Genomic DNA, 57,671 nt, shown 5'->3' on the forward strand with positions numbered 1-57,671 from the left:
ACACCGTCGCCGAGGGCAGTCCCACGAGGATAAGCATCCCACAAGGGGATAAGCATCCCACAAAGGGATAAATACATAGGGCGCTTTATAACAGACAAGCATGTGAAAATAGATCATCATCAAGCTTTATATTTAGAAAGCCCTGATAGGTTATCCTGTCAGGGCTTTTTTTCGTTATGGGCAGTCGGGGTCTTGGACTTTCCATTGGGCTAACATCATGGTCATTTCAAATTGTTAGATTATTAATGACCTAATTTCATGTTTTAGATATAAAATCTAATAACTAAACAGGGGGATTTTTAGCTTGAGCACCAATAGGCATCATAATGAAGAAAAGCAAAAGACGGATAAAAGAAATATCTATAAATTAGTTTTTTCCCAGTTTTTAATTAATTTAGGGGATGTTCTCATTAATCCCAAAGTAACTTTGCCATGGCTGTTGAGTAGTGTTGGTGCTCCGTTATTTCTATTGGGTTGGCTCGTGCCCATTCGGGAGTCTGGGTCACTGTTACCTCAAGTCCTTATTGCTCATTTCATGTATGGTTTAAAAAGAAGAAAGTGGGTGTGGATTCTAGGTAGCATAGTGCAATCTCTCTGTGTGGTTGTAATTGGCATTGCCGCCTTGGTATTAGAGGGTGCAAGTGCTGGCTGGGTAATAGTAGGGACGTTAATCGTATTTAGCATAGCGAGAGGTTTGAACTCTGTTGCATCGAAAGATGTCCTTGGAAAAACAGTTATTAAAAGCAAGCGTGGCAGAGTGACAGGCTGGGCTTCTAGCGCATCTGGATTTATTACTGTGGTTGCTGCATCTGCGATATTGTTTTTTTTCGATCAGCTGCAGGAGAATGTTAACTTTTATATCATTGGAATTGCAGCGGCTACCTTTATTTGGTTGTTTGCAGCCTTGGTTTATTCTTTTATTAAAGAGCCTTTAACTGAGGTTCATGAAAAAGCTTCTAGTTTATCGGCTATTTTGAAAGAGTTTAGATTGTTGAAAAACGACCCTGTTTTTCGTCGATTTGTCATCGCTCGTTCTTTGCTTCTGTGTGCGGCATTAAGTGCCCCTTATTATGTTCTGATCGCTCAAGGGCTTACTAATAGCTCTGTGCTCACTTTGGGCATTTTTGTGTTGGTTAGTGGCTTGGCTTCTTTGTTGTCTTCTCCTTTCTGGGGAATGTTTTCAGATTATTCTAGTCGAAAGGTAATGCTAATTTCATCTCTATTGAGTGCTTGTATAGGTGTTATCTTATTCGCCAGTGTGAGATATGAGTTTAATGCTTCCATAATTGAATGGATTATTCCTATTTTATATTTTTTGCTTAGTGTCGCACATCAGGGCATTCGAATTGGTAGAAAAACGTATTTAATTAATTTAGGTGAAGGGAACAAGCGGACAAGTTATGTGGCTGTCAGTAATACTGTCATTGGGTTTATTTTATTAGTAATGAGTAGTGTGAGCTTACTTAGCTATGCTCTTTCATTTGAAATGTTGGTGATAATATTTTCATCAATTACTTTTGTAGGTGTTGTTATGGTAATGCGTTTACCTGAGACCTGAAGCGACACTTGGTGCCGCTTTATTGTATTTAGGGTTAATTCGGTAAGGGGATTAAGGGCGCGTGTTTTACTCTGTTTAGGACAACAGTGGAAGTAAGATCTCTTACACAGGGATGGTTGGAGAGGGATTCACTTAAAAATACGGAAAGGGAAGGCAAATCCTCACTGATCACTCTTAACCAATAGTCTGCTTCCCCACTGACAGAATAACATTCTAATACTTGCGGAATCGCATCAATAGCTTGTTTGAACTCTTTGTCAGCGTGTTTAACGCTTTTTTCTAGAGTGACGCTGACGAATGCTGTAATTTGAAAACCAAGCTCGCTAGCGTTAAGTTGAGTAAAGTAGGCTTCAATTAGGTTATTCTGTTCTAGTCTTTGTAATCGTCTTGAGCATTGTGATGGCGATAAGTTAACTTGCTCTGAAAGTGCAACGTTACTGAGTCTTGCGTTGCTTTGTAATGCTTTTAATAATCGCCAATCATAGCTATCTAGTTCAATGTGACTCATTCAAGGTTCCTTATTCAGCATCTAGAATATGCTGTTATTTTTATATTAACCACGCCGTTTTTAGCCAGATCAATTAGAATAAGGTGTTTTTTAAAGTAAACAAGTTCAAAAACATTAAATTTGCGTTTTTTTAAACATTTATTTGCACGTTTTGTGCTTTTGATGATGTTTCGAAGAGCGGTTGTTGTGATTCGGCTAAGTTGATACAAAAATGCCGCACATCAAATTGACAGCGGCATTGGCATTCGTCTTGTTAGGCTGCTTACTTCGGTAAATTTTGAGCGAGCCAATCAAGCGCTTCTGGATAAGGTGCTGGTAATTTCAATGCTGCTAGGGCTGTTTGAAGTAATTCCAAATTACCAGAGCAAAAGTTTAGATGACCGACCTTTCTACCTGGACGAACTTCTTTCTTATACCAATACAGCTCAAGATCTTGGATGTTAAGCCATTGGTAATCTAAGTCCACACCAATTAGATTGACCATCATGCTCTGGTTTTTAATTTCAGCTACGGCTAACGGGAGCCCTGTTACAGCTCTTACATGATTTTCAAATTGGCAAACACTCGCGCCTGCTTGTGTCCAATGCCCACTATTATGAACGCGGGGAGCAAGTTCATTGATAAGTAAGTCATCGCCAACACGGAAGCACTCCATTGCCATGACACCTACATAGTCCAATGCATCCATTAGCTTGCTCAGCATGGCTTCCGCTTTATTTTGTAACGGCTTTAGTCTCTCAAGTGGGGAGATAGAAGCGTACAAAATACCATTGATATGAAGGTTAAGTGTTAATGGGTAAAAATGTGTTTCACCATCTCTTCCTCGTACACCGACGATCGACACTTCTTCATCAAAATTAATGGCTTGTTCAGCAATTGCATATCCTTTCCAGTCTTCAGGAATGTCGATATTTTCAGATTGCTTTAACCAATATTGACCTTTGCCATCGTAGCCACCACGACGACGTTTTAATAAGACGCGTTCGCCTAAGGTTTTATGCGCTGTTGTCGCGGTAGAGTCTGCTTCAACTGGAAACCATGGCGCTGTAGCCAATTCTAAACGATCAAGCCATTGCTTTTGCGTTAGTCGGTCAGCAAGTTGTGGGAAGGTAGAAAGGTTCACGAAGTTGTTGTGGGTTGCTAATTGTTTGGTTGCAACGGTTTCAGGCCACTCTTCTCTTTCGGCTGTTACAATATCAGTTGGTTGTAATGCTAATGTGTCCGTTGACTCTATATCAACAGGGCGTACATCAATGCCTAGGGGCGTTCCCGCTTGTTTTAGCATAGCGCCCAATTGTCCTGCTCCCAATACCCATAAAACTGACATTGATTAACCCTCTCTTGGATCTGGGTTCGACAGAACCGTTTCGGTTTGATTGGTTCTGAAGTCTTCGATTTTTTGAGCAAGCTCTGGATTTGTGATTGCTAAGATTTGGCATGCTAATAAACCTGCGTTAAAAGCACCTGCAGTGCCAATTGCTAGGGTTCCAACGGCAACCCCTTTTGGCATTTGTGCAATCGACAACAAGCTGTCCATGCCATTTAGAGCTTTGCTTTGAACCGGAACGCCAAGTACAGGTAGGCGAGTATGAGCCGCAACCATGCCTGGCAAATGTGCAGCACCGCCAGCACCACCGATAATGACTTTAAAACCGTTTTCTACTGCACTTTCAGAAAACTCTGCAAGTTTTGCTGGTGTCCGGTGTGCGGAAACCACTTCAACGTGATAGCTGACACCAAGGATATCCATAATTTCAGCTGCACCTTCCATAGTGGCCCAGTCGCTTTTTGAACCCATTATTAGGGCAACATCTGCTTGCAAAATAACTCTCCTATAGGTGGTATTCAACGTGGTGTTTAGGGGTAGTAGCGCTGAATATAGTCAGTAAATTGGAACTCTTAACGTTCGGCCTATCGTATTTTAAGAGAACAATAATTGGCGGCTAATATAGCCGATTTTGACAGAAACAGCGAGCCTTGAGGTAGGTAGAAGTGTTTGCGCTGCAATGAAAACAAAAGAGCGACTAAAGTCGCTCTTGAAGGTATTTATCGTAATCGGGTACTTGCCGTTCAAATTCACTTTCAAACAATGGAGATGAAACCAGAAAGTTAGCTGAAGAAACACTACAAGCAATCGGAATATTCCAAACTGCAGCGACACGAAGCAGGGCTTTTATATCAGGATCATGAGGCATAGGTTCAAACGGATCCCAGAAAAAAATCAATACATCAATTTTACCTTCGGCAATCAGCCCGCCCAGCTGCTGATCCCCTCCAAGGGGACCGCTGATTAAAGACTGAACGGGAACATTTAATTGCTTGTGCAATAAGTTACCGGTAGTGCCCGTTGCCATTAGATTATGTTTGATGAGTTTGTTTTTGTGCTTATCGGCCCACTCGATCAATGCTGGCTTCATATTGTCATGAGCCACCAGAGCGACATTTTTTCGCTCTGGTGTCGTGATGGTTTTTTGTTGCAAGGTTTTACTTTTCACCGTGATTTATTCCTCGGTTGCACCGACTTTTACCACTTTCATCATGTTGGTTGTACCATAGCTTACTAAATGGTCGCCTTTGGTCACAATGACAAGGTCGCCATCTTTGATAAGTCTAAGTGATTTAACGTGATCGACTAAACCAGCCACAATCGTATCGACATTGAATTCCTGAGAGGAGAACGCAACAGGCGTAACGCCGCGATAAAGATTCACTTTGTTCAGGGTTGCTTGATTGGGTGATAAAGCATAAATCGGTAATCCAGAACTAATGCGTGACATAAGCAATGGTGTTGTACCAGATTCAGTTAAACTGATGATCGCTTTTACGCCTTCCAAGTGGTTAGCAGCGTACATTGCAGACATGGCGATCGTTTCATCAATGCTCGTGAAAGTCACATCGATACGATGCTTAGAACGATTGATTGCAGGTTGCTTTTCAGCGCCCAAACAAACGCGGTTCATGGTTTTGATTACTTCTTCAGGATACGCACCCGCTGCCGTTTCAGCAGAAAGCATGACCGCATCCGTGCCATCTAGAACAGCGTTGGCGACGTCAAATACTTCTGCGCGAGTTGGCATCGCGCTGGTGATCATCGTTTCCATCATTTGAGTTGCCGTAATGACGGGGCGGTTTAGCTGACGGCAGCGCTTGATCATGTGTTTTTGTACACCTATCAATTCTGCATCACCAATTTCTACACCTAGATCACCACGAGCCACCATAACAGCGTCAGAGGCAAGGATAATGGCATCCAGTGTTTCATTGTCTGCAACAGCTTCTGCACGTTCAACTTTGGATACAATGCCCGCTTTAAGGCCTGCAGCCTCCGCTAATGCACGAGCTTCGTGTAAATCTTCTGCGCTGCGCGGAAATGACACCGCAAGGTAATCAGCGTTTAAGGCTGCGGCAGTTTTAATGTCTTCTCGGTCTTTATCGGTAAGCGCTGCAGCAGATAATCCGCCGCCTTGACGGTTAATGCCTTTGTTGTTGGATAAAGCGCCACCAACAATCACCTTGGTAATCACTTCTTGGCCTTTTACTTCTAGTACTTCAAGAACAACTCGTCCATCATCAAGCAGCAGGACATTTCCTGGTTGAGAGTCTTGAGCTAATTGCGGGTAATCAATACCAACGCGAGTTTCGTCACCGTTGTTTTTGTCAAAGCCGACATCAAGAATAAAAGTGGCGCCATCTATCAGCTCAACCTTTGTATTCTTGAAACGTGCGATACGGATTTTTGGACCTTGTAAGTCACCTAGAATGGCGACGTGACGATTATTCTTTTTCGCCATCTCACGGACCACTTCTGCGCGGTTTATGTGATCTTCTGGTTGACCGTGAGAGAAATTCAAGCGGAAAACGTTAGCGCCAGCTAAAATCAGTTTTTCGATCATTTCTGGTGAGCTGGAAGCGGGACCTAATGTGGCAACAATTTTAGTTCTACGAGTCATTTTAAATACCAAAGATTAGAAAGCGTGAAGTGAAGTATAAGAGACGACGAAGGCTGCGTCAGCAGCCTTCGTGTATTTTGACTATTTCGCAGTCATTAATGCGATTGTATTGTCGAGCATTCGATTCGAGAAGCCCCATTCGTTATCGTACCAAGCCATTACTTTGACTAATTTACCTTGTACACGAGTTTGCGTCGCATCGAAGTTAGACGTATAGGCATTGTGATTAAAGTCTGTAGAAACCAATGGCTCATAGTTTACATGCAACACTTGAGCAAGAATTGGGTCTGCTTTAATCGCGTCTTCAATGATGCCGTTAATCTCTTCAACCGTTGTTTCGCGAGGTGCTAAGAAAGTTAAGTCAACAAGGGATACGTTGATTGTAGGGACTCGAACAGATAAGCCGTCAAACTTGCCAACCAATGCTGGGATAACAAGGCCAACAGCTGCTGCAGCGCCTGTTTTGCTTGGGATCATATTCATCGCAGCAGCGCGGGCACGGTAAAGATCTTCGTGATATACGTCTGACAGGCGCTGATCATTTGTGTATGCGTGAATGGTTGTCATCAAGCCACTTTCAATACCTAACTTTTCGCTTAATGGTTTTGCGAAGGGTGCAAGGCAGTTAGTAGTACAAGAAGCGTTGGAAATCACGGTCATTTCAGAAGTAAGTACATCTTGGTTAACACCGTATACAACAGTGGCGTCCACTTCTTTGCCCGGTGCAGAAATAATCACTTTTTTAGCGCCGGCAGAAATGTGAGCACTGGCTTTTTCTTTTGTAGTAAAAAAGCCGGTGCATTCATAAACAACATCGATGCCTAGTTCAGCCCATGGAAGGTCAGCTGGATTGCGTTCAGAGAAAGTGCGGATTTTGTCTTGATTGATGTAAAGCGCTTCTTCATCAAAGGTGACTTCTTCACTAAAACGACCGTGTACGGTGTCATATTTCGTTAAATGAGCGTTGGTTTTTGAGTCGCCTAGATCATTGATCGCAACAATTTGGATTTGATCACGCTTCCCAGACTCGTATAGGGCTCTAAGCGTATTGCGTCCAATGCGTCCATAACCGTTGATAGCTACTTTAATTGTCATACTCACCTCTAAATAGTGCGAAAGATGCAGGGTGTTCGAATTCGAACATTCCGCGTTCAATATTGTTCTTTGACGTAAAAATACTACATAAGTAATTTTTTAAGCAAGGATTAGTAACAAATTCCTTACAATATGGCTATATTTTGATCAGTAAATGATCTTTGATTGATATTGTACAGATTTATATTACAAACGTTAGCGTATTTTAGCGGAAATAATTGGAATTTCGAATCCTTTATGTAAAAAAATTACAAAATGACGTTATTTTATTCATTTAAATTGCCTTTAAGGCGTGAAATAAATTAAAAATGTAGTAATATTACATAAAATTATCATGTCAGTCTGGTTACTGAGATAACTGAATTAAAAACGGAGAGAAGCATGAATCCGATTGTTGCTAAGGTAACGAACGACATTATTGAGCGAAGCAAGGTACTGCGTGCGCAATACCTTAAAGATATGAAGAAAGCGCAAGAACAAGGTCCGCATCGAGGCAAATTGTCATGCGGTAATCTGGCTCATGGTTTTGCGGCATGCCAACCTCAAGAAAAGCAAAAACTTACATTAATGGAAGAAGCCAACATTGGTATTGTGTCTTCTTACAATGACATGCTTTCTGCGCATCAGCCTTATGAAGCGTATCCAGATCAAATTCGTTCTGCAGTGAAAGAAATGGGCTCTGTTGCGCAGTTTGCAGGCGGCGTTCCCGCTATGTGTGATGGTGTAACACAAGGGCAAGACGGTATGGAGCTGAGCTTATTCAGCCGTGATAATATCGCACAAGGCGCAGCCATTGCTCTTTCTCATAACATGTTTGATGCGGCTATTTATCTTGGTATCTGCGACAAAATTGTACCGGGTCTGTTGATCGCCGCGTTACGCTTTGGCCATTTGCCTGCGCTGTTTATTCCCGCTGGTCCGATGCGTTCTGGAATTACTAATGCCGCCAAGGCGGCTGTTCGCCAGCGTTATGCGCAAGGGCAGGCCACTCGTGAAGAATTGCTTGAGGCAGAATCGGCGTCTTACCACAGTGCAGGAACTTGCACCTTTTACGGTACGGCAAATTCCAACCAATTATTGGTTGAGATCATGGGGCTTCAGCTTCCGGGTTCATCTTTTGTCAATCCAGATGATCCATTACGGGGAGCGTTGACAAAATACGCTTCGCAACTGTCTACTAAAATCACGGCTCTTGGCCGAGATTACCGACCTTTATACGAAATAGTGGATGAGCGTAGCATTGTTAACTCAATTGTTGGCTTGTTAGCGACGGGCGGTTCAACCAATCATACGATGCACATTGTGGCTTATGCGCGTTCTGCCGGCATCATTGTGACGTGGGACGATTTTTCTGCGTTATCTAAAGTCGTGCCATCATTGACTAAAATTTACCCGAATGGTCAAGCTGATATTAATCATTTTCACGCCGCCGGTGGTATGGCATTTTTGGTTAAGCAGTTACTAAAAGGAGGGTTGTTGCATGAAGATGTGAATACCATCGTTGGTAAGGGGTTAACGCACTATACCAAAGAGCCTTTCTTAGATGGTGATAACCTAGTATGGCGTGATGGTACGGATGAAAGCTTAGATATGGATGTTGTGCGTCCTATCGACAATCCGTTTAGCAAGGAAGGCGGCTTGGCTTTGCTGAAAGGCAACCTTGGTCGTTCAGTCATTAAAGTTTCTGCAGTGAAGGAAGAAAACCGCATTATCGAAGCGCCGGCCGTTGTTTTCCATAGTCAGAATGCCTTAGCAGATGCCATCGCCAGTGGTGAGTTGAAGCGTGATTGTGTTGCTGTTGTCCGTTTTCAAGGGCCAAAAGCGCTAGGTATGCCAGAGCTTCATAAACTGACACCGTATCTTGGTAACTTACAAGATCAAGGTTACCGAGTGGCATTGGTGACAGATGGTCGTATGTCTGGTGCCTCCGGTAAAGTGCCTGCGGCGATTCATTTGACGCCTGAAGCATTGGCAGGCGGTCTGATCGCTAAAATCCAAGACGGCGATATGGTTCGTTTGGATGCGGTTGAAGGGACGCTATCGGTATTGATTTCAGACGAAGAGCTGAATAATCGCGAAGCGGCGCAGCAAGACTTAACAGATTCCCATCAAGGCATGGGGCGTGAATTATTTAGCGCACAACGCATATTGGTGAGTGGCGCAGAACAGGGCGCTTGTAGTCTATTTAATGATTAAACCTTTCCTCTGACTACTAACAGTTTTGTTAGTAAATGGTGTTTAGGGGCTTGTTTCAAGCCCCATTTTTTTGTCCAAAATTTCCTTTCCTTTCCTTTCCTTTCCTTTCCTTTCCTTTCCTTTCCTTTCCTTTCCTTTCCTTTCCTTTCCTTTCCTTTCCTTTCCTTTCCTTTCCTTTCCTTTCCTGTTTTTTCTGTTTTTTCTGATTTTTCTCGGTGTTTGGTTGTTGTTATTTGTCGTGCTTCTTTTGATTCTGGACTCAAAAAAAGCCCAGATCGAAATTCGATCTGGGCCTTGTGTTCCATCAACTCAAAGAGTCGATGAATTAATCCATTGTATGAAGCGCTTTTTCGTACTCATCAAAAGATTCTGTCACGGATGTTTCAGGTTTTCCTGTCGTCAAGCTAACAACAAAAATGGCAAGCGTTGATAGGATGAAGCCTGGGACGATTTCGTATAGATCGAAAAGACCGCCACTTAGCTGTTTCCAAACAACCACTGTTACGCCACCGATAATGATGCCCGCCAGTGCGCCATTGCGGTTCATGTTACGCCAGAACAAACTGAGTAGAATGGCTGGACCAAAAGCGGCACCAAAGCCTGCCCAAGCGTATGACACTAGGCCAAGTACTGAGCTCTCAGGATTAAGTGCTAGCAATAGAGCGATGATAGAAATCGCAACCACGGCAAAGCGGCCAACATTTACGATTTGTTTCTGAGTAGCTTTTTTATTGAACAGCTGTTTGTAAAAATCTTCAGCTAGTGCAGAAGATGACACCAATAGTTGAGAATCTGCAGTACTCATGATTGCAGCAAGAATGGCCGCTAGTAAGATGCCTGCAACCACTGGGTGGAAGACCGCATTGACTAAGATCATGAAGATTTTTTCGGGGTCTGCTAGGTTGCCGGCAAGATTGCTGTCAACGAAGTTCAAACCAACCAGACCAATCAGCAACGCGCCAATCATGGAAATCATTGTCCATACAACGGCGATACGACGAGCTGTTTTGATGTCTTTGTTTGAACGAGACGCTTTAAAGCGCGCTAGGATGTGTGGTTGACCGAAGTAACCCAATCCCCAAGCAACAAGAGAAACGATGGCAATAGCGCTAAGTGGCTCGCCACTGACATTAGTCCAGATATTCAAAAGCTCTGGGTTCTTGTTCATCAAGGTAGTGGAAAGGTCAGACCAGCCACCATCGATAGCAATAACAGGCACGATGACCAATGCTGCGCTCATCATTAAACCTTGTACAAGGTCAGTCCAAGCAACAGCAAGGAAACCACCGAACAATGTGTAAGACACAACACACACTGTGCCTATGATCACTGCGTAGGTGTAATCTAAACCGAAAACGGTTTCAAACAGTTTGCCACCAGCCACTAAGCCAGAACTTGTGTAGAACAAGAAGAACAGCAAAATGAACAAGGCGGAAATAGTTTGAATTAGCTTAGACTTATCGTTGAAACGTGTGGATAAGAAGTCTGGTAACGTCAGTGCATTGTTTGCTTTGATACTGTAAGTACGTAGGCGTTTTGCACAAATCAGCCAGTTTAACCATGTACCAACCAACAGACCGCCTGCGATCCAAACCGCTTCTAGGCCAGCTGCAAATGCGTAGCCTGGTAGACCGAGCAATAGCCAACCACTCATGTCTGATGCGCCGGCTGAAAGCGCGGTAGGCCAAGGCCCTAAAGAGCGTCCGCCAAGAAAGTAATCTTCAGAGCTGGAAGTACGTTTATAAGCGTATAGCCCAATTCCTAGCATAACGACTAGATAGGCTAGGAATGTAAGGCTGATCGCATAACTGCTTTCTATCATTGTTATTGTCCCCTAGTTAGAAAAAAATTGATGAAAAGACCTTAGATAAATTAGGTCATTTATCGGTGTTCCGAAATGTTGTCACTTTAAAAGTGTTTTCGAGATGGTCATTGATGTCAGAGGTAAAAATTAATCACATGGTAGTAAATAGAATGGATCGTATTTTGACATATCGCAAGACTCGCGCCGATTCTAAGTGGCTAGGGTAAGATAATCTTTCAAAATACTCTGACAAAGTTGCAAAAAAATCTGATTTTTGCGTTGAGTCTACGGATTTTGTTAAATATTTAGGAATTTTCGTGATGCAATGTAAAGAAGCAAGGCGCAATAGCATGCGCCTTGTGGGTACGTTATTTCTTTTCTATTTTCGGTAAGCGAGTATCTTGGACACTTTGTTTTAGCTTTTTAAGGTGAGCGTTGAATTCTGGTCCACGTTTTAAAAGCACACCTGTTGCTAATGCGTCAATCAGTGTCAAATAGACAATGCGCGAGCTCATTGGGGTGTAAATATCAGTGTCTTCCGTCTCTTCAATTGGTAGAACAATGGAACAATGTTCAGTCAAAGGAGAATCGGGGTTCGTGATGCCGATAACCGATGCGCCGGTAGCTCTTGCAACCCGTGCGGTTTCAATCAGTGGTAGCGTTCTCCCGGTATAGGAAATCACCACAATAGCGTCACCAGAGTGAGCGCCTGCTGCCGCCATACGCTGTACCAATATGTCGGTATAAGCCACCACTGGCATGTTTAGACGGAAAAATTTATGGTGTGCGTCTTTCGCAACGGGGCCAGATGCGCCCAAACCATAAAATTCAATGCGTCGAGCTTGAGCAAGAACATCAACGGCGCGACTGATTAACGATTCAGGTAAAATTTCCTGAGCGCGCGTTAAATTGTTTTTTGCCGCCTCGAAAATTTTGGCTGTGACCGCTCCTGGCGCATCGTCAGGTTCCACATTCAAGTTCACATAAGGCGTGCCAGTCGCAAGGCTTTGAGCAAGTGAAACCTTAAAGTCCGGAAAACCACTGCCGATTAGACTGCGGCAAAAGCGGTTAACGGTTGGTTCACTCACTTCCGCTCTAGCGGCCAATTTTGCAATACTTGAGTGGATGGTGGTTTTCGGGTCGGCAAGAATCGCTTCCGCAACTTTTCGTTCGGATTTGCTTAATGTGCTCAGTCGTTCTTGGATTTTACGAATAATGTCTTCGTGTTTATTCATTGATCTGCTTCAAAGTTGTCTATTGACTCGGATGGTTCAGTTGTCCATTCTGACAGCGACTTCTAATTCTGGCAATAAAATGATGAAAAATGACTGAATTATCTAAGTATTTCGCAAATATGGCTGGCATTTTACCAGCAACAGAAAAGCTTGAAATCACTTTGTTTGAGGAGGGGTTTTCAAATCAAGTGTACTTGATTCGATGGGATCACGTTTCTCGTTTGGTACTGCGTGTCCCCGTCATTGATAACGGCGTTTTTTACATTAATCGTTGCGAAGAGATCGCCACGTTAAAAAGTGCGGCAACACTTGGTTTGTCGCCTGCCGTGATGTGGCATGATCAAAAAGGGGCGGTGGCTTGCCAATTTGTTTCTCAACCCTCATTGGATTGGTCGATTATCCATAAAAATAGAGACATCCCAAGAATAGCGGGTGCACTGGCAGCGGCTCACCGGTCATTGCCAATCGGAAAACACCAATACGCCGTGTTTGATGTGATTCAACATTACTTGCAAGAAATATTGATCCGTTGTCACTGCGATACTGCGGTGGTGGACGAGTATAATTACCTCTTGACCAAGTTTAACCAATTAACACCGCCGGACGCTGTTTTAGCGACCGCGCTTTGTCATAATGACTTAAATCCCAAAAATATCCTTATGGATGATGAACAGCTATGGCTGATTGACTGGGAATATTCTGGGGCAGGAGATCCATTGTTTGATTTGGCCGTGGTGGTTAAATCCCACAATTTGGATGATCGACAAACCTTGCTGCTTTTAGAGTCGTATCAAAAGGGGTTGGCTCAGCCACAAACCCATGTGGCGCTTCAGGAATATGTTAAAGCCTACGGGTTAAGGGAGATGGCGTGGTTGCTATTAAAGTATGCCGTCAACCCGAATGACGTATTGTCGTTGCAGTATTATTATGAATTTAAAGCCACGCCTTCATTAAACCCTTTCCATTCAGTAGAACCACGGACCACAGCATAAGAGAAGTAAATGATCGAAACATTAGGTGATTGGGATGCGCATTTAGCCGATGAGTTTAATAAGTCGTATATGCAATCCCTACAGGCATTTTTAGAGTCAGAGCGTGCTACAAAAACGATTTACCCTGATTCGTCCGAGTATTTTTCGGCGTTAATAGCCACTCCGTTTCACAAGGTTAAAGTGGTGATTCTTGGGCAAGACCCTTATCACGGAGCGGGTCAGGCGCACGGCTTATCGTTTTCGGTTAAACCGGGAGTGAAAGTCCCACCATCACTGGTGAATATTTATAAAGAATTGAATGCAGACTTAAACATAGCGCCAGTGGATCACGGGTATTTATTGTCTTGGGCTGAACAAGGCGTGTTACTACTAAACAGTGTTTTGACAGTAGAGGCCAGTAAAGCGGGATCCCATCAGGACAAAGGCTGGGAGGCGTTCACGGATAAAATCATTGAGGTAATTAACCAAGAACATGATGGCGTTGTGTTTATGTTATGGGGGGCATACGCTCAGAAAAAAGGCCGTCATATTGATCGTGATCGGCATTGTGTTTTGGAAAGTGTGCATCCTTCCCCCTTATCGGCTTACCGCGGCTTTTTAGGAAGTCGTCCTTTTTCAAGGGCGAATCAGTACTTGTTGAGTATTGGTAAGACGTCTATTGATTGGAGGTTATCGCCGATAGACGATGAAATAACAGAGAACGCGACCTCGCAAATTCATCTGCCGTTTTAGATGTGCGTGCTGCGAATATTTTAAAGGGTTTATCCCTTTTAAAAAGTGAAAAACCATAGGCCTTATATTGCGCTATGGTTTTTCCATAGAAGCTATAACTCTAGTGAAAAATGAGCGGTATAGTTCGCGTTTCTACTTCTTAGTCTCCAGTGAGTAGGGAAGCGGAAGTAATGTGACGACGTGGTTGTCTAACGAGAGTGTTTCTGTTTCGTTTGGCTCGATGTTTAAAATAATTTGAGCAAAGTGGGTCGATTGGATAGCGGCGACCGCAAAAACTTGGCCGACACTTTTCCCTTGCGCATCGGTAATATCTTTTGTTGTATCGAGCAATCCGTCCCAGGTCACCAAAGCCAATTGTTTTTTGGACTTCCCTTTATACTGCATGCGCGCCACGATCTCCTGCCCCGTGTAACAGCCTTTAGTGAAACTGATTCCCCCTGTGCTTTGCATGTTTAGCCATTGCGGAAGAATGGTTTCACTTTGTTCTAGATAAATTAAAGGTCGAGCGTCAAGAATGGACAGAGCAGATAAGTGAGCATTTTGTTCTGTGAGGTTTGCTGACTCTGATTCGACGATGTGCCATTGCATGACTAACGGTTTTTGGCACAGTGTAAGAGTGACGCCATTTTTACTTTGTGTCGTATCGAACCGTTCAGGATGGTTGGAAGGCTGAGCTTCATTTTGTGCTGAAAAAGAAGCATAAACCGTCATCTTATCTTGGGTGTCGATGAGCTCAGTCTTGAAAAAAACCGCGTATTTTTTTAGGTGCAATGTGGTTTTTTCGACTAGGTCTTTTGCCATCAGCATCAAAATGTCTTCATTATATTGCACCAGATAAAAGTTCGTAATAATACGGCCTTTGATGCTGCAAATAGCGCCATAAAGTCCAGAGTCTGGTGTTAACTTATTAATGTCACAGGTAATTTGCCCTTGGAGAAATTTCTTAGCGTCCACACCTGTTACCCGTAAAACGCCCAAATGTTGCTGTTTGACGACGACATCATTGTTTAGCAGTATTGGGTTTATAATATCTTGAAGCGAAGTCATAAAGCGTTCCATAGGTAGAGTGAGCAAAAATGCGCATTGCATTCTATAAGTGTGGCTTATTTGTAATGGCTATTTTTGCATTTTCAATAGACAAGTGAGAATGATTTTATTTTTTCATTGTTTCTGCGAACTTGGCTTTGATGTCCAGTAGTTTGGGTAATTCTTGCAGGAGTAAGGGAGGAAGCGCAGGGTCAAAGTGTTTCCCACTCTGCTCTTGAATGTAGTTTATTGCTTCTTCGGTTGACCACGCTTTTTTGTATGGGCGCTCACTGGTCAGCGCATCAAACACATCGACTAATGCCACAATCCGGCCTTCTATTGGAATCTCTTCACCCACTAGGCCGTTAGGATACCCCGTGCCATCCCATTTTTCATGGTGGGTAATGGCAACTGAATGAGCCAGTTCAATCAAATGAGAACTTGGGTCTGACAGAATCTCGGCGCCGATCTGCGCGTGTGTCTTCATCACCTCGTATTCTTCTGCGGTAAGCTTTCCGGGCTTTAGAAGAATATTGTCAGCGATCCCGATTTTCCCGATGTCGTGCATCGGAGCGGCCATCATTAAGTCATCGGCAGATTCTTCACAAAAACCATACGCCAGTGCAATAACTTTGGCATAGCGGCTCATGCGCTGAACATGCATCCCCGTTTCATTGTCTTTGTATTCGGCCGCGCGCCCCAGTCTTTGTATTAGATCGATGTGGGTATTTAGCAGCTCATCCGCCCGTATCAATGAAAGGTGAGTTTTTACCCTGGCCAGCACGATAGCGGGCACAATGGGTTTTACAATGTAGTCCACCGCACCAATTTCAAAGCCTTTTTCTTCGTCCACACTGTCTTTTAATGCGGTGACAAAAATCACTGGAATGTGCGCGGTTTTGGGGTTTTGTTTTAGACGCTTACAGACTTCGAGGCCAGTCATTTCTGGCATCATGATGTCGAGTAAAATGAGGTCGACCGCTTCTTTTTCCACGAGCTTGAGCGCATCTTGCCCTGAGCGAGCAAAGGACAATCGGTATCTGGCGGCCTGCAGGACTTGCCTAAGTACTCTTAAATTGGATGGTTCATCGTCAACTAATAGGATGCGAGGGGCGGGTTTCGTTCCGATTCTCATGCATTTGCCTCCTGCAAAAGCTGTGCTTTTAAGTTGTGTAGACATACGACGGCGTGGTCAAAATCAAAGTTAGTAATGGATTGGCTGATTTCGATTGCTTGTGCTTTTTGCTCTTTAGGAGCGCCAGCGACCAGTTGATCGATCGTATCGTCATCAACTTCATAGGATTCGGCCGCGCTAATAAGTGTGTCTAATAACGATAATAGCCTGTCATTTGTCAGCACAGTGTGCGTTGCCGGGGCATTGACGTCGTCGGCTGTTTGGTTGTTTTCAATAAGCTGCTGAAGTTCTTCTAGAAAAAGCGCGAGTTGCGTTTTTAGTATTTGAACATGACTTTGGCAATGTTGGTCGTCTTTCGTCTCTGCTGTACGCTCGATAACCGCCATAGTGTTTGATATCGGAATCATTGCCAAGTTACCGGAGGTGCCTTTTACGGCGTGTGCTAAGGCGTGAAGTTGAGTGTAATCTTGACTGGACAAAAGCAAAGACAGTTTTTCGCTTAGGCTGGTATTTTGTGTGGCAAAAGTAGACAGTTCATTAAGGTAGATAGACATATCACCCCATAAAGAAAGTCCTTTCTTTATGTGAATTTGTAAGTCTTGATGACTTTGGGACGTGATGTCGGGCCCTAGCGGCTCTAGTTCCACAGGCGCTTCATTTAGGACTCTTGCCATTTCCCCTATTAATACTTGTATATCGATTGGCTTATTAGCAAAGCCGTCCATCCCTGCTTGTTGCGCGTCTAACTTGTCTTCTATCAGTACGTTTGCCGTTAATGCGATGATCGGAGTGTGCTCTAAGCCGTTTTCTTTTTCATAGCTACGAATGATTTGCGTGGCAGTTAAACCATCCATGTTGGGCATTTGAATGTCCATTAGAATGATGTCCGGCTTAATGGACTTGAATTGTTCTACGGCCGTGAGGCCATCTTTTGCAAAGAAAATCGCGTGCCCATAGCGCTTGAGTAATAATGTCAACAGCGTTAAGTTTTGTTCTACGTCGTCAGCTAGCAAAATTTTCTTAGGCGAAATTGTCGAAACCTGCGCCGTTTTTTGTTGCGGTTGATGGTTTGATTCTTTTAGCGGTAAATCGAAAACAAAGCGGCTACCAATGCCCATGTCACTTTCTACAAAAATGTGACCGCCCATCAAGGTGACTAGCTGTTTTGAAATGCTGGTGCCCAACCCGGTACCGCCAAAACGGCGACTCATGGACGCATCGGCTTGGGTGAATGGATCAAAAATACTGTCTAAGCGTTCTTTAGGTATGCCAATCCCGGTATCCTGAACAATAAAGCGAATATGGCCGTTGGGTTGTTTTGATACGGTTAACGTCACATTTCCCTTCTCGGTAAATTTGATGGCATTACCCAAAATGTTCATCAAAACTTGTCGGATTCTGTCTTCAGCCCCCAAATATGCGTTTGCGACTTCAGGTTCAATTTGGAAATTGAGCTCCAAGCCTTTGCTTCTTGCCTGAAGCCAGAGAGTAGATATGACGGTATCGACCATGTTGGCCAATAAAAAAGCTCGCATGTCTAATTCGAGTTTGTTTTTTTCCAGCTTGGCACTGTCGAGTATGTCGTTCAGCAAGTGCAACAAAGAGCGCGCCGATTTACTGATAGTAACGAGGTGTTGTTTGTTGTCACCAGAGATATCAGATTCTAACAAGACGTCAGAAAAACCAATGATGGCGTTCATTGGGGTGCGTATTTCGTGGCTCATGTTTGCGAGGAAAGAGGCTTTACTTTCGGCTGAGGCTTCTGCTTTTACTTTTGCTAAGCGTAGCTCGTCTTCCATTTTTACACGTTGTGAAATGTCTAAAATAACGCCATCAATCCACTCCGGTGTACCGTCTTCGGCATGAATAACCGAGCCATTTTCCAATACCCAAACATAGTGTCCTTCTTTATGCTGTAAACGGTATTCAATCTTGTAAGTCTTGCGCTCGCTGGCGGCGAGATTGATGGCCAGTGTACAGGCGTCAATGTCTTCAGGATGAACCAATCTGGCGAAGGAAATCGTTTTGTTATAAAAGTCTGTGGTTTCCCAACCTGATACTTCGTGAATGGCATCACTGACAAATAAGGTTGTCCAATGCTCGTCCATCAGACAACGAAAAGAGGCGCCTGGAATATTTTTGATAAGCGAGCTGTATTGCTTTTCACTTTTCTTGATGGTTTCTTCGAGTGCTTTTCGGGTAGAAATGTCTGTGATAAAGCCAACAAACAGCGTTTCCTCATTTTTAATATCGACACGGCCAATGCCCAGGCGAATCGGGAACACGTGGCCATCTTTATTGACTGCGCATACTTCACGATCCGTTCCGGTTAGGCTGACCTCTCCTGTGTCACGGAATTTTTTTAAAGACAGCGTAAATTCATCCACGTATTTCTGAGGGAATAAGACACCAAACGATTGATTAATAATGTCTTCTTCTTCCCAACCAAAAATAGCGGTAGCCGCGTTGTTGAATTCTTTAATAATACCGTGGCTATCGATAGTGATAATGCCATCAACGGCCGTGTCCAATGTGGTTTTCAGGCGTTGTTCACTGGCTGTTTTTTCTTGCAATAATTGACGGTAGCGTAGCTGGGAAGCAATATTGGCGGCTAAAATCGACAGCAATAAGGTGATGGTAGCGACGACAAATGAGATGTAATCGTTGGTGTTTTCTTGCATGTGGGACATGGTCATGTCCCCTGAAGAAATGAATCGCGCGCCAGCCATGCCTGCGTAATGCATCCCCGCAATGGCAGACCCCATGATAAGGGCGCTGATCAAGCTGACGATTTTAGGGTCCAGTCCAGTCCAGATTTTTCTAACGTAGTACTGCGTGGATAGAGCGATGAATGCCAACACGACTGCGATAACAATAGACAGTATGAACCAAGTCGGATCGTATCGTAAATCAACGTCCATTTGCATCGCTTCCATACCAACGTAATGCATGGCGCCAATCCCGCCTCCGACAAGTACGCCGTTAACGAAAAGTTCCCAGAGGCTTAAATGGGGTTTGATGAGCCTCTTTAACGTTAAATAGGATGCAATGACGGCAGGAATTAACGAGATGGCAGTCAGTAAAGGGTCGTAAGAAACCCCATGCCCCATATTAAATGCGAGCATGCCAACAAAATGCATACTCCAGATGCCGCCCGCCATAATGAAAGCGCCAGACACCAAGGCGATAGTTTTGTATTTTTGGATGACAATATGTTGTGCAATCGACGCGAAATGTAAGGCAAAAAAAGAAGCACTAGCAGCCAAAAAGATAGACAGAAGAACAAGTAGGTAGTTGTAGTTACCCATGGCGAGTTGGTTGTGATCTATCTGGGTAACAAAAAAACTATTTAACCATTGCATTAAATTTACGTTCTACCTTTGAAACTGTATGTAAAAAATCACATTCTAAAATGAGAATGTGATCCTACGAAATCACCTAAACTAACCATTTTTATTCTCTGATTGTACTAAAAAGGCCAATTCTTCAAATTATATTGACTCTTATCGCTATTGTTTCGAGTATGGAAAAGTACGGTTTAATTGGTTATAGCATGCCATATAAAAAAACAAAACAAACCACAAATATTTGATGAAATGAGTAACAAAATGTATTTAGGTCTAGATCTCGGAACCTCAGGGTTAAAAGGGGTTGTTATCGACGACGATGGCAACGTACTTGCGCAAGAATCCGTTTCTTTGGTCGTAACATCGCCTCATGCAACATGGTCTGAACAAGATCCTGAGTCATGGTGGCAGGCGTGTATCGACGTGATTCAGCAGCTGCAGCAGCGCTTAGATTTGAGTAAATTAAAAGCCTTGGGATTGTCAGGCCAAATGCATGGAGCGACGTTACTGAATAAACAGGGTGAGGTATTGCGTCCTTGTATCTTATGGAATGATGGCCGTAGTCAAGCTCAATGCGCATCATTAATGGCGCAATTTCCTGAATTAATAGAGCGTTCTGGTAACTTGGCGATGCCAGGCTTTACCGCACCTAAAATACGTTGGGTGCAAGAGAATGAACCGGAAATTTTTGATCAACTTGCCTTTGTGCTGCTTCCAAAAGATTACCTAGCGTATCGCTTAACAGGGCTAATGTCGTCTGATTGCTCGGATGCGGCGGGCACGCTTTGGTTGAACCCACAAACACGTCAATGGGACGATACTCTGTTGGCCGCAACGGGGCTAACACAAGCCCATATGCCCATCGTATATGAAGGGTGTGATCTGATTGGTGTATTGTCTGATTCTGCGGCAAAACTACTTGGGCTTCCTCAGTTGCCGTTGGTTGCTGGGGCGGGAGATAACGCGGCCGGTGCCGTCGGGATGGGTATTACTAACCCTGGGCAAGGTTTTATTTCGTTAGGCACTTCTGGCGTGTACTTCACCGTCAGTGAATCTCACAAAGCCAACCCTCTTAATACTGTGCACGCTTTTTGTCATGCGTTGCCCAATCGCTGGCATCAGATGGGGGTCACTTTGAGCGCAGCCAATTCATTGTCTTGGTTTGCTAAGCTGGTGGACAAATCGGTTGCTGAATTATTGGATGCACTGGAAGACAGTGAACTGACACAAACCAATGTACTGTTTTTGCCTTATCTGAGCGGAGAGCGCACACCGCACAACGATCCGTTGGCAAACGGTCAGTTTGTTGGTTTAACCAACACAACCAATACGCCTGCGATGACCTTGGCTATTTTAGAAGGTGTTGCGTTCTCTTTATTAGACTGTCAAAACGCGCTCGACAGTGCAGGCAGTTACGTCGACGAGCTGTCTTTGATAGGGGGTGGTGCGCGTTCAGCAATGTGGCGTCAGATTATTGCTAATGTCTTGAATAAGCGGCTTATTTATCGAGATGGCGGCGATGTGGGGCCAGGACTGGGGGCGGCAAGGTTGGCTTTGCTGGGTGAACAACAGAGCCAAGGGAAAGAGATCGAAGCGCTGATTGCAGAATATTGTACGTTACCTGAGGTGTTGGAAGTGCATGAACCAAATGGTGTTCAAGCGTCTTATTATGAACATAAGTATGCGCTTTACCAGGCCGTGTATCAGGCGACCAAAGGTTTGAATGACGCCTTGGCGCAGTTGTCGTCTTAAATAAAAAAGCGCCGCTAAACCATTGGTGTTTAGCGGCGCTTTAGTATTCTTTTTTTCACTTACTTAGATGGCCTTATGAAACGGGCGCAACGCCTTCCATGTGAATATTGCTTTGAGAACGGAAGTCCCGAGGTGTGACGCCTTTTAGTTCGTGAAAACGACGATTGAAATTTGCCACATTATTAAAACCGACTTGAAAACAAATGGTTGCAATCTGCTGGTCTGTTTCCGTTAATAAACTGCAAGCACGGCTAACTCGCACGCGGTTTACAAATTCAATAAAACGGTTGCCGGTCGCTTTTTTGAAAAAGCGTGAAAAGTGACTGTCTGACATACCGATTAGGCTGGCAACGCTCGACAGCGTGATGTCTTGGTTGTAGTTTTGTGAGACGTAATCGACCACGGTATTGATTTTACGTTGCAGTGTTTCGTTGGACTTTAGGTCAATTTGTACTGTTGATAGTAAGCGATAACTACGGCTATGGGCTAATTTCTGTAATAAGGGTAGGGAAATGATGAGTCTAGATAAGCCGCTGGAATCACGTACTTTTCTAAAAATGTCCTTTAGATATTCATGGTCCAAATCAAAAAACTCTATGCCCGATTTTGCTCGCGCTAACATAGGGAGAATTTCAGCCAGCTCAGGGATGATCTTCATGCCGTTAGAAAACGACTCGTGGTCAAAGCGAATCACCATGTCTCTGAGTTTGACAACTTGTTGGTCGTCTTGGCAAATCCAATTATGAGGGAGTCTCGGCCCTGTTAAGATCAGTTGTCCGGGAGAATAGTTGCCAATGTAATCCCCAACAAAAACTTTGCCCGACGTTGCGACGATGAAGTGCAATTCGTAGTCATCGTGTGCGTGCCAACGAATAAGGTCACTTGGGTGCCCATGTTCTAAATATCGAATGGTTTCATTGTCTTGGACAATTTCATATTCAGGCGTGATGCGTTTGGCGGTATTTGGCATATTGGTCTCGCTCAAGCAGTAGCACAATATGGCTGTGTCTAGGCTGCTTTGTATTCTTATTTTTTGAAGTCACTCAAGAAATCATAGAGTAGACGTGGGTCAAACGCGATGATTTCTTGAGTTAGATTACCGTATTATCTAAGCATATTTTTCCATGTTTGTCTGAATGGCTTGTGTTAGCTGGACGACAAAATCTGGGTGTTCTGTTGGAACCGTGCCCCATAAAAAGCGGTCTGTTGCAAACGCACGAATGCCTTCGTCGTCATTGGTAAAACCAGCCAGAGAGGCTTTATTTGGCTCGTGGTAAGGGGTTGCGACTTTACCTTGAGCTGACAGCTGCATGAAGGTAAACCAGCTTGCAATGCCTTGGATTGTTTTTGTCGGCGTGCGACCTTTTTTGTAAACGCCTTCTAGCGTTGGAAACACAAAAATAGGGAATTTTGCGTAACCATCGGTGCAAATGCGTTCTACGGTATCGCCAATGTTTGCGTTGCTAAATCGCTGCGCAATAATCTTGAAATACGCAGGCAGATCAACTACTGAGTCACCAATGGCAGGAATCGAATCTTGCAGAATGAAATCCGTAAAGTACTGCTTCAGTTCTTCATCGCGCATGGCTTCGTCAAAGTAGGTTAAGCCTTTCAGTGCCGCTTGATAGGTGACGCAGGTATGACCCGCGTTTAAGATGCGAATTTTGGCTTCTTCAAATGGGTCTACTTTATCGACAAATTGTACGCCGACGAGATCAAGGGCTGGTTTGTCACCCGCAAAATTGTCTTCCACAACCCATTGAATGAAATCTTCTCCCATGACCGTCATTTTGTCATCGATAGCGAATTTTTCTCGCACATCATCAACATGTTGTTGACTAGGTTTTGGGGTGATTCGGTCGACCATAGAGCAAGGGAAAGAGACGTTCTGAGCGACCCACTTTGCTAACTCAGCGTCATTTTTCGCGGCCAAAAATTGCATCAATCCCGTTTCGAGTAGCTCGCCGTTATGACGTAAATTATCACAACATAATAACGTGATTTTGGCGTTTGAGGTTTCGCTGCGCTGTTTCAGACCCGCATACAAGAAAGCATAAAGCGTATTGCGAGCGCCTTCGATGTCTGCTTTTATTGCAGGGTGTTCAAGGATCAAACGGCGATTTTCATCTAGGTAATAACCGCCTTCGGTTACGGTCGATGTGACGAGTTGAGTGTTTGCATCGGCAAGCGCCGCGTCGACTTTTTCAGGCGCTTGCGCGCCATCAATTTGCTGAACAATCGAGCGAATGTGTTCGTAATGCGTTTCACCATCCGCTGCCATGGTTTTTAACACGTACTCGCCGTCTTGCTCGATAAAGCGAGCAAAGGCCTGACTGTCTTGTGGGCGGATATTGACGCCAATGATGCCCCATTTTTTCTGGCTGCTATGAGCCAAAAGTCGGTCTACATAAACGGCTTGGTGAGCACGATGAAAGGCGCCTACACCAAGGTGAACAATGCCTGCCTGAATCTCTTCTTTGGAGTAATCCTGGGCTGAAAGTTGCGCCGTGTTTGCCGAAGCATGAAGAAAATTGGCCATGTTATGCTTCCTCTGGAATAACAGAAATCACGCGATCGCTTTCGTTAAACAAGATCACTTCTGACACATCAATGTTGATGCTGACTTCTTGACCATCTTTTAGTTCGCTGCGTGCCGGTGCTTTTACGATGATGGTTTGGTCGCTAGACAACTGAATGTGCGCGTAAGCTTCGGAACCTAAATGCTCCACTAATTCGATACGACCAGAAATATCACCACCCTGATCCACCAATGTCATGTGCTCAGGACGAATGCCAACAATCACCGACTCTGGTAAAGGCCCTTTTAGACGGTTCACAGGGAACATGATGTTTTGCCCTAAAAGGTCGATGGCCAGACTGTCTTCATGGCGAACCAATTTATTGGCAGCGATGAGGTTCATTTTTGGTGTGCCGATAAATTCGGCCACAAAGCGGCTGTTTGGCTGGCGATAAAGTTCCAGCGGTGTGCCTACTTGTTCGATCTGACCTGCATTCAAAATGACCACGCGGTCCGCAAGTGTCATGGCTTCCACCTGATCGTGCGTTACGTAGATCATGGTTGTGCCAAGCTTTTTATGAAGGCGTGCTAGCTCTAATCGCATTTGTACACGAAGTGCGGCGTCTAGGTTTGATAATGGCTCGTCGAACAAGAACACTTTAGGTTGACGAACGATAGCGCGACCAATGGCAACACGTTGACGCTGCCCGCCTGATAACTCTTTCGGTTTACGCTCTAGCAGCGCGTCAAGTTGTAATGACGCAGACACTGAGCGTACTTTCTCTTGAATTTCAGCGTCAGACACTTTGGCGAGGCGCAAAGCAAAAGACAGGTTGTCAGCAACCGTCATGTGCGGGTAAAGCGCGTAAGACTGGAACACCATCGCCAAATCACGTTTTGATGAGGCCAGCTCAGTGATGTCGCGACCGTCTAGTTCAATAGTGCCACCCGTGCTGGATTCAAGTCCCGCAATGGTGCGTAGCAGTGTGGATTTGCCACAGCCAGATGGGCCAACGAATACGACGAATTCGCCTTCGGTGATAGAAAGGTTGATGCCGCGAAGTGCATGGTAGTTGTCATAATGTTTCTGTAACTCTGTGATCGCTAAATAAGACATAAAAACTTCCTAATAATTATTTTACGGCGCCGAATGTCAGGCCTTGGACCAATTGTTTTTGACAGAACCAACCGAAAATGACGATTGGCGCACAAGCAAGCGTGGATGCGGCGGATAATTTCGCCCAGAACAATCCTTCAGGGCTTGAGTACGAGGCAATCATCGCGGTTAACGGCGCGGCGTCGGAGGCGGTTAAGTTCAAAGACCAAAAGGCTTCGTTCCAGCACAGCACGATAGACAAAAGCGCAGTGGAAGAAATGGCGCCCACAGACAGTGGTAGAACCACTTTGACCACTTCATCCCATGGTGTGGCTCCATCCATTCTTGCGGCTTCTAGAATTTCTTTTGGTAAATCCTTGAAGTAAGAAAACAGCATCCAAACAATGATCGGCAAATTCATTAAGGTAAAAATGATCACCAATGCGGTTTTAGAATCCAGTAATCCATAGTCGCGACATAAGATGTAAATAGGGACCAATACGCCTACTGCTGGTAGCATTTTGGTTGAGAGCATCCAAAGCAAAATGTCTTTGGTTTTCTTGCCCGGAAAAAATGCCATGGAGTACGCCGCAGGAATCGCGATGATCAAGGCAATGATGGTCGAACCAAAAGAGGTGACGACGGAGTTCCACGCATGGTGAATGTAATCACTGCGTTCTTGAACAATTCGGAAGTTATCCAGTGTCGGTTCAAAGAATAGAGACGGGGGAACCGAGATCGCCTGTAATTCTGTTTTAAATGAGGTGATAAACATCCAAAAAATAGGGAAGAAAAGCACCAATGCCACTGTCCAAGCGAATAAGCCGGTCAGAAAGGTTTTGAGTTTACGCTGTTGATTAAGAGTCATCGTATTCACCTTATACCGTTAAGTTTTTGCCGACGGCACGAATTAAGAAGAAGGCAACGATATTGGCTAGCAAGACGGCAAATAAGCCACCTGCGGATGCCACACCCACGTCATATTGAAGAAGAGCTTGGTTATAAATTAGGTACGCTAGGTTAGTACTGTCATAACCTGGGCCGCCGCCTGTAGAGACAAATATCTCAGCGAAAACCGCCAGCAAGAAAATAGTTTCTATCATCACGACCACTGCAATTGGGCGCGCCAGATGCGGAATGGTTAGGTAACGGAAGATATGCCAGCCTGTTGCACCATCCATTTGAGCGGCTTCTTTTTGCTCGGTATCTTGAGATTGCAGTGCCGTTACAAATACTAGTATCGCGAAAGGCAACCATTGCCAACTGACCATGATAATGACGGACATCAATGGATAGCTGGACAGCCAATCTATCGGTTCAAAACCTAATGATTCAGAGATCCAAGCAAAAATGCCATAGACCGGATTCATCATCATGTTTTTCCAAATTAGGGCGTTTACCGTTGGCATAATAAAAAATGGCGAAATGAGCAGTACTCTAACAATGCCTTGGCCAAAAAAAGGTTTATCAATCAAGGCGGAAAGCATTACGCCCAGCACCACCGTGATGATTAACACAGACAACAATAAAATGAGTGTGTTGGAGACGGCTGGAATAAAGCCTGGGTCAGTAATAAAGAACTCAAAGTTCATCCAGCCAACGAAGTTATTCTGGCCTGGATACAATAAGTTGTAACGAATGGTAGAAAAATAAATGGTCATGGATAATGGAATGATCATCCAAACCAAAAGCATGATGACTGATGGCGCCATTAATAAGCGAGTGATTGAGCGCTTCATGGTGAGTTTCTCTTATTATAAGCAGGGTGTTGCTCTATGCAGAGCGAATCAAAAGTAGAAATAGGGCACGAAGCCCTATTTCTGTGTCACATGAGGCTAGTAGTAACCTGCTTGACGCATTTGACGGTCTGCTGAGATGTTGGCAGATTTCAAGGCTTGGTCGACGGTCATAGAGCCAGACAATGCACCTGAAATCATTTGTCCTGTTGTTGTACCAATTGCTTGGAACTCAGGAATGGCAGCAAACTGAACGCCCACGTATGGCGACGGTTTTAGTGTGCTGTCGTTTGGATTAGCAGAGTTGATCGCTTTTAATTCCGCGTCAGCAAAAACGGCCGCTTTTTGGAATTTAGGGTTTGCGTAAGTACTGGCACGAGTTCCCGTCGGAACGGCTGCCCAACCATTGTTTTTACCAACTAGCTGGATGTATTCCTTAGACGTTGCCCAACGAACGAATTTTTGCGCCGCATCGGCATTTTTCGTTGCGGCAGGAATGCCTAATGCCCAAGCCCAAAGCCAGTTCGCGCCTTTTTCAGTCACTGCGTACGGTGATTGAGCGAAGCCTACTTTGTCTGCGACTTTACTTTGCTTAGGATCGGTTACGAAAGACGCTGCAATGGTGGCGTCAATCCACATGCCGCATTTACCTTCGTTAAACAATGCGAGGTTTTCGTTAAAGCTGTTGCTGCTTGAACCTGGAGGGCCGTATTTCGTTAACAAGTCAACGTAGAAATTCACTGCATCTTTCCATTCGGATGTTTGCAGTTGTGGTTTCCAACCTTCGTCAAACCAACGCGCACCGAAAGAGTTTGCCATGGCGGTCATGAATGCCATGTTGTCGCCCCAGCCTGCTTTACCACGAAGACAAATACCGTAAATGCCTTTTTCAGGATTGTTGACTGCGGCAGCGACATCACGAATGTGTTCCCAGCTGTCGCGGTCATTGATTTCCATGCCTGCGGCTTTTACTAGGTCTTTACGATACATCACCATAGAGCTTTCGCCGTAGAATGGTGCCGCATACATAGTGCCATTGTAAGAAAGGCCACCGCGAATGGACGGTAGAATGTCTTTCTCGTCGTAATTGCCACTTGTGTCTACGGCTTGTAACCAACCACGTTCACCCCAGATTGGCGCTTCGTACATACCGATCGTCATCACATCATAAAGACCACTTTTGTTGGCGATATCTTGAGTTACGTTTTGACGTAGTACACCTTCTTCCAAAGTCACCCATTTCACCTTGATGCCAGGGTTGGCTTTTTCAAATTCTGGTGTCAATTTTTGCATTTCGATCATGTGTCCGTTGTTCACGGTAGCCACAGTGATTTGTGTTGCTGAGAAGGCGCTAGCAGCGGTCATTGCTGCAGCGATAGATACCGCATAAGTTAGGGTATTTTTGGTAAGGCGTTTCATAGGTTTCCCCCAGTTTGGAGTTTCTTTGTTTTTATAGTCGTACCTAATTCTTGATAATTGATTATCAAGTGATCATTAATATAGGCTATGTGATAATTGACCTGTTAATACATAAAACGCCAATAACTGTACTATTTTGTTTCATTTTTAGTCAATTGATAGAAATTGAGTCAATATAATACTCTTTTGATGTGGGGTGATTTGAGTTATCTCTTTGTCTAATAAGGTTTTAGGTGACAAATGTCAGCCATTCATCTTGTGGCATTTTCGTTTTTTTGTGAGAAATGGCTATAATGGCGGGATTCTATTTAAAGGGTTGAATGATGATCGAAACCACAGAATCTATTAGCTTTAAACGTCTTAAAATGCAGTGCCGCCGTGGCATGTTGGAGCTTGATGTCTTGCTAGAGCCTTTTTTGGCAGATGTGTATTTAACGCTGGATGAAGAAGACAAACAGCGCTTTTCGAATTTGCTAACCTGTGAAGACCAAGATCTGTTTCCATGGTTTATGCAGAGCGAAGTGCCAGAAAATCCAGATCACGCCCACATTGTTAATATTATTTTGTCTCGTGTTCAGCCTGAAAACTACCGAGCTTAATGTCTCGTGGATCGCCTTCGGGTTGTGGCTTTTTTGGGTCATGGTCGGTTTAGCGTTACTGCAGCTGTTTTGGATGCCCGCTTTTTGGCGGGCATTGTTGTATTTGGGCGTGGGAGGCATTGGCGTTGCTGTTTTGTTTCACTTGTTTCGTCAATCATCACCCCAAGTCGGCATTGATGAGCAAGGCGCGTTTATTTTGGTGCGAGGTCAATATAAAAAGCTGCAGTTCATTCGTATTAATGCAGTGCAACTCATAGCCAAACAGCCAAGAGAGTCACGTCTATTGGATCGGTTTTGGCCTAGCTATCGAGTGATTTATCGAGACAGTTTGAATGAACAGGCCTATCGAACATTGCGCTCTTTTGCAGCACAACAAATGTTGTTGCACCGCAGTGAAGAAGCAAGAAAACGTTATCGATCTGCCGATTAAACGGAGTGTTTCGGTGTGAGTATAGTGGGAGCGCTGGTGGTCTGCTTTTCTGGGTAGTCCAAGGTAAAATGCAGTCCTCGACTTTCTTTTCTCGACATAGCAGAGCGAATGATCAAATCCGCCACCATGGCCAGATTGCGCAATTCTAATAAGTCATTCGAAATTTTATAATTGGCGTAAAATTCTTGTATTTCAGACAATAGCAAATCGACTCGGTGCTTCGCGCGCAACAGGCGCTTGTCCGTTCTTACTATGCCTACGTAATCCCACATAAAGCGTCGAAGCTCTTGCCAGTTGTGAGTAATAACCACGTCTTCATCAGAGTCCGTTACTTTACTTTCGTCCCAGTCGGGTATGGCCACATCCGTTGCTTCTGTGTGATTTTCGGTTATGTGTCGTGCGGCTGATCGAGCAAAAACAATGCATTCTAATAACGAATTACTGGCCAGACGATTCGCACCATGAAGTCCGGTGTACGCCGTCTCGCCAATGGCGTAAAGGTGGTCGATATCGGTCGCACTGTTACGATTCACAACCACTCCGCCGCAAGTGTAGTGCGCAGCAGGAACAACAGGGATAGGCCCTTTTGTCATGTCGTGACCATACTCTAAGCAGCGTTTATAAATCGTAGGAAAATGTTCTTTGATGAACTCTGGATCCTTGTGAGAAATATCCAGCAAAACATGATGAATACCCAAACGTTTCATTTCATGGTCAATGGCGCGCGCAACAATGTCCCGCGGAGCCAGTTCTTCTCGTTTATCAAACTTTGCCATGAATCGAGTGCCATCGGGCAACAGCAGTTTGCCGCCTTCACCTCGAACTGCTTCTGAAATCAAAAAGGTTTTTGCTTTCGCGTCGTAAAGGCAGGTTGGATGGAATTGGTTAAATTCCATATTGGCAACTCGACAACCCGCACGCCACGCCATTGCGATACCATCGCCAGACGCGGTGTCTGGGTTGCTGGTGTAGAGGTAAACTTTGCTACTACCACCACAAGCCAAAGAGACAAAACCGCCATGAAAAACTTCAATAACGTCATCGTCTAGGTTCAAAGCGTAGACACCAACGGCTTTGTTTGGGCCGGTTAGCCCTAACTTCTTTGTGGTGACCACATCGATGGCAACACGATCAGGGAAAAAGTCGATGTTTGGGTGATTTGTGGCATTCCTGATCAGTGTTTTCGAGATGGCCAAGCCTGTGGCGTCAGCGCTGTGAATAATGCGTCGATGACTGTGACCGCCTTCTTTGGTTAGGTGGTATTCTTCACTTTCGCCGTAACGGGTAAAAGGCACGCCTTGGTCAATAAGCCAATCTATGCTTTCTTTTGAGTGTTCAACGGTAAATCGAATCGCATCAGGATCGCCCAATTCGACGCCCGCGTCGATGGTGTCGCTTATGTGTGAGTCTATGGTGTCTTTATCAGATAATACGGCCGCGACACCGCCTTGAGCATACAGCGTGGATCCTTCGCGAATGTCGGCTTTTGTCAATATCGCCACGCTATGTTGGTCGGCTAGTTCAAGCGCAAGTGTGAGTCCTGCTGCCCCTGCGCCAATGATGACAATGTCGTGTTTGTAGTGTCGGCTCATTATTTTGATCTAATTATGACTAAAAAATTAATGTTACTATTGTTGTCCGTAAATAGTGAATACTTTCTGAGTGCGCATTTTGAATATTCATCATATTTTTGCGTGAGTAACGGTGTGACTTCGTTCAACAAATGATTTGTTGTTAAATGGAACTCGCTGAATTGAATGTTGTCTTCTCTTGTAGTGTGCAAGGGCGCAGATGAATCGAGGTTTTTACATGAGGTGCCTATGCAGCACGAAACGTCTTCCGATCAGGCGTTAGTTGAAAGAGTACAACAAGGTGATAAGCGAGCTTTCGATCTGCTTGTTGTTAAATATCAATATAAAGTCATCGGTTTAATTGGGCGTTATGTACAGGATAGAAGTGAAGTATTAGACGTAGCTCAAGAGAGTTTTATCAAAGCGTATCGTGCTATTGGGAGCTTTCGAGGAGAAAGTGCTTTTTATACTTGGTTGTATCGAATCGCGGTAAATACCGCTAAAAACTACCTAGTAAGCCGCTCTCGTCGTCCGCCTGAGTCCGATGTTGAGCTGGATAATGAAGATGTTTTTAGTGTGTATGAAGCGTTGGGTGATATCGATACGCCAGAAGCGAAACTCAACAGTGACCGCTTAGAACAAGCGATTCATCATGCGATTCAACAGTTACCAGAAGAACTTCGAAGCGCACTAACGTTACGAGAATTTGATGGTATGAGCTACGAAGATATTTCGTTGATTATGGACTGCCCTGTCGGGACGGTTCGCTCACGTATTTTTCGCGCACGAGAGGCCGTTGAAAAACACATACGCCCCTTGATGGAGACAGGAGAATAAAGATGACAGCTTTAAATGATGGTTTTTCAGAAAATCATGACTCCCCAGAAAGTCAGGGTATTCGAGAGGACAGCACCGCAGCAGAAAGGCTTCCTAGCTTATCCGCTATGTTTGATGGCGAAGCAACAGAACAAGATTTAGAGTGCTTATTACACGCAGACCGTGCGGAAATTAGTCGACAGCTAGAAAGTTTTCATTTGATTCAGCAGGCTCTTCATAAGGATTCGCGCGTTGAAGTGGGACTGGGCGACAGCCTAGTGTCGCGGATTCGTGCGGATCTGGATGTTGATGCTTCTTTTGGCGATACACCCGCGGACGCAACGGGCCATAATGTGTTGCCTTTTGTTTACCCGATAGCGGAAGAACAGCCAGTTCGGTCTGTCTGGCGTGTGGCACTGTCTAGTGTTGCGGTAGCGGCGAGTGTGACGTTTGTTGTTATTTTTGCGGGAAATGCGTATTTAACGCCGGATTCCGCTCCACAGAATGTTGTAGCTGAAGTGCGAGCACCAGTCATAAATGGTGTCGTGACGCCGCTTGAAGCGTTGGACAAAGGTGGGTTGCAGATAGATAACCTTAGATTGCAAAACTATTTGCGACAACACGCCGAGCAAGCCTCAATGACCGTTGGTCAAGGGATGATTCCAATGGCTCGTGTCGTTAGTTATCCAATCAAAGAGTAACGTATGAAATCGTTTTCACCATTACATATTTTTTTCACGGTGCTGTGCTTTATTATGTCGGGAGCAAGTTTCGCCAATGGCGCTGCTCCTGATGCGCTGCATTTGTTGAGAAATATGACTCAGTCGTTTTCGACGTTGCGCTATGACGGTGTTTTTGTGCATTCAGAAGCGATGAACATGAATAGTATGCGTGTGCGTCATGACTTAATGGACGGTGTGGAATACGAAAGTTTGGTCGATTTAGATGGCGACAAAGTGGAAGTCTTGCGGATCGACAATAAGATTATTTGTGTTTATCCAAATGCTCATGTAGCCAATATGCGTTCGCCATTGATGCCGCCCTTTAAACGCTTTAAAAATGTAGAAAGTGAGCGTCTGCTGAAAGGTTATGACATGGTTGTGGGTTCACAAATTAGCCGTATTGCGGGTCGTAATGTCGTGGCGGTTAAGTTAGTGCCAAAAGATCAGTATCGTTATGGGCATGAATTTTGGTTGGACGAGAAAAACCATTTTCTGTTGAAGCATGACATGATGAAAGTGGATGGCCAATTATTAGAGCGTATCCAATTTACATCGGTTAATTTTGCACCGGACTTGAAACAGGAAGACTTTGTCCCAAAAGAGGGTAGTTACGCTGAGCCTGTTGTAGAAGCTCAGCCAAGACGGGTTAAAAATCTTTGGCAATTTGATTGGTTGCCAGAGGGGTTTTCATTGGTGTGGCCAGAGGCCAGATCGCTGAACCACGGAACCAGTATGCTGCTTTTATCAGACGGTATGACCACTGTGTCTGTGTTTATTGAACCAACCATGAAGGCCAAAGCCATGTCTATTTTGAACATGGGGGCAACCATTGCTGGCGAGCGTAGCATTAAAGTAAAAGATCAATTGTATTTGTTAACCATGGTGGGTGAAGTACCGGAACTCACCATTGAAAAACTGATGACCGTATTTATGCCAAGGCCAGAGCATGATTGAAGAGACTGGAAAAGTGCTGTCTATTGAAGATGGCTTTGCTGATGTTGAAACCATTCGTACCAGCAGTTGCACGTCTTGCCGTGCTCGTCATGGCTGCGGTCATCATGCCATCGCACAAGTGTCATCGGCTAACCGCATGCGCATGAAAGCCATCGATTCATTGAATGTTAAAGTCGGCCAGAACGTGGTGGTTGGAATTCCCGAAGATACGTTATTGCAAGCGTCTATTTGGATGTATCTGATCCCTTTATTGGGTTTGGTTGGTGGGGCAATCATTCCTTCGATATGGGGAGGAGAGTCTGGCATCGCGGTTATTTTTTCTATTATTGGTTTCGCTGGTGGTTTATGGTTGGCACGAAACAAGTCCCAGCAAGAAATGAACAATCTTGATTATTACCCCAAAATTTTAAGAATTGAATCGCTGAATGACAGTCACATCCCTGTGGTTGTGACGCCATAAGCGTCTAATCGTCTTCACCTGGCACTGTAATGAATTTGGTAGTCTTAAGGAGACCAATCAATGAACAGATTGCTTAAACACGCCGGCACTGTTGTCATCAGTACGTTTATGATGGCTTCAATGCTTTCTCATGCCGCTTCTTTGCCTGACTTTACCGAGTTAGTAGAAAAAGCGTCCCCCGCTGTTGTGAATATCAGTACGGAACAGACTGTGACCACAAAAACCGCAAATGAAGGCGGTCAGCAATTGGGGCCAAACAGTGAAGAGCTTAATGAGTTCTTTAAACACTTCTTTGGCCAACAACCTTTCGGTCAGCAATCACCGCCACAACAAGGGCAACGTAACTCATTGGGTTCGGGTTTTATTGTTTCTCATGATGGTTATGTGTTGACCAATAATCATGTGATCGATGGTGCGGATGTGATTCATGTTCGTTTGAATGATCGACGTGAGTATTTGGCTAAGTTAGTCGGTACCGATCCACGAACGGATTTGGCGCTGCTTAAAATTGATGCCGACGATTTGCCCATCGTGAAAATGGGGGATTCTGATAAGCTAAAACCCGGTCAATGGGTGTTGGCAATAGGGTCGCCTTTCGGCTTTGATTATACGGTAACGGCGGGCATTGTTAGTGCAACAGGCCGCAATTTGCCGTCGGATAATTATGTGCCTTTTATTCAAACAGACGTGGCAATTAACCCTGGTAACTCAGGTGGCCCATTGTTCAACTTAGATGGCGAGGTTGTTGGTATTAACTCTCAGATCTATACGCGCTCAGGTGGTTTCATGGGGGTATCTTTTGCGATTCCTTCCAAAGTAGCGATGTCTGTAGTGGATCAGCTTAAGAGTGATGGTAAGGTGTCTCGTGCATGGCTCGGGGTATTGATTCAAGATGTCAACAATGAACTTGCTGAGTCTTTCGGTCTAGATCGTCCAAATGGCGCGTTGGTTAGCCGAGTGTTACCCGACTCCCCAGCTGAAAAAGCCGGTCTTAAGTCTGGCGACATCATTCTCAAATTTAATGGTGAATCGATTGCGCACTCTGGGGAGTTGCCTTACATAGTTGGGCAGTTAAAAGCAGGCGATAAAGTGAAAGCTAACGTGTATCGTGACGGTAAAGAGCAAACCATTTCAGTCACATTGGATGCTCGCCCGACAGACCCTAAAATGATGGCTCAGTCTCAGCAAGATCAAAATCGATTGGGAATGATCGTGGGTGAAGTGCCTGCGGACATGGCCAAAAAATTTGAGATTGATGGTGGCGTTGTGATCGAACAAGTACTCGGTGGTACTGCGGCTCGCAACGGTCTACAACAAGGTGATGTGATTACTATGTTGAATGGCAAGCGCATTGCTGGTGTGGCGGATTTCACGGGAATCGCTAAAGACATTCCAAGTGGCCGTTCTGTTCCAATGCGAGTGATCAGACAAGGTTACCCAATGTTTATTCCGTTCAAAATCATTGAGTAATAATAAAATATGAAAAAAGCGGCCAATAGGTCGCTTTTTTTGCTTAAAACTTGTGAGAGTTGCGCAGAGTGAGTCTAAAGCGTTCAAAATGACGACCCAGAACCGAATTGTCTGGGTCGCATGGAAAAGCTCTTTCTACATTGATACGTTACAGCTGTTTCGAGAATATCTTCGAGTTTCGCTGATAATTGTAAAGTGCCTGTTTTTTCGTTGGTAGGCTGCTTAATGTGGTTTCGCTGAACCCTCGTTCAATAAACCAATGTGCTGTTCGTGTTGTTAGCAGGAACAGCATGGAGAGATTCAGGCGTTTTGCGGCTTGCTCTATGCCCTTGAGTAAGCGCTCTCCGCGGTTTGATCCTCGGTAGTCGGGTGATACCGCCAGACACGCTAATTCCCCTGAGTATTCTTGTTCAAACGGATACAACGCCGCACACGCAACAATAGCGCCGTCACGCTCAATGACGATAAAACGGTCTATTTCATTTTCTAATAATTCGCGAGAACGTCTCACTAAAATGCCTTTTTCTTCCAGTGGTGACAGTAGCGCCATCATGCCGCCAACATCATCAATGTGGGCAGGACGAAGTTGCTCGTAGCTGTCTTCGTCGATCATGGTGCCAGAACCTTCTCGGGTGAACAGTTCTTGCAGTAAGCCACCATTTTCATTGTAAGAAATGAGGTGGGCACGAGGTACGCCTTGTCTTACGGCTTGAACGCATGCATCCAGTGCGGCGTGGGTAATGGTGGACAGTGTCTTTTCTTTTAAAATCGCTTCAGCGTCTCTGGTTAGTAGTTCTGAGTACAGTTCGCCGTTGCTCTTAAATACGCCTTCTTCTTCTGCAAAAATGACGAGTTTATCGGCTTTTAATTGAATAGCGGCCTGAATCGCTACGTCTTCGCTTTTGAGGTTAAATACTTCTCCGGTAGGAGAAAAGCCAAGGTGTGGTAACAGCACCATGTTGTCGTCTTCTAACAAGCGAAAGATGGCTTCGGTATCGATGCGGCGAACTTCACCTGTGTGGCCGTAATCAATACCGTCCACAACACCCAGTGGGCGAGCAATAACGTAGTTGCCACTGCAGACTTTCAGCCTCGCTCCGTCCATGGGAGTATTGGAAAGCCCCATTGAAAGCTGTGCTTCAAGCTGAACTCTCACGGCCGCCGATGCTTGAATGATGTCCAGAAGTTGGTCTTGAGGCGTCACCCGATAATCGTCTTCGACGCGACTGACTAAACGTCGATTGGCTAATACTCGGCTGATCTGTGGACGTGCGCCTTGTACTAATACCAAGCGAATACCCAACGAGTCCAGCAAAGCGAGGTCGTGGATGATGCTTGAAAAGTGAGCGCATTCTACGGCCTCACCCGGAATTAATATAACGAAGGTTTTTCCCCTATGGGCATTAATATAGGGGGAAGAATGGCGGAACCAGTCCACATAATTAAATTCTTCAGGCACGCTATTCCTCATTGTTTGGCTCGTTTGTTTGAAGGCAAAAACGCTCGATTAGACCGCGAATTACCTGTTGCATCGGTTGAATTTGATCCAGCGCCATAAATTCATTGGGCTGGTGGGCTTGATCTATTGAACCAGGCCCGAGTATTAGGGTTTCCATTCCCATTTGATTCAGGAAAGACCCTTCGGTAGCAAAAGCGACGGTGGTGGCTTGTCGTTTGGTTAATGTCTCACACGCTTTAATGATATCCGATTCAACGGAGGTATAAAAAGAAGGAACATCAGGAAACAACGAATTTAACTGAATTATGGTTCCTGTTTTCTCTTCGATGCGAGGCAATATCTGAGCAATTTCGGCCATTAGCGATTGATTGCTCATACCCGGTAATGCGCGTAAATCGAACTCAAGTTCGCAACGACCGCAGATCCGATTAGGGTTGTCACCGCCATGAATGCAGCCAAAGTTCATAGTGGGGTAGTCGATCACAAAACTGGCATCGCGATAGTTTGCTTTTAACTGCTGACGAAACACCATTAATTCTGACATGACTTCATGCATGGCATCGAGTGCATTGTTGCCAAGTGATGGATTGGAAGAATGGCCAGCTTGTCCTGTGACTTGGATTCGCTCCATCATGATGCCTTTGTGGGCATACACAGGTGTTAACGACGTAGGCTCACCGATCAAGGCGTATCTTGCTTTGAACTTTTGTTGGTCTACGAGTGCTCTTGCTCCTGACATGGAGCTTTCTTCATCTGCGGTTGCCAGAATAATCAGCGGCTGTTTCACCTTAGAAAGTGACATTTGGCGAACGGTATCCAGCACAATGGCAAAGAATCCCTTCATATCACAGCTGCCCAATCCGTAAAGCTTTTGGTCTCTTTCTTCCAATTTAAAAGGGTCAGATTGCCAGCGGCCTTTATCATAAGGCACGGTATCTGTATGGCCTGCCAATACCAATCCACCCTCGCCCGTTCCGAGTGTGGCGATCAAATTGAATTTGTTCGGCTGGTCCGGTAGTGGCATAACTTCGCATTGGAAACCTTGCGAGCTTAACCAGCTTTCAAGTAACTGAATCACGCCTTTATTTGACTGATCCCAGTGAGCTTGGCTACAACTGATAGAAGGCGAAGCAATGAGTTGTGACATCATACTGATAAGAGAGGGAAGAACGGGCATACGAATGCTCCTTGGAGTAATTACCTAATATTACTACTGTAAGCTAGGCATCTGGTACACTTGCTCGCACATTATTTTTCTTTGTTGTTGGCTCAACAGCAAAGGTTTTAGAGGTTCGTATATTATGGCTACCGAGCTAGAGCTTAAGTTAATGGTTCAGTCTGAGTTTCTCAAGTCGGCAAGTGACTTTCTTGACGAATTTTGTCGATTATCAGACAACGACGATCAATCCCGTCAGCCCACATTGCTGTTAATGAATGCGTATTTTGATACCGAAAACGCCAGTTTGATGCAGGGCGGTATGGCGCTGCGTATTCGCGCTGTGAACAACACGTTTATTCAAACGGTCAAAACGCGTGGAAGTAATCGGATAGGCATGCATGCTCGCGGTGAATGGGAATGGATTCTCCCAAATGACCAATTAGATTTGGCGCTGCTGAAAGAGGTGCCATTACCTGAGCCGTTGCAGGATATGTCATGGAGCAATGAGCTTGTTGAAGTGTACCGTACTGACTTTGAGCGCCAAGTGTGGAACATACAGACCCAAGATAGCAAAATGGAAGTGGTGTGTGATCAAGGTAAAGTGACATCGCCCTACGGTGAGGATTTAATCAGTGAGTTAGAGCTTGAATTGAAGGAAGGTGATGAGGTCGGTTTATACCAATTTGCTTTGCAATTGGCGACACAGGTGCCAGTTCAAGTTAGCGTGGTGTCTAAAGCGCAAAAAGGCGTGCGTCTGAAATACGGTCAAATCGAATTTCCAGAAAAGCCACAGGATATGGCGAACAAAATGACCTTAGCGGCTTACTGGTATGAAGTTTGGTTAGTGTATTGGGAAGCCATGTCTTTCATGAAAGATGAAGCCTTGCTGCAACCGTTCCGTCATTCTATGTCCCAATTAAAAGCCTGTTTGCCAACAGAGCTGGCCAAACAAATCGAGGATTTGGATCAGCAGATAATGCCATATTTGATCGACGAGACGACGGTATTAACGCAGCTGGCTGCGATGAAACCAATTGGTGTAACCATGTTAACGATTGGGCAATGGTTAAACCGTCAAGCCCTTTAACCCCCATTATTGAATGTAAAATAACAAGAAGATTTTGAAAGGAAGCCACTTTTGACCACTCCGCATTTGAACCCACACTACGCGATTTTTTGTGAACAGACTCCGGCTCGATCATTGCTTTTAGAACATATTCAAGACGCGAGAAAAAGACAAAGTCTGGAGGTATTAACGGCTGAGCAGATTGAGTTTTTGGAACCTTTGTGGGTTCTAAGCGACTATTTGCATCAACAACTGGTGCGCTTCCCTCACTGGTTGGACGATTTGTTGGTGTTAACGCATTTGCCTGAATTGCCCTCAAAAGAGGCCATGATGGCCGGTGAAGCATGCTTTCACAAGGCCGCCAGCATTTGCGCTAATGAATCACAAGAGGCGTTAGATGAAGCGGGTTTTATCAAGCGTTTGCGTTTGTATCGTCAATGGTGGATGGTCAGATTGATCGCCTTAGATATTCAGCAGCTACTGCCATTAACTGAGTTAACCTCCCGTTTGAGCGGCCTAGCGGATGCTTGTGTGAATGCCAGTCTGCAATGGACAACGCAGCACTACCTTTCCCTGTATGGTCAAGCGCTCGATGGTCAAGGACTACCGCAATCCATGATTGTGATTGGCATGGGAAAACTGGGCGGGAATGAGCTGAATTTATCTTCTGACATCGATTTGATTTTTGCCTTCCGCGAACATGGTGACACACAAGGTGGTAAAAAAAGCCTGTCTCACCAAGAGTACTTTACAAAGCTTGGGCAAAAGTTGATTCAGCATTTAGATCAGGTGACGGCGGATGGTTTTGTGTTTCGTGTCGATATGCGCTTGCGTCCTTTTGGTCAGTCTGGTGCCTTGGTGCTAAATATGGACTCATTGGAAAACTACTACCAAGATCAAGGCCGAGATTGGGAGCGTTACGCCATGATCAAGGCGAGAGTCATGGCGGGGAACACGCTTGATATTCGTGAATTCGAAGCCTTACGCAAACCGTTTGTGTATCGAAAATACCTTGATTTTGGTGCAATAGGTGCCTTACGGGATCTAAAGCAGATGATTGCCAAAGAAGTGCGTCGTAAAGGCATCGAGCACAACATTAAATTGGGAGAGGGCGGCATTCGTGAAGTGGAGTTCATTGCGCAAGCGTTACAGATATTGCACGGTGGCCGCGATCAGGGGTTGCAAACTCCTGCCTTATTAAAAGTGTTGCCTTACCTTGCTCAGCAGGATTATTTGTCTGAGGAAGAGGAGCAACAATTGCGCGAAGCGTATTTGCTTTTGCGTCGAACCGAGCATGCCTTGCAAGCGGTGAATGACGAACAAACTCAATTGTTGCCCGACGATGAGCGTGCGCGTACTCGCATTGCTTTATTGGTTGGATTTCCTACATGGGAGGCGTTAGATGAGCGCTTGTGGGAAGTTCGTCGCAATGTGCACCGAGCGTTTGTCGCATTAATTGATGACGGTCATGAAAGCAGTGACGAAGTAAAGAGCCAAGAATCATGGCGTTTATTGATCAAGCACCCAGAAGATCGTGACGCAATACAAGACGCCATCGAGTTGATTGAATGGCAAGACCAAGACGCTATTATCAACCGCATATCTCAACTGCTAAGTTCGCGTACCGTGGTATTTATGCAGCCTATTGGCCATGAGCGACTTGCCGTATTTTTAGCCGCCTTAATGGCGACATTACCTGATGAGGCTAACCCTGATCTGGTGCTGGAGCGGGTGTTTCCTATTCTAGAGGCGGTACTGCGCCGTACTGCATATTTGGTGTTGCTGTGTGAGAACCAAACGGCATTGACGCATTTAATTCGTTTGTGTCGGGAAAGTGTGTGGTTTACCCAAGCCATTTCTACCACACCCGCACTGCTGGATGAATTACTTGATGCGAACACCTTGTTTTCGCCGCCAAATAAAACCATGTTGGCAGAAGAGCTTCAGCAAATATTGCTGCGCTTGCCCGAAGAAGACGAAGAAGCGCAAATGGACGCAATGCGTCGCTTTAGACGATCCATCATTTTGCGTATTGCCGCCTGTGATATCACAGAGATATTACCTGTGATGAAAGTAAGTGATCACTTAACGTGGCTTGCTGAAGTGCTTTTAGATCAAGTGCTACAGCAGTCATGGCAATATTTAACCAAAAAGCACGGTTTTCCAGTCAGTCAGGGAGAAGCTTCTTACACCCCGCAGTTAGCGATCATAGGCTACGGAAAGTCCGGGGGCTGGGAATTAGGGTACGATTCTGATCTGGATTTGGTTTTTATTCATGATGCTCAAGCAAACGGAAGTACAGACGGCGATCGCAGTATTGATAACCTGACTTTTTATACTCGCCTTGGCCAGCGCCTTATTCACATGATCACCAGTTACACGGCCGCGGGTCGATTGTATGAAGTGGACATGCGTTTACGGCCTTCTGGTAACTCTGGATTATTGGTGTCCAGTCTAGAGGCTTTTAAAGATTACCAACAAAAGGAAGCGTGGGTGTGGGAGCATCAAGCGTTAACACGTTCTCGTGGTTTGGCAGGCGAGCCGAATTTGTTAGCGAAATTTGAAACGTGCCGTAAAGACATAATTGCTTCCGTTCGTGATCGACAAGCCTTAAAAGCCGAAGTCATTAAAATGCGTGAAAAAATGCGCGATCATCTGGATACGGGTGGAAAAGAAAAAGGCTTTGACCTTAAACAAGGCGCGGGTGGCATTATTGATATTGAGTTTATGGTGCAGTATTTGGTATTGGCTTGGTCGAATCAGCACGCTGAGCTCATGCGATTTTCGGATAATGTTCGTCAGTTGGAAGCGGCGGCTTTCGTTGGCTTATTAGACGCCGAGCAAGCCGAAAAAATGACCGACACCTATACGCTTTATCGTTCGCTGGCGCATCGACTTAGCCTCCAGCAACAGGGACGAGTGGTTCAAAGTGAAGCATTGGCCAGCAACCAAAATTTAATAAGCCAGTATTGGGAGCGATTCGTAAGCGATGAAACGCTGTGAGTGGTGAACGGGTTTAACGAATGGTAAAAATACATTCGTAAAATAGTCTTGTGCTAGCTATACTGTTTCTATTGATGTTTTTTTGAACAAACGATACATGAGCCGCATTCAGTAAAATGATTGCCAACAGGAGGAGGAAACATGCCAAGTGTTAATGGTGTGAGCAGTCCTGAGATGGATTATGCAAGCGAAGCGTACAGCGCCAATTTGGCCAAAGCCGCTCAGCAACAAAAGGCGGAGCAAGATCTTGCCTTACTCGCAGAAGCCGCAAAAAATGTTACGCCAGCCGCAAGCAGTGGTTCGCACACTACAACAGACAACTTAGGCCAGAATATCAATATCAACGTTTGATGGTTGTCCTGAGTTCCCATTACGGAAAATCGATAAAAGCCCCGCTGGAAAACCAGCGGGGCTTTTTTGGAAAATACGTGAGTTCGGAACACTAAAGAGTCTCAGTGGATCGATCGTCTTCTGGCAGTGGTTGATTGTCGATAACGGCTTCAAAGGCTTTCAGACGTTTGTAGATAGAGAGAAGTTCTACAATGGTTGTCCAAGAGTTGATGAGATATTGGAAAGAGTTTTCCACTTGGTTAAACGCATTCAATACACGTTGCATAATGCCCAATGTAAAAGCGCCTGCCACAATAGATGGCGCTAATACGATCAATGGAACAAATTGTCCGACGTTCAAGTAACCATATCGTACTACGTTGAAATATAAGTAGTTTGCATAAAGACGGAAATAATTTTTGCGTACATTCTCAAACAATTCATTGAGGCTAATGGGTGTTGCGCGGTCTGCGTGATCTTCGCCATAGACCAGTTCTTTTCGGTAAGCGGCTTCAACTTTCTGGTTTTTGAATTCCAGTCCAGGAAGTTTTATTCCAGCCAAAGCCAGTAATAATGTGCCAAAAATTGACCACATAATGGCGGTAAATACCAAAGCTTGAGGCACTTCACCGATCAAGGGCAAGGTTTTTACGTAGCCAGAAAGTCCCCATAAAATGGGCAAAAACGCGATCAGCGTCATCACGGATCGAAGTAAGCTGACTCCTAGCCCTTCCACAATAGAGGCGAAACGCATGGTGTCTTCTTGAATACGTTGTGATGCCCCTTCAATATGGCGTACTTGATCCCATTTTGATGTGTAATAGCTGGTCATCGCTGTACGCCAGCGGAATACATAGTGACTGATGAAAAAGTTACTCAATACGGATACAGTGATAGCGACCATGATGATCACGGCAACCGTAGACAATTCAGCGTAATAATCGGCGAGAAAAATGCTATTGGGTTCGGCAAGCGCTTTTTGGATAAGGTCATAAAAGCTGCCGTACCATTCGTTTAGCATAACGCTGACTTGCACTTGAAACCAGGTTATAAAAACAATCAAAGCAGATCCGAGTACAGACCATTTTGCCCATTTCTGGCCGCCAAATAGAATCCAAGCACCAACAAAAATGAGATAGCACAGTATCATGTATTGATAGAGCCATACATCTAATGCTGTGCTTTGCGCGCTTTGAAAAGCGGCTTGAGCTGCCGCATCAGCGCCTTCGGCTAAGGCATCTGGAAAGTGAACGCCAAACACAGAGCCCAAACTTAATGTGGGGCCAATATCTTGAATCACAAAATACCAACCAAGAACACAGGCGAGTGCCCATAGGGCGAAACTTAAAAAGAAAAGTTTGGGTTTAGGAAAAAAGATTGAAACACAGTATCGTTTCTCTATTAGTTGAATGAGTCATAAGCCATTGATTTTCTCAGAGTTGTCCAATGGCACTTTGCCTGAGCTTAAACCACTCAAGTGATAATCACAATCAACTAACCTTTAAGGAATCAGCAAAAAAGGCGATATTTCTATCTGTTAAGGCTGATAACAGATTGAGGTTGGAACATAGATATAAAAAATCGGACCGAAGTCCGATTTTTTATAGAGTATTGATATAAAGACACTTAGCCGATTTGGTTGTTAGCAACCACGGTCGCAATGGCGTTATCAAGACGAGCTAGGCCGTCAGCAATGTCTTGTTCTGTGATGATCAAAGACGGTGCCAAACGCAATACGTTCGGACCGGCAACCAGCACAAACAAGCCTTCTTCTGCCGCGGCTTTAACGATTTCACCCGCTTTGCCAGCTAAGCTATCAATGACTTCTGCACCGATCAAAAGACCCATACCACGAATGTCTTTAAAGACGTGATACTTTTCGTTTAGGGCGGTTAGGCCGGCTACAAAAATATCATGTCGCTTCGCAACGCCACCAAGTACTTCTGGTGTGTCGACGATGTCAATCACGGCTTCTGCAATAGCACAAGCCATTGGGTTGCCGCCATATGTGCTGCCATGTGTACCAAATGCCAAGCTTTTAGCGGCTTTTTCAGTGGCTAACATAGCACCAACAGGGAACCCATTGCCTAAGGCTTTTGCCGTCGTCATTACGTCAGGTTTTACGCCAAGTTGCTCGTAAGCGTACAACGTACCTGTACGGCCAACACCTGATTGTACTTCGTCATAAACCAATAGGGCGTTGTATTGGTCACACAATTCACGAACTTGTTTTGCAAATTCAACGTCTGCCGGAATGATACCGCCTTCGCCTTGAATCGGTTCCATTACAACAGCACAAGTCTTGTCGCTAATGATCGCTTTAAGCTGCTCAATGTCATTGTAGTCACAATGCTTGATGCCACCCGGAGTGGGTTCAAAGCCTTCTTTGTATTTTGCTTGTCCGCCAACAGACACGGTAAACAAAGTACGACCATGGAAGGATTTGTAAAAGGCGATAATTTCGTGCTTTTCTGGGCCAAAATTATCAAACGCGTAACGACGAGCCAATTTGAACGCAGCCTCGTTGGCTTCTGCGCCACTGTTGGCAAAGAAAACACGATCAGCAAAGGTTTTTTCAGTCAGTTTTTTTGCCAATCGTAGTGCAGGTTCGTTGGTCATGACATTGGATAAATGCCAAATTTGTCCAGCTTGCTCACGCATGACGTTGACTAAAGTTGGATTAGAATGACCCAATGCAGTAACCGCGATGCCGCCTGCAAAATCGATGTATTCTTTACCTTCTTTGTCCCATACGCGAGAGCCTTCACCACGCACTGGAATAATTGCAGAAGGTGCATAGTTAGGAACCATGACTTCGTCAAAGGTTGCTCTCGTTACTTGTTGTGCCACTTTACTATCCATCTTAAAAAAAGACCTCTTAAAAATAGGCGGCCGACAGGACGACCGCCTTTTGGTTTATATCAGATTTCTCAACTCGCGAATAGCAACAGTTACCATCGCAAGCGTTAATTCGCTTTCGGCTTTTATTTCACTAAATGCCGCACGGTAATGCTTGATGCTGTCACTGTTAGAATCGCGCCAATGAGTCAAACGTTGTTCCAGCTTTTTGATGTCCGCACTGGATTGAATGACCTCTTGGGTGAGGGTTCTCAAACCATTGTCGACTTCGTCGCCAAGTCCCGCTTTTGCACGGCGTTGCCACATGTCATCGGCAGACAGTTCACCGACTTTGTAACGTAACCAATGCAGTTCTAGATCCATTTCAAGTGCAAAGTAGGTTTGAGCCACATCCAAGACTTCTGTTTCGGTGTTTGAAGCCACTCGAATGATGTCTAGTCCGTAGAATAGGTAGTTGATTGACGACAGTCTTTCCGCTACTTCAGTCGGGATGTTTTGCTCAACCAGACTTGCCGTAATGTCAGCCAAATGTGCTTGGCTGGATTCCGTCAAAATGGCTTGCATGTTTGCTCTGATCACTTCTACACCCGGCTTATATGTGTCTTTTAAGCGCTGGATGGACAAGCTTTCGCGTGTATTACGCAACAACCAAAGCGTTGCGCGTTCTAACAGACCCTGAATACGAATCAGTAAGCTATTCAAGACAGCGTTAGACACAGTGAAGTCTAGGCCGTTGATCGCATCCCAAAGTGCTGGAATACCAAAAATATCCTCTGCCGCCATGTAAGCACGTACCACGTTCAAAGAAGACGCACCGGTCTCTTCTTGCATGTAAGTGGTAAATGTTGGCCCCATACGGTTGCCAAGGTTATTGGTCACGTGGCCTGCGATGATTTCTTGAATCAATGGGTGTGACGCCATTTGGCCGCCGAAGTGCTTCGTCAACTGTGTTGGGAAGTATTCATTGATCTGAGTGGTCAAATCAGAGTCTTCACCAATGCCGTCTTCTACCAATTGCTCGGACAGTTTGATTTTTGAATACGCCAACAAGACAGAAATCTCAGGGCGAGTTAAGCCTTGCGCTTTATTCAAGCGTTTTTTGATTTGCGCGTCACTTGGCAGGTATTCGATTTCACGGTTCAGGCGTCCTTCTCTAACAAGAGACTGGATCAAACGCCAGTGATCGGCAAGGCGTTCAGGCGCTTGCGCATTGGCCAAAGACAACACATGGCTTTGGCCACGGTTATGACGCAATACTAATTTACCCACTTCGTCGGTCATTTCCGCAAGCAAGCTGTTACGTTGTTTCTCGGTTAAGTCGCCGTTTTCTACAACACGGTTCAGTAAGATTTTGATGTTAACTTCGTGATCCGAGCTGTCAACACCCGCCGAGTTATCGATTGCATCCGTGCTGATTAAACCGCCTTTTTGAGCGAATTCGATACGACCTAGCTGAGTTAAGCCTAGGTTGCCGCCTTCACCAACGATTTTGCAACGTAGTTCTTTGCCGTTGACACGCAGCCCGTTGTTAGCACTCGTCGCCCGCATCGGCATGGGATTCGCCTTCGGATTTCACGTACGTCCCGATACCACCGTTCCAAAGTAGATCGACTGGTGCTTTCAAAATAGCATTGATCAAATCGGTTGGCGCCATGGACTTGACGTTACCCTCAATACCAAGCGCTTTACGAATATCCGCATTGATTGGGATGGACTTCGCAGAGCGATTGAAGATACCGCCGCCTTTAGAAATAAGCTCTTTGTTGTAATCTTCCCAAGATGAGCGAGGCAATTTGAACATGCGTTCACGCTCAACAAAAGATGTTGCTGCATCTGGCGTTGGGTCGATAAAGATGTGCATGTGGTTAAATGCAGCAATTAAGCAGGTGTGTTTTGATAACAGCATGCCGTTACCAAATACATCGCCCGCCATGTCGCCGATACCCACAGTGGTGAAGTCCGTTGTTTGGCAATCAATGCCGATCTCTTTGAATTGACGTTTAACGGATTCCCAAGCGCCGCGTGCCGTGATGCCCATTTTTTTATGGTCGTAACCATTAGAACCACCAGAGGCAAAGGCGTCGCCTAGCCAGAAGCCGTATTTCGCAGAAATACTGTTCGCTAAGTCGGAGAAGGTTGCGGTGCCTTTATCCGCTGCGACTACCAAGTACGGGTCATCTTCGTCGTAGCGAAGAACGGAAAGCGGTGGCACCACTTCGTTTTGCACCAAGTTGTCTGTGATGTCTAGCAAGCCACTAATGAACGTTGTGTAGCAATGGATAACTTCTGCTTGAACTTCTTCACGCGATGCGTTCTTTTTCAGTTGTTTGGCAACGAAACCACCTTTTGCTCCAGATGGAACGATAACGGCGTTTTTCACCATTTGTGCTTTTACCAAGCCAAGAACTTCGGTACGGAAGTCTTCCATACGGTCAGACCAACGTAATCCACCACGAGCGACTTTACCACCGCGCATGTGAATACCTTCAACCCAAGGCGCGTAGACGAAAATTTCGAACTTTGGTCTTGGTAGCGGTACCGCTGGGATCAATGACGGGTCCAATTTGAAAGAGACGTAATCTTTGACATCGCCTTCAGCACCAGCTTGGTAGAAGTTGGTACGCAGCATAGCCTGAATCACTGATAGGTAGTGTTTCAGAATGCGGTCTTCGTCCAAGTTTGCCACTTGATCCAATTCAAGATCGATTTTCTCAAGCAATTTTTGAACTTTTTCGTCACGTTTGGTTTCTTGGCTTGGGTCAAATCGTTGTTCGAAAAGTTGAACCAAAAGACGAGCGATGCCCGCATTTTTTTCTAGTGTTTGTTGCATGTATTGCAAAGAAAAAGGCACTTGCAGTTGCATCAAGTACTTGGTTAGCGCACGCAGCATGGTAACTTGGCGCCATGTCAAAGAGGCACTTAATACTAGGGCGTTGAAGCGGTCATTTTCGACACGACGACTGAACACTTGGTTGAATGCGTCTTGGAACGCTTCGCGTTGTGTGTTCTTTTCAAGGTTAACGTCGGCATCAACACTAATAGCAAACTCAACAACCCAAGTATTGGCTGAGCCATCACCATTTTGGTCTAGCTCGTATGGGCGTGCTTCCAGAACTCGCAAACCCATGCACTCCAAAATTGGCAATACATCGGAGAGTATCAGTGTGGTACCTGCACCGTATACTTTAAAGAAATAGTTGTTTTTCGTTTGGCCTACTTGACGGTATATGTGCGTAGAAATATCGCCTTCACCTGCCAATAGACTTAGACGTTCAATGTCTAAAACCGCTGCGTTTGGCGAGAAATCTTCACGGTAAGCAGCAGGCAAATAAGGGACATAGTCATTGAATAAAACGTTGCCGCTTTCTTCGCCATGGCTCTTATGTAATGCCGTTAATAGCTTGTCTTCCCATGAACTCATGGCGTCTTGCATCTTACGCTGAATGTCTTCTGCGTCGATGGTTGGACTTTGTTTTGGATCGGCAATCTGAATGGTGAAGTTGACGCGAGCCAATACAAGCTGAGAAAACTGTACGTTAAATTCTGAGCTGGTGCCGTTGCAAGCTGTCATCAATATGTCTTGCATCTTGATTCGCAGTTCGGTGTTGTACCGATCACGTGGAACATAAACCAAGGCGTTTAGGAAACGACCATAAATGTCTTTGCGCAAGAATACACGCAATTGGCGACGTTCTTGAATGGCCAAGATGCTTTCAATTGTGCTGAACAGCTCTTCGACTGGTGCTTGAAGCATTTCGTCACGCGGGTAGCTGTTTAGAATGTGCTTTAGGTTTTTGCCCTTGTGGCTGTTTGGATCCACGTTGGCTTTTTCGACGATGACATTCAGTTTTTTACGCAATAATGGAATGTCTTGTAAGCGAGCAATGTAAGCCGCAGAAGAGTACAAGCCAAAGAAGCGCCATTCACCAATCACTTTGCCTTTTTTGTCAAAGCGTTTGATGCCTAGGTAATCTAAGTGAACTGGGCGGTGAATGGTTGATACGGCGGTAGATTTTGTAAGAACAAGAATGTTTGAACTGTCTATGGCCAATTTTGCCAAGTTATCTTGCAATACGATGTCGCGTTTTACTTTCTTGTCGTTGATATCACGGAAAGTACCAAGACCTGAGCCGTCTACCAATTTAAGGTGAGTCTCTTCGCCTTCAACCGATAGGTCATATGCGCGGAAGCCAATAAAGGTGAAGTGGTCGTTTGCTACCCAACGCAAGAAATCTAGGATTTCTAGGTGTTCTTCGCTGCCTTTAAGGTGTGCTAACTGCTCAGACTCTACAATGACATCGTTGAGTTTTGCTTTCATCGTTGGCCAGTCGGTGACGGTTTTTTTCACATCGACTAAGCTGTTTAGAAGTTCTTCTTTTATTTCATCCAGCAAATTGATGTCAGATAAACGATCGATCTCGAATCTCATCAAGGCTTCGTGAGAAGTGGATGTTAAATTGATGTTCTGTAGTTCGCCTTTTTTATTGCGGTCAACAGGAACAACAGGGTGTGCAGTTAGGTGAATCGTGTGGCCAAGACGAACCAGCGCCATATTAAAAGACGAGACAAGGAACGGCATATCATCTGTTAGTATTTCAATAACAGTGTGAGTGGATTGCCAGCTGTGTTCCTCGTAGTTCGGATTGTATACACGAACTTTAGGTTGATTCGTTGGGCGTTGTTGAATGAAGTCCCATAGGCAAATGATCGTGCCATATAAGTTTTCAATTGATTCATTCACTAGGTCTTCTGTTAGAGAGTCCTGAAAATAAAGACGGGTTAGTTGAATCAGATTGTTCGCTTCTGCGGCGTTAAAGTTTTCGTTTATTTCGACTTCTACGCGTTCGATTAATTCGTTTTTTTTGTAATCAGTCATTAGAACTCATCCCTCGTGAGTGGTGTTCTTAATAAAACTAGTTGTAAATGCAATTTTGCGAAAGTTTTGGGTTTGGACTCTGGATACGATTATTATGAAAATTCATCTCCTTTGATAGTTGGCAACTTTTCAAATTGCGACACATTGTTACAATGCTTGGTTAATTGGGCTAAAAAAGTCTTGCTCAATACGAAAAAAACCTTTGTTATCCATTTTAAACGAAATAAACTCCTTTTTTGCCTATAGTTCGCAGGATAATATTTTGTACAAGACCGAATTCGCATCAAGAGAAATCATGCAGGCAAGTAAAAAGCCCTTAAAATACGGTTTTTTACTTTTGCCGCAGTATTCTATGTTGGGTTTTTCTTCCGCTATTGAAACATTGCATATGGCAAACTGGGTGGCAGGAAAAGAGCTTTATTCTTTCTGTACTATTAGTCATGAAGAAAGAGAGATCCCTTCTAGTACGGGGGTTACAACCGTTTCTGACTATCTAACCAGTGACGCGCCAAGCGATTTGGACGCCATTTTTGTCTGTGGGTCCTCTCCAGGTATAAAAAACGAAAGTCAGACTTTAGAAAATTGGATAAAAAAACAAGCAAAAAGACAGGTTGGACTGGGCGGTGTCTGCACAGGAAGCTACTTATTGGCAAAAGCCGGCTTGTTGGATGGCTATCGGGCGACGATTCATTGGCGTAGTTTGGCCAACTTAAGAGACGAGTTTTTGCAGACGATTGTTTCGAACCACCTTTTTGAAGTAGACCGAGACCGTTATACTTGCAGTGGTGGTACGGCCGCCATGGACATGATGTTGTTTCTTATTGGTAAGCAGCACGGCATGTCCTTGGCCAGTGGCATATCAGAACAATTTGTGTGTGAGCGGATCCGCACACATGAAGATCCACAGCGCATACCTTTACAAGCTCGAATTGGCACAGGTCAGCCAAAGCTTGTTGAAGCGGTGCAACTCATGGAAGCGAATATTCAAGAGCCTCTGTCGTCTGATGACATTGCGTATCATGTGGGTGTATCACGGCGACATTTGGAACGTCTGTTTAAAAGTAATTTGGACATAGTGCCTTCGCGTTACTATTTGGAGCTGAGATTACAGCATGCCAAACAGCTGATAGTTCAAACAGATAAGGCGATTACGGACATTGGTGTTGAGTGCGGATTTGGTTCTGCGCCCCATTTTAGTACAACCTACAAAGGCTTTTTTAACATTACCCCTCGTGAAGAGCGTAATAAAATCAATGATAAAGCAGCCGCGCCTGTCCAAACGGACAAGAAAAAGAGGCGGTTGTGGAAAAAGTAACTTAAAATACGGGGTGAATTGCTCTTGGCGTGATTCTTGTATTCTGGTTATTACATTGATCGAGCTGTCCTTATTGAATGGGCGTATTCGAATGAGTGCACAGATACTGGATTAAAAATAATAAGTTCACATAAAATAAAGAAGGTAGAAAACATGTCGAAAGTCCCGGCGTTAGAGCTCATTGATATTCACAAAACGTTTGGTGATATCGAGGTGTTAAAGGGTATTTCTTTAAAAGCCTACGATGGTGATGTCATTTCTATTTTGGGATCGAGCGGTTCTGGCAAAAGTACGTTTTTGCGTTGTGTGAATCTGCTTGAAAACCCAACTCGTGGCGATATTTTGTTTAACGGCAATAAGCTGGATTTGATTCAAGGAGAATCCGATTTAGTCGCTGGTAACATGAAGCAGCTTACTCAAATGCGTCAACAGATTGGTTTTGTGTTTCAAAGCTTTAACTTGTGGCCACACATGACCATTTTGCAAAATGTGATGGAAGGCCCGCTTCATGTGTTAAAACGCCCAAAGCATGAAGTGGCAGAATACGCAGAACATTTGTTGCGCAAGGTGGGGATAGCTGAGAAAAAAGACATGTATCCAAACCAGCTGTCAGGTGGTCAACAGCAGCGTGTTGCTATCGCAAGAACATTGGCCATGGACCCGCAGGTTATTTTGTTTGATGAACCAACATCAGCATTAGATCCTGAGCTAGTTGGGGAAGTGTTGGGTGTGATGCGCAATTTGGCAGAAGAAGGGCGCACCATGCTTATCGTTACGCATGAAATGAATTTTGCTCGTGAAGTATCGAGTGAAGTGGTTTTTCTACACCAAGGTGTAGTAGAAGAGAAAGGCACGCCAGATCAGGTATTTGGTGCGCCAAAATCTGAGCGTTGTAAGGCGTTCTTGTCGAGTGTGTTTTAAGTTCAGTGATGCACTTGATGAAAAAAATAAAAGAAAAAATGAATAAATACGCAAATATCTAAGGGGATTGCAATGAAATTGAAAAAAGTAGTTTTGGGATCAGCGTTGTTGCTTGGTGCGGCCTTGTCATCTGTTTCAGTTCAAGCGGCAGACAAAGTGCGCTTTGTAACAGAAGGGGCTTGGGCGCCTTTTAACTTTATTGATGAAGCGGGTAAACCACAAGGTTTCGATGTGGATATCGCTCGTGCTTTGTGTGCCAAAATGGCCGCTGATTGTGAAATTCTTACACAAGATTGGGATGGTCTGATTCCAGGTCTGAAAGTACGTAAGTTCGACGCGATCATTGCGTCTATGTCTATTACTGAAGAACGCTTGAAAGTGGTTGATTTCACTAACAAATACTACTCTGGCGGTTTGCGCTTTATGGGGCGTGTTGGCGAAAAATTTGACCTAACAAACCTTTCTGGTAAAACCATCGGTGCACAGCGTGCAACATTGGGAGCTCAATATTTAGAAGATAACTTCACTGGCATGGCCAATTTGAAGTTTTATGATAACCAAGACAACGTTTACCTAGACTTGGTTTCTGGTCGTTTGGACATCGTATTGTCTGATGAACTTCCGACATACAACTGGTTGAAAACGTCTGAAAGCGGCTCTAAATTTGAATTTAAAGGCGATGCTTTCATGAAAACAGACAACATTGCGATTGCGATTCGCAAGGGCGATGACAAGCTAAAAGCGAAATTGAACAAAGCACTGGATGCGATTTTAGCAGACGGAACGTACCAAAAAATTAACGCTAAGTACTTCCCGTTCTCTATCTACTAAGTGTAGATATTTCTTAGAGTTTCTCGATGCTTTTGCATCGAGAAACTTACTTTAAGCTTACTCTGAGAAACAACTATGATCGATCTTCATGGGTTCGGTGATCAGCTGCTACAAGGGGCTGTTATTACCTTAGAGCTAGCGCTGTCTTCGCTGTTCGTCGGTTTGATTTTAGGACTGCTAGGTGCGTCTGCCAAATTATCCTCTATTCGCGTACTTCGATGGATTGCAAATGGTTATACAACCATTATTCGTGGTATTCCTGAGCTACTAACGGTTCTTATTATTTATTTTGGTGCCACCAGTGTTTTGATGGCCATTGCGAGTGTGTTTGGGTATGACGAATACATTGAGGTTGGTGCATTCGCTGCTGGTGTGACGGCATTGGGCCTAACATTTGGCGCGTACGCCACTGAAGTATTTCGTGGGGCGTTACAGTCCATTCCTAAGGGGCAGCATGAAGCCGCAATTGCATTAGGAATGGGTCCTGTTAGAAAATTTTATCGTATTATTTTACCTCAGGTATGGCGCATCGCTTTGCCTGGGCTTGGAAATTTGTTTTTGGTGTTACTGAAGGATACGGCGCTGGTTTCGGTGGTAGGACTGGATGATATTATGCGCAAGGCGAATATTGCGGTAAGTAGCACTAAACAAGCGTTTTTGTTTTATTTGGTGGCCGCTTTCATGTATCTGGCTTTAACCATTATCTCTATGGCGTTTGTTTCCTATATGGAAAAACGCGCCAGTCGTGGATTAACAAGGGGATAATGTATGGATTTTTCAGTCGTCGTTGAATATTTTCCCCGCTTATTACAGGGAACTTGGGTTAGCCTTCAATTAGTGGTTATATCCATTGTCTTGGGCGGTATCTTTGCATTGCCTATTGCCCTGGCAAGAATCTCTCCCGTTGGTTGGGTGAGAGCGGTGCCTTTTGCATACATCTTTTTCTTTCGCGGTACGCCATTGCTAGTGCAAATATTTTTGGTGTACTACGGCGCATCTCAATTTGATGCAGTGCGTGAAAGTATTTTGTGGCCCATTCTTAGAGAGCCGTTTTGGTGTGCCATTATTGCCTTCACATTGAATACTTCTGCATACACTGCCGAGATTTTTCGTGGGGCGATTCAGGCTATCCCGCAAGGTGAAGTTGAAGCTTGTAAAGTAGTCGGAATGACGAAGTTCCAGATGTATCGTCGCATTTTATTGCCTCGCGCTTTTGGTATTGTGTTACCGGCTTACGGCAATGAAATTATTTTGATGCTAAAAGGCAGTGCTTTGGCCAGTACCATCACTATTTTGGATTTGACCGGTATGGCGCGAACCATTATTGCTAGAACGTATACGCCAATGGAAATTTTCTTAGCGGCTGGGGCGATTTATTTGGTGATTAGTATCGTGATTATTGCGATTTTTCGTCAAATTGAATTGCGTCAAAACCGTTATTTGGGAACCTTGTCTATCAAGGTGCCAGATAAAGGCTGAGAGAATGTTAGATACAAAAAAAGAGGCTAATGCCTCTTTTTTTGTATTCGCATGACGCTAAATTGCTTCCGCGCCGGTTTCACCAGTACGAATACGGATGATTTGCTCTAAAGCAGTAACAAAAATTTTGCCGTCGCCGATTTTGCCGGTGTTTGCACTGTGCTGAATCGCTTCAATGGCGCGCTCAACTTGGTCTGTTTCTACGGCAAGTTCCAGTTTTACTTTTGGTAAGAAATCGACCACATACTCTGCTCCGCGGTAAAGCTCAGTATGGCCACGTTGGCGCCCAAAACCCTTCACTTCGGTGACGGTAATGCCGTTAATACCAATTTCTGAAAGTGCTTCGCGCACCTCATCAAGTTTAAAAGGCTTAACAATGGCCGTAATTAATTTCATTTTGTCTCTCCATACGAATAAAGCATTAATTCATCTAAAAATACCACTCTATTGAAAAAGTCGCCACAAGATCGATGTGTATGATCTATATTTAACAAAAATATACCCCCTATCTGTTGATCTAAATAGGAGAGCTTGAAATGAAAAGAACAACATCAAGCGAGCATTTTAGAGCAAAATCCGACGCTTTTTTTCGGATCTGGCCGCTTTATTGTTCCGAAAAGAGGGAGTGCATTTGGCTAGTGTATCAGCGCCCCAGAGCCTTGCATGCTATCAAACCGTGGATTTAAATCTGTGTTTGCAATTGCGCTTGGTGTTGATTCCATTAACAAATGGGCGTCTGCTTGGGCGGCTGTCTTGGCTTGATCGGCGTGGCGTTGACCATGTTTGCTGTTATGTGAATGAGGCGTTTGATTGCTTGATTATGGCTGCCGATGGGGCCTGGATTAAGCAAGCAAAAAGTGCAGAAAAGCTGTGTATTAATGAGTTTGAAGCCTTGGTTGCCTGATCTAGAGTCTATTAAAAGACTCTAGATCCGTACCCCATTAATGTGACTTAAAGGCCGTTGAGCGCATCTAAGTCGTCGTATTTTGGTTCATGGTATTTGCGACCTAAATCATGAACCGCGTCGATCAAATACTTAGGGTGATCTGGGTTTACGAACTGATGGATGCCATGACCAAGATTAAATACATGCCCACTACCAGTCCCAAAGCCTGATAAAACATTTTCAACTTCACGTTCGATGACGTCCTTTCCAGCGTAGAGTACGCAAGGATCGATGTTGCCTTGTAATGCAACGCTGTCTCCAACGCGAGCTCTCGCCTCCGCGATGTCGGTGGTCCAGTCTAGGCCTAATGCATCGGCTCCTGTTGCCGCCATGTTTTCAAGCCATTGACCGCCATTTTTCGTGAAAAGAATCACAGGGATTTTTTTGCCTTCGTGTTCTCGGATTAGGCCATCAAGGATTTGTTTCATGTACAGCAAAGAAAACTGCTGATACATAGGACCACTTAATACACCGCCCCATGTGTCAAAAATTTGCAATGCTTGGGCACCGGCTAAAATTTGGCCATTCAAGTATGCCGTAACAGATTTGGCGATTTTGCTTAGTAGAGCATGTAGGGTTTCTGGTGAGCGGTACATCATGGCTTTGATGTGGCGGAAGTCTTTGCTTGACCCACCTTCGACCATGTAGGTCGCGAGTGTCCATGGACTTCCAGAAAAACCGATCAGAGGAACGTCTCCGTTTAACGCATGGCGAATAGTGGTAACCGCCTTCATCACATAGTCTAGATCATTGGCGGTGGTAACGGGGATGGCATCGACGTCCGCTTGATTTCGAATAGTGTGTTTGAATTTTGGGCCTTCTCCTGTTTCAAAGTACAGACCCAACCCCATTGCATCTGGAATGGTTAAGATGTCAGAGAATAAAATCGCCGCGTCAAGATCATAGCGTTTGAGTGGTTGTAGTGTGACTTCACAGGCGAATGAATCGTTTTTGCAAAGGCTTAAAAAATCTCCTGCCGTAGCGCGACTTGCTCGGTATTCAGGAAGATAGCGTCCAGCCTGCCTCATCATCCATACAGGGGTCGTATCGACAGGTTGTTTGAGTAATGCGCGCAAAAAGCGATCATTTTTTAGCTCAGGGAACATTAGGACTCTCCGGTGTGAATTTTCAGTTGGCGCATTTTACCTAACTTGGGAAGGAAAAGCAGAGTGAATAAAAACAATTTATGAGAAGGGCGCTTAAAAGACCAATAATATTGATCTATGGCAGACTTTTATTATCGCTATAGAAAGGCGATTTTGTCTGTCAGACTAGTCGCCCAAGTAGGTTTTTAGACTGTATTGTTGTACGCGTTGCGCGGCATTTTCTATGTCTTTATTGGCATGTAATTCTTTTAGTACATTGTTAAATGCGGCTTTTGTTTGTTCGACATTCATGCCAGGCTTGAGATGAGAAGAGTACAACGCCTTGAGTAAGATATAATCTAAAGGGCTTAAATAGGTATCAACACTGACATCATTGAACACGGAAGGAAATACGTCGTTGGAGTCGTTTGGAAGCCCCATTAATTGGGTGATTTCTTCGACAATACAGTCTAAGAAACGTGCTTTTCTACGAGCATAGTCAACCGGAATAATAATGCTGCCTTTTGTGATTTCGTAACGGCCATTGCGTCTAAAGTTTCCCAGACAAATGGCTTCGTTTAATGCAGTGCGGATTTTTTCAGGGTCACCTATGTATTGCCTGACTTTGTTTTCAACATTGTCATAATCGGTGAAGATAACAAAAATATTGGCGCGCTTAGGGTCATTCGTAAAATCAATGGGCACCCCTGTAATGTGGGACAGGTGCTGAGCGTGAACACTGAGCAGTTCTTTTTGTAGGCTGGCGTCGCCGCTGTCACTTTCGAAAAAGAGCTTTATTGGCTGAGTCCAGCGTATGAGCTTTGGGAATTTGGTTTCTTTGTATTCGCGTTCCAAGGCAATTTTGATAAAGCTGTCTTGAATATACGCATCGTTTTGCCATCTCTCCTCTCCAAAACTGAGGGAAGAGACACAAAAAACGAGCACCCAAAACGCGTTAAAGCGGATCATCGGGCTGGGGTTGGGTTAGCTGGTCGGCATAATGCTGCAATGCGCTTAACGAGTCAGGCGTGAACAATAGGTTGTCTGGGTTTTTTAAGATGGAATCGATGCTCATCTCATGGACGGAAGCGACTTCTTTAGGCTGAAGTGTGAGTGCGCCGTGCGCTTTTTCATCATAATGGCAGGTAAAGATTTTCCCCCAAATTTTAAAGCCTTCTCCCTCAGTTAGAAATACGCCTTGGCTTTCAAGAGGTGCGTCAA

General features: G+C 44.7%; 50 protein-coding genes (1 of these 50 running past the window's edge). 21 read left to right on the forward strand and 29 right to left on the reverse strand.

Going from position 1 to position 57,671, the window contains the following annotated elements; translation table 11 throughout:
* The first annotated feature begins 304 nt into the window (after positions 1-304).
* Complete coding sequence (locus tag N5P32_RS08615) at positions 305-1,558, forward strand: MFS transporter (RefSeq protein WP_265728681.1); 1,254 nt, start codon at positions 305-307, stop codon at positions 1,556-1,558.
* Between the two features lie 34 nt (positions 1,559-1,592).
* On the opposite strand, the gene N5P32_RS08620 is transcribed toward N5P32_RS08615, so the two are convergent.
* The 6 genes from N5P32_RS08620 to gap all read right to left on the reverse strand — a co-directional run bounded on the left by N5P32_RS08620 (position 1,593) and on the right by gap (position 7,111).
* Entirely contained in the window at positions 1,593-2,066 is a 474-nt protein-coding gene (locus tag N5P32_RS08620; RefSeq protein WP_265728682.1) for an Lrp/AsnC family transcriptional regulator, read from the reverse strand.
* Between the two features lie 262 nt (positions 2,067-2,328).
* Positions 2,329-3,393 (reverse strand): 5-(carboxyamino)imidazole ribonucleotide synthase, encoded by a 1,065-nt coding sequence (gene purK / locus N5P32_RS08625; RefSeq protein ID WP_265728683.1) that lies wholly within the window; start codon positions 3,391-3,393, stop codon positions 2,329-2,331.
* Positions 3,394-3,396: 3 nt separating this feature from the next.
* Positions 3,397-3,888 (reverse strand): 5-(carboxyamino)imidazole ribonucleotide mutase, encoded by a 492-nt coding sequence (purE, locus tag N5P32_RS08630; RefSeq protein WP_265728684.1) that lies wholly within the window; start codon positions 3,886-3,888, stop codon positions 3,397-3,399.
* Positions 3,889-4,090: 202 nt separating this feature from the next.
* Positions 4,091-4,561 (reverse strand): methylglyoxal synthase, encoded by a 471-nt coding sequence (locus N5P32_RS08635; RefSeq protein ID WP_265728685.1) that lies wholly within the window; start codon positions 4,559-4,561, stop codon positions 4,091-4,093.
* Between the two features lie 6 nt (positions 4,562-4,567).
* Positions 4,568-6,016, reverse strand: a complete 1,449-nt coding sequence (gene pyk, locus N5P32_RS08640; protein WP_265728686.1) for a pyruvate kinase — start codon at positions 6,014-6,016, stop codon at positions 4,568-4,570.
* 81 nt (positions 6,017-6,097) lie between these two features.
* Positions 6,098-7,111 carry a type I glyceraldehyde-3-phosphate dehydrogenase gene (gap, locus tag N5P32_RS08645; protein WP_265728687.1) on the reverse strand — a complete coding sequence of 338 codons (1,014 nt, stop codon included), beginning with the start codon at positions 7,109-7,111 and terminating at the stop codon, positions 6,098-6,100.
* 381 nt (positions 7,112-7,492) lie between these two features.
* On the opposite strand from gap, the gene edd reads away from it, so the two are divergent.
* On the forward strand, positions 7,493-9,307 hold the full coding sequence (gene edd, locus N5P32_RS08650; protein WP_265728688.1) for a phosphogluconate dehydratase: 1,815 nt from the start codon (positions 7,493-7,495) through the stop codon (positions 9,305-9,307).
* On the opposite strand, the gene N5P32_RS08655 is transcribed toward edd, so the two are convergent.
* The 3 genes from N5P32_RS08655 to hexR form a co-directional block, all read right to left on the reverse strand.
* A complete protein-coding gene (locus N5P32_RS08655; protein WP_265728689.1) occupies positions 9,304-9,570 on the reverse strand; it encodes a hypothetical protein in 267 nt (88 codons plus the stop codon). The two genes, edd and N5P32_RS08655, sit on opposite strands and share 4 nt — an antisense overlap.
* 62 nt (positions 9,571-9,632) lie before the next feature.
* The gene (gene putP, locus N5P32_RS08660) at positions 9,633-11,129 is read right to left on the reverse strand and encodes a sodium/proline symporter PutP (RefSeq protein ID WP_265728690.1); all 1,497 of its coding nucleotides are present in this window, start codon (positions 11,127-11,129) and stop codon (positions 9,633-9,635) included.
* Between the two features lie 350 nt (positions 11,130-11,479).
* Positions 11,480-12,346, reverse strand: a complete 867-nt coding sequence (gene hexR / locus N5P32_RS08665; protein ID WP_265728691.1) for a transcriptional regulator HexR — start codon at positions 12,344-12,346, stop codon at positions 11,480-11,482.
* Between the two features lie 89 nt (positions 12,347-12,435).
* Between hexR and N5P32_RS08670 the strand changes: the two genes are divergently transcribed.
* Positions 12,436-13,338 (forward strand): phosphotransferase, encoded by a 903-nt coding sequence (locus N5P32_RS08670; protein ID WP_265728692.1) that lies wholly within the window; start codon positions 12,436-12,438, stop codon positions 13,336-13,338.
* A 9-nt stretch (positions 13,339-13,347) separates the two neighbouring features.
* On the forward strand, positions 13,348-14,070 hold the full coding sequence (gene ung, locus N5P32_RS08675; RefSeq protein ID WP_265728693.1) for a uracil-DNA glycosylase: 723 nt from the start codon (positions 13,348-13,350) through the stop codon (positions 14,068-14,070).
* 132 nt (positions 14,071-14,202) lie between these two features.
* Here the strand turns inward: ung and ygfZ are convergent, their stop codons facing one another.
* The 3 genes from ygfZ to N5P32_RS08690 form a co-directional block, all read right to left on the reverse strand.
* Positions 14,203-15,117 (reverse strand): CAF17-like 4Fe-4S cluster assembly/insertion protein YgfZ, encoded by a 915-nt coding sequence (gene ygfZ / locus N5P32_RS08680; RefSeq protein WP_265728694.1) that lies wholly within the window; start codon positions 15,115-15,117, stop codon positions 14,203-14,205.
* A 106-nt stretch (positions 15,118-15,223) separates the two neighbouring features.
* A complete protein-coding gene (locus N5P32_RS08685; RefSeq protein WP_265728695.1) occupies positions 15,224-16,231 on the reverse strand; it encodes a response regulator in 1,008 nt (335 codons plus the stop codon).
* Positions 16,228-19,593: a PAS domain S-box protein gene (locus tag N5P32_RS08690; RefSeq protein ID WP_265728696.1), complete on the reverse strand. Its 3,366-nt coding sequence runs from the start codon at positions 19,591-19,593 to the stop codon at positions 16,228-16,230. Before N5P32_RS08690 ends, N5P32_RS08685 begins: the two co-directional genes overlap by 4 nt.
* 246 nt (positions 19,594-19,839) lie before the next feature.
* On the opposite strand from N5P32_RS08690, the gene xylB reads away from it, so the two are divergent.
* The gene (gene xylB, locus N5P32_RS08695) at positions 19,840-21,330 is read left to right on the forward strand and encodes a xylulokinase (RefSeq protein WP_265728697.1); all 1,491 of its coding nucleotides are present in this window, start codon (positions 19,840-19,842) and stop codon (positions 21,328-21,330) included.
* Positions 21,331-21,403: 73 nt separating this feature from the next.
* Here xylB and N5P32_RS08700 read toward each other — a convergent pair whose 3' ends face one another.
* The 6 genes from N5P32_RS08700 to N5P32_RS08725 form a co-directional block, all read right to left on the reverse strand.
* A complete protein-coding gene (locus N5P32_RS08700) occupies positions 21,404-22,300 on the reverse strand; it encodes a helix-turn-helix domain-containing protein (RefSeq protein WP_265728698.1) in 897 nt (298 codons plus the stop codon).
* Positions 22,301-22,438: 138 nt separating this feature from the next.
* Positions 22,439-23,869: a mannitol dehydrogenase family protein gene (locus N5P32_RS08705; RefSeq protein ID WP_265728699.1), complete on the reverse strand. Its 1,431-nt coding sequence runs from the start codon at positions 23,867-23,869 to the stop codon at positions 22,439-22,441.
* Between the two features lies 1 nt (position 23,870).
* A complete protein-coding gene (locus N5P32_RS08710) occupies positions 23,871-24,965 on the reverse strand; it encodes an ABC transporter ATP-binding protein (protein WP_265728700.1) in 1,095 nt (364 codons plus the stop codon).
* 16 nt (positions 24,966-24,981) lie between these two features.
* Positions 24,982-25,812 (reverse strand): carbohydrate ABC transporter permease, encoded by an 831-nt coding sequence (locus N5P32_RS08715; protein ID WP_265728701.1) that lies wholly within the window; start codon positions 25,810-25,812, stop codon positions 24,982-24,984.
* A gap of 10 nt (positions 25,813-25,822) precedes the next feature.
* Positions 25,823-26,683: a carbohydrate ABC transporter permease gene (locus tag N5P32_RS08720; RefSeq protein ID WP_265728702.1), complete on the reverse strand. Its 861-nt coding sequence runs from the start codon at positions 26,681-26,683 to the stop codon at positions 25,823-25,825.
* A gap of 96 nt (positions 26,684-26,779) precedes the next feature.
* Positions 26,780-28,099 carry an ABC transporter substrate-binding protein gene (locus N5P32_RS08725; protein ID WP_265728703.1) on the reverse strand — a complete coding sequence of 440 codons (1,320 nt, stop codon included), beginning with the start codon at positions 28,097-28,099 and terminating at the stop codon, positions 26,780-26,782.
* Positions 28,100-28,422: 323 nt separating this feature from the next.
* On the opposite strand from N5P32_RS08725, the gene N5P32_RS08730 reads away from it, so the two are divergent.
* Positions 28,423-28,698: an FAD assembly factor SdhE gene (locus N5P32_RS08730; RefSeq protein ID WP_265728731.1), complete on the forward strand. Its 276-nt coding sequence runs from the start codon at positions 28,423-28,425 to the stop codon at positions 28,696-28,698.
* Positions 28,699-28,720: 22 nt separating this feature from the next.
* Positions 28,721-29,128 (forward strand): hypothetical protein, encoded by a 408-nt coding sequence (locus N5P32_RS08735; RefSeq protein ID WP_265728704.1) that lies wholly within the window; start codon positions 28,721-28,723, stop codon positions 29,126-29,128.
* Here the strand turns inward: N5P32_RS08735 and nadB are convergent.
* Positions 29,125-30,720, reverse strand: a complete 1,596-nt coding sequence (gene nadB, locus N5P32_RS08740; RefSeq protein WP_265728705.1) for an L-aspartate oxidase — start codon at positions 30,718-30,720, stop codon at positions 29,125-29,127. The two genes, N5P32_RS08735 and nadB, sit on opposite strands and share 4 nt — an antisense overlap.
* A 228-nt stretch (positions 30,721-30,948) precedes the next feature.
* Here nadB and rpoE point away from each other — a divergent pair, with 228 nt between their 5' ends.
* From rpoE to N5P32_RS08765, 5 genes are read left to right on the forward strand one after another with little or no spacing between them, the layout of a single operon-like run.
* The gene (gene rpoE, locus N5P32_RS08745; RefSeq protein WP_265728706.1) at positions 30,949-31,536 is read left to right on the forward strand and encodes an RNA polymerase sigma factor RpoE; all 588 of its coding nucleotides are present in this window, start codon (positions 30,949-30,951) and stop codon (positions 31,534-31,536) included.
* Positions 31,537-31,538: 2 nt separating this feature from the next.
* Positions 31,539-32,216 (forward strand): sigma-E factor negative regulatory protein, encoded by a 678-nt coding sequence (locus N5P32_RS08750; protein WP_265728707.1) that lies wholly within the window; start codon positions 31,539-31,541, stop codon positions 32,214-32,216.
* A 3-nt stretch (positions 32,217-32,219) separates the two neighbouring features.
* A complete protein-coding gene (locus N5P32_RS08755; RefSeq protein ID WP_265728708.1) occupies positions 32,220-33,191 on the forward strand; it encodes a MucB/RseB C-terminal domain-containing protein in 972 nt (323 codons plus the stop codon).
* Positions 33,184-33,651 (forward strand): SoxR reducing system RseC family protein, encoded by a 468-nt coding sequence (locus N5P32_RS08760; RefSeq protein ID WP_265728709.1) that lies wholly within the window; start codon positions 33,184-33,186, stop codon positions 33,649-33,651. Before N5P32_RS08755 ends, N5P32_RS08760 begins: the two co-directional genes overlap by 8 nt.
* Positions 33,652-33,711: 60 nt before the next feature.
* Entirely contained in the window at positions 33,712-35,121 is a 1,410-nt protein-coding gene (locus tag N5P32_RS08765; RefSeq protein WP_265728710.1) for a DegQ family serine endoprotease, read from the forward strand.
* A gap of 148 nt (positions 35,122-35,269) precedes the next feature.
* Here the strand turns inward: N5P32_RS08765 and argA are convergent, their stop codons facing one another.
* Complete coding sequence (gene argA / locus N5P32_RS08770; RefSeq protein WP_265728711.1) at positions 35,270-36,592, reverse strand: amino-acid N-acetyltransferase; 1,323 nt, start codon at positions 36,590-36,592, stop codon at positions 35,270-35,272.
* Positions 36,582-37,757 (reverse strand): acetylornithine deacetylase, encoded by a 1,176-nt coding sequence (argE, locus tag N5P32_RS08775; protein WP_265728712.1) that lies wholly within the window; start codon positions 37,755-37,757, stop codon positions 36,582-36,584. The genes argA and argE overlap by 11 nt, the downstream gene beginning before the upstream one ends.
* A 124-nt stretch (positions 37,758-37,881) precedes the next feature.
* Between argE and N5P32_RS08780 the strand changes: the two genes are divergently transcribed.
* The 3 genes from N5P32_RS08780 to N5P32_RS08790 all read left to right on the forward strand — a co-directional run bounded on the left by N5P32_RS08780 (position 37,882) and on the right by N5P32_RS08790 (position 42,159).
* The gene (locus N5P32_RS08780; RefSeq protein ID WP_265728713.1) at positions 37,882-38,826 is read left to right on the forward strand and encodes a CYTH domain-containing protein; all 945 of its coding nucleotides are present in this window, start codon (positions 37,882-37,884) and stop codon (positions 38,824-38,826) included.
* 51 nt (positions 38,827-38,877) lie between these two features.
* Positions 38,878-41,808, forward strand: coding sequence for a bifunctional [glutamate--ammonia ligase]-adenylyl-L-tyrosine phosphorylase/[glutamate--ammonia-ligase] adenylyltransferase (glnE, locus tag N5P32_RS08785; protein WP_265728714.1), 2,931 nt, complete (start codon positions 38,878-38,880; stop codon positions 41,806-41,808).
* Between the two features lie 141 nt (positions 41,809-41,949).
* Entirely contained in the window at positions 41,950-42,159 is a 210-nt protein-coding gene (locus N5P32_RS08790; protein WP_265728715.1) for a hypothetical protein, read from the forward strand.
* A gap of 91 nt (positions 42,160-42,250) precedes the next feature.
* On the opposite strand, the gene sbmA is transcribed toward N5P32_RS08790, so the two are convergent.
* The 4 genes from sbmA to N5P32_RS08810 all read right to left on the reverse strand — a co-directional run bounded on the left by sbmA (position 42,251) and on the right by N5P32_RS08810 (position 49,873).
* On the reverse strand, positions 42,251-43,549 hold the full coding sequence (gene sbmA / locus N5P32_RS08795) for a peptide antibiotic transporter SbmA (RefSeq protein WP_457920482.1): 1,299 nt from the start codon (positions 43,547-43,549) through the stop codon (positions 42,251-42,253).
* A 215-nt stretch (positions 43,550-43,764) separates the two neighbouring features.
* Positions 43,765-45,000, reverse strand: coding sequence for an aspartate aminotransferase family protein (locus N5P32_RS08800; protein WP_265728716.1), 1,236 nt, complete (start codon positions 44,998-45,000; stop codon positions 43,765-43,767).
* 54 nt (positions 45,001-45,054) lie between these two features.
* Positions 45,055-46,551 (reverse strand): NAD-glutamate dehydrogenase domain-containing protein, encoded by a 1,497-nt coding sequence (locus N5P32_RS08805; protein WP_265728717.1) that lies wholly within the window; start codon positions 46,549-46,551, stop codon positions 45,055-45,057.
* Positions 46,526-49,873 (reverse strand): NAD-glutamate dehydrogenase, encoded by a 3,348-nt coding sequence (locus tag N5P32_RS08810; RefSeq protein ID WP_265728718.1) that lies wholly within the window; start codon positions 49,871-49,873, stop codon positions 46,526-46,528. Before N5P32_RS08810 ends, N5P32_RS08805 begins: the two co-directional genes overlap by 26 nt.
* Positions 49,874-50,168: 295 nt before the next feature.
* On the opposite strand from N5P32_RS08810, the gene N5P32_RS08815 reads away from it, so the two are divergent.
* The 5 genes from N5P32_RS08815 to N5P32_RS08835 all read left to right on the forward strand — a co-directional run bounded on the left by N5P32_RS08815 (position 50,169) and on the right by N5P32_RS08835 (position 54,419).
* On the forward strand, positions 50,169-51,188 hold the full coding sequence (locus N5P32_RS08815) for a GlxA family transcriptional regulator (protein ID WP_265728719.1): 1,020 nt from the start codon (positions 50,169-50,171) through the stop codon (positions 51,186-51,188).
* Between the two features lie 153 nt (positions 51,189-51,341).
* Positions 51,342-52,109: an ABC transporter ATP-binding protein gene (locus N5P32_RS08820; protein WP_265728720.1), complete on the forward strand. Its 768-nt coding sequence runs from the start codon at positions 51,342-51,344 to the stop codon at positions 52,107-52,109.
* A gap of 72 nt (positions 52,110-52,181) precedes the next feature.
* Complete coding sequence (locus tag N5P32_RS08825; RefSeq protein WP_265728721.1) at positions 52,182-52,940, forward strand: transporter substrate-binding domain-containing protein; 759 nt, start codon at positions 52,182-52,184, stop codon at positions 52,938-52,940.
* Positions 52,941-53,015: 75 nt separating this feature from the next.
* Positions 53,016-53,705, forward strand: coding sequence for an ABC transporter permease (locus tag N5P32_RS08830; protein ID WP_265728722.1), 690 nt, complete (start codon positions 53,016-53,018; stop codon positions 53,703-53,705).
* Positions 53,706-53,708: 3 nt separating this feature from the next.
* Positions 53,709-54,419, forward strand: a complete 711-nt coding sequence (locus tag N5P32_RS08835; protein ID WP_265728723.1) for an ABC transporter permease — start codon at positions 53,709-53,711, stop codon at positions 54,417-54,419.
* 57 nt (positions 54,420-54,476) lie between these two features.
* Here the strand turns inward: N5P32_RS08835 and N5P32_RS08840 are convergent, their stop codons facing one another.
* The gene (locus tag N5P32_RS08840; RefSeq protein ID WP_110577288.1) at positions 54,477-54,815 is read right to left on the reverse strand and encodes a P-II family nitrogen regulator; all 339 of its coding nucleotides are present in this window, start codon (positions 54,813-54,815) and stop codon (positions 54,477-54,479) included.
* 235 nt (positions 54,816-55,050) lie between these two features.
* On the opposite strand from N5P32_RS08840, the gene N5P32_RS08845 reads away from it, so the two are divergent.
* Positions 55,051-55,323 carry a hypothetical protein gene (locus N5P32_RS08845; RefSeq protein WP_265728724.1) on the forward strand — a complete coding sequence of 91 codons (273 nt, stop codon included), beginning with the start codon at positions 55,051-55,053 and terminating at the stop codon, positions 55,321-55,323.
* Positions 55,324-55,370: 47 nt separating this feature from the next.
* On the opposite strand, the gene hemE is transcribed toward N5P32_RS08845, so the two are convergent.
* From hemE to N5P32_RS08860, 3 genes are all read right to left on the reverse strand, one after another.
* Positions 55,371-56,471: a uroporphyrinogen decarboxylase gene (hemE, locus tag N5P32_RS08850; protein WP_265728725.1), complete on the reverse strand. Its 1,101-nt coding sequence runs from the start codon at positions 56,469-56,471 to the stop codon at positions 55,371-55,373.
* A 165-nt stretch (positions 56,472-56,636) separates the two neighbouring features.
* Positions 56,637-57,395 (reverse strand): DUF2927 domain-containing protein, encoded by a 759-nt coding sequence (locus tag N5P32_RS08855; RefSeq protein WP_265728726.1) that lies wholly within the window; start codon positions 57,393-57,395, stop codon positions 56,637-56,639.
* A 10-nt stretch (positions 57,396-57,405) separates the two neighbouring features.
* On the reverse strand, positions 57,406-57,671 hold the end of the coding sequence (locus tag N5P32_RS08860; protein WP_265728727.1) for an NUDIX hydrolase. The gene runs 271 nt beyond the window's last position; the window shows 266 of its 537 coding nt (coding positions 272-537); its start codon lies off the right edge, out of view — the gene reads right to left on this strand; it ends in the stop codon at positions 57,406-57,408.

It is taken from the genome of Marinomonas pontica, from assembly GCF_026191375.1.
Lineage (GTDB): Bacteria > Pseudomonadota > Gammaproteobacteria > Pseudomonadales > Marinomonadaceae > Marinomonas > Marinomonas pontica.

What these genes read in the sequence shown, in the direction of transcription:
- N5P32_RS08815 (WP_265728719.1), top strand. Translation starts at nt 50,169, where the DNA reads ATGCAGGCAAGTAAAAAGCCCTTAAAATACGGTTTTTTACTTTTGCCG.
- N5P32_RS08805 (WP_265728717.1), bottom strand. Translation starts at nt 46,551, where the DNA reads ATGCCGATGCGGGCGACGAGTGCTAACAACGGGCTGCGTGTCAACGGC.
- N5P32_RS08820 (WP_265728720.1), top strand. Translation starts at nt 51,342, where the DNA reads ATGTCGAAAGTCCCGGCGTTAGAGCTCATTGATATTCACAAAACGTTT.
- edd (WP_265728688.1), top strand. Translation starts at nt 7,493, where the DNA reads ATGAATCCGATTGTTGCTAAGGTAACGAACGACATTATTGAGCGAAGC.
- N5P32_RS08690 (WP_265728696.1), bottom strand. Translation starts at nt 19,593, where the DNA reads ATGCAATGGTTAAATAGTTTTTTTGTTACCCAGATAGATCACAACCAA.
- N5P32_RS08710 (WP_265728700.1), bottom strand. Translation starts at nt 24,965, where the DNA reads ATGTCTTATTTAGCGATCACAGAGTTACAGAAACATTATGACAACTAC.
- N5P32_RS08725 (WP_265728703.1), bottom strand. Translation starts at nt 28,099, where the DNA reads ATGAAACGCCTTACCAAAAATACCCTAACTTATGCGGTATCTATCGCT.
- N5P32_RS08705 (WP_265728699.1), bottom strand. Translation starts at nt 23,869, where the DNA reads ATGGCCAATTTTCTTCATGCTTCGGCAAACACGGCGCAACTTTCAGCC.
- hemE (WP_265728725.1), bottom strand. Translation starts at nt 56,471, where the DNA reads ATGTTCCCTGAGCTAAAAAATGATCGCTTTTTGCGCGCATTACTCAAA.
- argE (WP_265728712.1), bottom strand. Translation starts at nt 37,757, where the DNA reads ATGCCCGTTCTTCCCTCTCTTATCAGTATGATGTCACAACTCATTGCT.
- ygfZ (WP_265728694.1), bottom strand. Translation starts at nt 15,117, where the DNA reads ATGACTTCGCTTCAAGATATTATAAACCCAATACTGCTAAACAATGAT.
- N5P32_RS08720 (WP_265728702.1), bottom strand. Translation starts at nt 26,683, where the DNA reads ATGAAGCGCTCAATCACTCGCTTATTAATGGCGCCATCAGTCATCATG.
- pyk (WP_265728686.1), bottom strand. Translation starts at nt 6,016, where the DNA reads ATGACTCGTAGAACTAAAATTGTTGCCACATTAGGTCCCGCTTCCAGC.
- N5P32_RS08670 (WP_265728692.1), top strand. Translation starts at nt 12,436, where the DNA reads ATGACTGAATTATCTAAGTATTTCGCAAATATGGCTGGCATTTTACCA.
- argA (WP_265728711.1), bottom strand. Translation starts at nt 36,592, where the DNA reads ATGAGGAATAGCGTGCCTGAAGAATTTAATTATGTGGACTGGTTCCGC.
- N5P32_RS08685 (WP_265728695.1), bottom strand. Translation starts at nt 16,231, where the DNA reads ATGAGAATCGGAACGAAACCCGCCCCTCGCATCCTATTAGTTGACGAT.
- N5P32_RS08830 (WP_265728722.1), top strand. Translation starts at nt 53,016, where the DNA reads ATGATCGATCTTCATGGGTTCGGTGATCAGCTGCTACAAGGGGCTGTT.
- N5P32_RS08765 (WP_265728710.1), top strand. Translation starts at nt 33,712, where the DNA reads ATGAACAGATTGCTTAAACACGCCGGCACTGTTGTCATCAGTACGTTT.
- purK (WP_265728683.1), bottom strand. Translation starts at nt 3,393, where the DNA reads ATGTCAGTTTTATGGGTATTGGGAGCAGGACAATTGGGCGCTATGCTA.
- N5P32_RS08700 (WP_265728698.1), bottom strand. Translation starts at nt 22,300, where the DNA reads ATGCCAAATACCGCCAAACGCATCACGCCTGAATATGAAATTGTCCAA.
- putP (WP_265728690.1), bottom strand. Translation starts at nt 11,129, where the DNA reads ATGATAGAAAGCAGTTATGCGATCAGCCTTACATTCCTAGCCTATCTA.
- N5P32_RS08825 (WP_265728721.1), top strand. Translation starts at nt 52,182, where the DNA reads ATGAAATTGAAAAAAGTAGTTTTGGGATCAGCGTTGTTGCTTGGTGCG.
- N5P32_RS08790 (WP_265728715.1), top strand. Translation starts at nt 41,950, where the DNA reads ATGCCAAGTGTTAATGGTGTGAGCAGTCCTGAGATGGATTATGCAAGC.
- nadB (WP_265728705.1), bottom strand. Translation starts at nt 30,720, where the DNA reads ATGAGCCGACACTACAAACACGACATTGTCATCATTGGCGCAGGGGCA.
- hexR (WP_265728691.1), bottom strand. Translation starts at nt 12,346, where the DNA reads ATGAATAAACACGAAGACATTATTCGTAAAATCCAAGAACGACTGAGC.
- N5P32_RS08755 (WP_265728708.1), top strand. Translation starts at nt 32,220, where the DNA reads ATGAAATCGTTTTCACCATTACATATTTTTTTCACGGTGCTGTGCTTT.
- N5P32_RS08840 (WP_110577288.1), bottom strand. Translation starts at nt 54,815, where the DNA reads ATGAAATTAATTACGGCCATTGTTAAGCCTTTTAAACTTGATGAGGTG.
- N5P32_RS08730 (WP_265728731.1), top strand. Translation starts at nt 28,423, where the DNA reads ATGATCGAAACCACAGAATCTATTAGCTTTAAACGTCTTAAAATGCAG.
- rpoE (WP_265728706.1), top strand. Translation starts at nt 30,949, where the DNA reads ATGCAGCACGAAACGTCTTCCGATCAGGCGTTAGTTGAAAGAGTACAA.
- N5P32_RS08750 (WP_265728707.1), top strand. Translation starts at nt 31,539, where the DNA reads ATGACAGCTTTAAATGATGGTTTTTCAGAAAATCATGACTCCCCAGAA.
- N5P32_RS08760 (WP_265728709.1), top strand. Translation starts at nt 33,184, where the DNA reads ATGATTGAAGAGACTGGAAAAGTGCTGTCTATTGAAGATGGCTTTGCT.
- N5P32_RS08835 (WP_265728723.1), top strand. Translation starts at nt 53,709, where the DNA reads ATGGATTTTTCAGTCGTCGTTGAATATTTTCCCCGCTTATTACAGGGA.
- N5P32_RS08810 (WP_265728718.1), bottom strand. Translation starts at nt 49,873, where the DNA reads ATGACTGATTACAAAAAAAACGAATTAATCGAACGCGTAGAAGTCGAA.
- N5P32_RS08800 (WP_265728716.1), bottom strand. Translation starts at nt 45,000, where the DNA reads ATGGATAGTAAAGTGGCACAACAAGTAACGAGAGCAACCTTTGACGAA.
- N5P32_RS08715 (WP_265728701.1), bottom strand. Translation starts at nt 25,812, where the DNA reads ATGACTCTTAATCAACAGCGTAAACTCAAAACCTTTCTGACCGGCTTA.
- xylB (WP_265728697.1), top strand. Translation starts at nt 19,840, where the DNA reads ATGTATTTAGGTCTAGATCTCGGAACCTCAGGGTTAAAAGGGGTTGTT.
- N5P32_RS08780 (WP_265728713.1), top strand. Translation starts at nt 37,882, where the DNA reads ATGGCTACCGAGCTAGAGCTTAAGTTAATGGTTCAGTCTGAGTTTCTC.
- ung (WP_265728693.1), top strand. Translation starts at nt 13,348, where the DNA reads ATGATCGAAACATTAGGTGATTGGGATGCGCATTTAGCCGATGAGTTT.
- gap (WP_265728687.1), bottom strand. Translation starts at nt 7,111, where the DNA reads ATGACAATTAAAGTAGCTATCAACGGTTATGGACGCATTGGACGCAAT.
- N5P32_RS08620 (WP_265728682.1), bottom strand. Translation starts at nt 2,066, where the DNA reads ATGAGTCACATTGAACTAGATAGCTATGATTGGCGATTATTAAAAGCA.